At 71.7% G+C, this 56,475-nt stretch carries 52 protein-coding genes, 1 tRNA gene and 1 pseudogene (1 of these 54 only partly in view); 20 read left to right on the forward strand and 34 right to left on the reverse strand.

Annotated features, from left to right (window positions below):
* The 4 genes from ACRQ4C_RS11500 to ACRQ4C_RS11515 all read right to left on the reverse strand — a co-directional run.
* Window positions 1-1,385, reverse strand: partial view of a hypothetical protein gene (locus tag ACRQ4C_RS11500; RefSeq protein WP_439688738.1) — the 5' portion only. Its footprint begins 118 nt before the window's first position; the window shows 1,385 of its 1,503 coding nt (coding positions 1-1,385); the start codon lies at window positions 1,383-1,385; its stop codon lies beyond the left edge, outside the window.
* Between the two features lie 10 nt (window positions 1,386-1,395).
* Window positions 1,396-2,703 (reverse strand): UDP-glucose dehydrogenase family protein, encoded by a 1,308-nt coding sequence (locus ACRQ4C_RS11505; protein WP_439688739.1) that lies wholly within the window; start codon window positions 2,701-2,703, stop codon window positions 1,396-1,398.
* Window positions 2,704-2,787: 84 nt separating this feature from the next.
* Entirely contained in the window at window positions 2,788-3,336 is a 549-nt protein-coding gene (locus ACRQ4C_RS11510; protein ID WP_400413369.1) for a PH domain-containing protein, read from the reverse strand.
* Window positions 3,337-3,340: 4 nt separating this feature from the next.
* A complete protein-coding gene (locus ACRQ4C_RS11515) occupies window positions 3,341-4,162 on the reverse strand; it encodes a biotin--[acetyl-CoA-carboxylase] ligase (protein WP_439688740.1) in 822 nt (273 codons plus the stop codon).
* A gap of 73 nt (window positions 4,163-4,235) precedes the next feature.
* Here ACRQ4C_RS11515 and ACRQ4C_RS11520 point away from each other — a divergent pair, with 73 nt between their 5' ends.
* Both ACRQ4C_RS11520 and ACRQ4C_RS11525 read left to right on the forward strand, forming a co-directional pair.
* Complete coding sequence (locus ACRQ4C_RS11520; RefSeq protein WP_290131323.1) at window positions 4,236-5,831, forward strand: acyl-CoA carboxylase subunit beta; 1,596 nt, start codon at window positions 4,236-4,238, stop codon at window positions 5,829-5,831.
* On the forward strand, window positions 5,828-6,085 hold the full coding sequence (locus ACRQ4C_RS11525) for an acyl-CoA carboxylase subunit epsilon (protein WP_439688741.1): 258 nt from the start codon (window positions 5,828-5,830) through the stop codon (window positions 6,083-6,085). The genes ACRQ4C_RS11520 and ACRQ4C_RS11525 overlap by 4 nt, the downstream gene beginning before the upstream one ends.
* Window positions 6,086-6,647: 562 nt before the next feature.
* Here ACRQ4C_RS11525 and ACRQ4C_RS11530 read toward each other — a convergent pair.
* From ACRQ4C_RS11530 to ACRQ4C_RS11545, 4 genes are all read right to left on the reverse strand, one after another.
* The gene (locus ACRQ4C_RS11530) at window positions 6,648-7,697 is read right to left on the reverse strand and encodes a hypothetical protein (RefSeq protein ID WP_439688742.1); all 1,050 of its coding nucleotides are present in this window, start codon (window positions 7,695-7,697) and stop codon (window positions 6,648-6,650) included.
* Window positions 7,694-9,046, reverse strand: a complete 1,353-nt coding sequence (locus tag ACRQ4C_RS11535) for a sensor histidine kinase (protein WP_439688743.1) — start codon at window positions 9,044-9,046, stop codon at window positions 7,694-7,696. The genes ACRQ4C_RS11530 and ACRQ4C_RS11535 overlap by 4 nt, the downstream gene beginning before the upstream one ends.
* Window positions 9,047-9,050: 4 nt before the next feature.
* Entirely contained in the window at window positions 9,051-9,821 is a 771-nt protein-coding gene (locus tag ACRQ4C_RS11540; protein ID WP_400413356.1) for a response regulator transcription factor, read from the reverse strand.
* A 118-nt stretch (window positions 9,822-9,939) separates the two neighbouring features.
* Window positions 9,940-11,199: a class I SAM-dependent RNA methyltransferase gene (locus tag ACRQ4C_RS11545; RefSeq protein ID WP_439688744.1), complete on the reverse strand. Its 1,260-nt coding sequence runs from the start codon at window positions 11,197-11,199 to the stop codon at window positions 9,940-9,942.
* Between the two features lie 14 nt (window positions 11,200-11,213).
* Between ACRQ4C_RS11545 and ACRQ4C_RS11550 the strand changes: the two genes are divergently transcribed.
* On the forward strand, window positions 11,214-12,005 hold the full coding sequence (locus ACRQ4C_RS11550) for a Maf family protein (protein ID WP_439688745.1): 792 nt from the start codon (window positions 11,214-11,216) through the stop codon (window positions 12,003-12,005).
* Window positions 12,006-12,084: 79 nt separating this feature from the next.
* On the forward strand, window positions 12,085-13,863 hold the full coding sequence (locus ACRQ4C_RS11555) for an acetyl/propionyl/methylcrotonyl-CoA carboxylase subunit alpha (protein WP_439688746.1): 1,779 nt from the start codon (window positions 12,085-12,087) through the stop codon (window positions 13,861-13,863).
* Between the two features lie 88 nt (window positions 13,864-13,951).
* Here ACRQ4C_RS11555 and ACRQ4C_RS11560 read toward each other — a convergent pair whose 3' ends face one another.
* The 13 genes from ACRQ4C_RS11560 to ACRQ4C_RS11620 all read right to left on the reverse strand — a co-directional run bounded on the left by ACRQ4C_RS11560 (window position 13,952) and on the right by ACRQ4C_RS11620 (window position 28,293).
* Window positions 13,952-14,890, reverse strand: a complete 939-nt coding sequence (locus ACRQ4C_RS11560) for a hypothetical protein (RefSeq protein WP_439688747.1) — start codon at window positions 14,888-14,890, stop codon at window positions 13,952-13,954.
* A gap of 215 nt (window positions 14,891-15,105) precedes the next feature.
* Complete coding sequence (locus ACRQ4C_RS11565; RefSeq protein ID WP_439688748.1) at window positions 15,106-16,770, reverse strand: phospho-sugar mutase; 1,665 nt, start codon at window positions 16,768-16,770, stop codon at window positions 15,106-15,108.
* Window positions 16,767-17,627 carry a purine-nucleoside phosphorylase gene (locus ACRQ4C_RS11570; protein WP_290131313.1) on the reverse strand — a complete coding sequence of 287 codons (861 nt, stop codon included), beginning with the start codon at window positions 17,625-17,627 and terminating at the stop codon, window positions 16,767-16,769. The genes ACRQ4C_RS11565 and ACRQ4C_RS11570 overlap by 4 nt, the downstream gene beginning before the upstream one ends.
* A gap of 215 nt (window positions 17,628-17,842) precedes the next feature.
* Window positions 17,843-18,121 (reverse strand): PTS sugar transporter subunit IIB, encoded by a 279-nt coding sequence (locus ACRQ4C_RS11575; RefSeq protein ID WP_400413337.1) that lies wholly within the window; start codon window positions 18,119-18,121, stop codon window positions 17,843-17,845.
* Entirely contained in the window at window positions 18,118-18,597 is a 480-nt protein-coding gene (locus ACRQ4C_RS11580; protein ID WP_439688749.1) for a PTS sugar transporter subunit IIA, read from the reverse strand. Before ACRQ4C_RS11580 ends, ACRQ4C_RS11575 begins: the two co-directional genes overlap by 4 nt.
* A 3-nt stretch (window positions 18,598-18,600) precedes the next feature.
* Entirely contained in the window at window positions 18,601-19,713 is a 1,113-nt protein-coding gene (locus tag ACRQ4C_RS11585) for an adenosine deaminase (RefSeq protein WP_439688750.1), read from the reverse strand.
* Between the two features lie 118 nt (window positions 19,714-19,831).
* On the reverse strand, window positions 19,832-21,130 hold the full coding sequence (locus ACRQ4C_RS11590; RefSeq protein ID WP_439688751.1) for a thymidine phosphorylase: 1,299 nt from the start codon (window positions 21,128-21,130) through the stop codon (window positions 19,832-19,834).
* Between the two features lie 4 nt (window positions 21,131-21,134).
* Window positions 21,135-21,629, reverse strand: a complete 495-nt coding sequence (locus ACRQ4C_RS11595) for a cytidine deaminase (RefSeq protein ID WP_290131308.1) — start codon at window positions 21,627-21,629, stop codon at window positions 21,135-21,137.
* A gap of 19 nt (window positions 21,630-21,648) precedes the next feature.
* Window positions 21,649-22,941 (reverse strand): ABC transporter permease, encoded by a 1,293-nt coding sequence (locus tag ACRQ4C_RS11600; RefSeq protein WP_439688752.1) that lies wholly within the window; start codon window positions 22,939-22,941, stop codon window positions 21,649-21,651.
* Entirely contained in the window at window positions 22,938-24,311 is a 1,374-nt protein-coding gene (locus ACRQ4C_RS11605) for an ABC transporter permease (RefSeq protein ID WP_439688753.1), read from the reverse strand. The genes ACRQ4C_RS11600 and ACRQ4C_RS11605 overlap by 4 nt, the downstream gene beginning before the upstream one ends.
* Window positions 24,308-25,828 carry an ABC transporter ATP-binding protein gene (locus ACRQ4C_RS11610; RefSeq protein WP_439688754.1) on the reverse strand — a complete coding sequence of 507 codons (1,521 nt, stop codon included), beginning with the start codon at window positions 25,826-25,828 and terminating at the stop codon, window positions 24,308-24,310. The genes ACRQ4C_RS11605 and ACRQ4C_RS11610 overlap by 4 nt, the downstream gene beginning before the upstream one ends.
* 77 nt (window positions 25,829-25,905) lie before the next feature.
* Window positions 25,906-26,979 (reverse strand): BMP family lipoprotein, encoded by a 1,074-nt coding sequence (locus tag ACRQ4C_RS11615; protein ID WP_439688755.1) that lies wholly within the window; start codon window positions 26,977-26,979, stop codon window positions 25,906-25,908.
* 198 nt (window positions 26,980-27,177) lie between these two features.
* Window positions 27,178-28,293, reverse strand: coding sequence for a mannose-1-phosphate guanylyltransferase (locus ACRQ4C_RS11620; protein ID WP_290131304.1), 1,116 nt, complete (start codon window positions 28,291-28,293; stop codon window positions 27,178-27,180).
* 163 nt (window positions 28,294-28,456) lie between these two features.
* On the opposite strand from ACRQ4C_RS11620, the gene ACRQ4C_RS11625 reads away from it, so the two are divergent.
* The 6 genes from ACRQ4C_RS11625 (at window position 28,457) to ACRQ4C_RS11650 (ending at window position 33,964) form a co-directional block, all read left to right on the forward strand.
* Window positions 28,457-29,695, forward strand: a complete 1,239-nt coding sequence (locus ACRQ4C_RS11625; protein WP_290131303.1) for a glycosyltransferase family 4 protein — start codon at window positions 28,457-28,459, stop codon at window positions 29,693-29,695.
* Window positions 29,696-29,770: 75 nt separating this feature from the next.
* Window positions 29,771-30,220 carry a succinate dehydrogenase, cytochrome b556 subunit gene (gene sdhC, locus ACRQ4C_RS11630; RefSeq protein WP_290131302.1) on the forward strand — a complete coding sequence of 150 codons (450 nt, stop codon included), beginning with the start codon at window positions 29,771-29,773 and terminating at the stop codon, window positions 30,218-30,220.
* Window positions 30,221-30,229: 9 nt separating this feature from the next.
* A complete protein-coding gene (sdhD, locus tag ACRQ4C_RS11635; protein ID WP_290131301.1) occupies window positions 30,230-30,676 on the forward strand; it encodes a succinate dehydrogenase, hydrophobic membrane anchor protein in 447 nt (148 codons plus the stop codon).
* Window positions 30,677-30,717: 41 nt separating this feature from the next.
* The gene (sdhA, locus tag ACRQ4C_RS11640; protein WP_439688756.1) at window positions 30,718-32,526 is read left to right on the forward strand and encodes a succinate dehydrogenase flavoprotein subunit; all 1,809 of its coding nucleotides are present in this window, start codon (window positions 30,718-30,720) and stop codon (window positions 32,524-32,526) included.
* The gene (locus tag ACRQ4C_RS11645; RefSeq protein ID WP_290131299.1) at window positions 32,526-33,299 is read left to right on the forward strand and encodes a succinate dehydrogenase iron-sulfur subunit; all 774 of its coding nucleotides are present in this window, start codon (window positions 32,526-32,528) and stop codon (window positions 33,297-33,299) included. Before sdhA ends, ACRQ4C_RS11645 begins: the two co-directional genes overlap by 1 nt.
* Window positions 33,300-33,322: 23 nt before the next feature.
* Window positions 33,323-33,964: a TNT domain-containing protein gene (locus ACRQ4C_RS11650; protein WP_439688757.1), complete on the forward strand. Its 642-nt coding sequence runs from the start codon at window positions 33,323-33,325 to the stop codon at window positions 33,962-33,964.
* 166 nt (window positions 33,965-34,130) lie between these two features.
* Here ACRQ4C_RS11650 and ACRQ4C_RS11655 read toward each other — a convergent pair whose 3' ends face one another.
* The 7 genes from ACRQ4C_RS11655 to ptsP all read right to left on the reverse strand — a co-directional run bounded on the left by ACRQ4C_RS11655 (window position 34,131) and on the right by ptsP (window position 41,631).
* Window positions 34,131-34,796, reverse strand: coding sequence for a DUF805 domain-containing protein (locus ACRQ4C_RS11655; RefSeq protein WP_439688758.1), 666 nt, complete (start codon window positions 34,794-34,796; stop codon window positions 34,131-34,133).
* 89 nt (window positions 34,797-34,885) lie between these two features.
* Entirely contained in the window at window positions 34,886-35,491 is a 606-nt protein-coding gene (locus ACRQ4C_RS11660; protein ID WP_290131296.1) for a DUF805 domain-containing protein, read from the reverse strand.
* A gap of 113 nt (window positions 35,492-35,604) precedes the next feature.
* The gene (locus ACRQ4C_RS11665) at window positions 35,605-36,549 is read right to left on the reverse strand and encodes an NADP-dependent oxidoreductase (protein ID WP_439688759.1); all 945 of its coding nucleotides are present in this window, start codon (window positions 36,547-36,549) and stop codon (window positions 35,605-35,607) included.
* A gap of 119 nt (window positions 36,550-36,668) precedes the next feature.
* On the reverse strand, window positions 36,669-37,826 hold the full coding sequence (locus ACRQ4C_RS11670) for a mannitol-1-phosphate 5-dehydrogenase (RefSeq protein ID WP_439688760.1): 1,158 nt from the start codon (window positions 37,824-37,826) through the stop codon (window positions 36,669-36,671).
* Window positions 37,823-38,260: a PTS sugar transporter subunit IIA gene (locus tag ACRQ4C_RS11675; protein WP_022907882.1), complete on the reverse strand. Its 438-nt coding sequence runs from the start codon at window positions 38,258-38,260 to the stop codon at window positions 37,823-37,825. The genes ACRQ4C_RS11670 and ACRQ4C_RS11675 overlap by 4 nt, the downstream gene beginning before the upstream one ends.
* Window positions 38,261-38,345: 85 nt before the next feature.
* Window positions 38,346-39,902 carry a PTS mannitol transporter subunit IICB gene (locus ACRQ4C_RS11680; RefSeq protein ID WP_290131293.1) on the reverse strand — a complete coding sequence of 519 codons (1,557 nt, stop codon included), beginning with the start codon at window positions 39,900-39,902 and terminating at the stop codon, window positions 38,346-38,348.
* Between the two features lie 73 nt (window positions 39,903-39,975).
* On the reverse strand, window positions 39,976-41,631 hold the full coding sequence (ptsP, locus tag ACRQ4C_RS11685) for a phosphoenolpyruvate--protein phosphotransferase (RefSeq protein ID WP_439688761.1): 1,656 nt from the start codon (window positions 41,629-41,631) through the stop codon (window positions 39,976-39,978).
* 266 nt (window positions 41,632-41,897) lie between these two features.
* On the opposite strand from ptsP, the gene ACRQ4C_RS11690 reads away from it, so the two are divergent.
* Together ACRQ4C_RS11690 and ACRQ4C_RS11695 are read left to right on the forward strand one after the other, a co-directional pair.
* On the forward strand, window positions 41,898-42,668 hold the full coding sequence (locus tag ACRQ4C_RS11690) for a DeoR/GlpR family DNA-binding transcription regulator (RefSeq protein WP_412881214.1): 771 nt from the start codon (window positions 41,898-41,900) through the stop codon (window positions 42,666-42,668).
* Window positions 42,669-42,740: 72 nt separating this feature from the next.
* Window positions 42,741-43,013 (forward strand): HPr family phosphocarrier protein, encoded by a 273-nt coding sequence (locus ACRQ4C_RS11695; protein WP_022904964.1) that lies wholly within the window; start codon window positions 42,741-42,743, stop codon window positions 43,011-43,013.
* A 113-nt stretch (window positions 43,014-43,126) separates the two neighbouring features.
* Here the strand turns inward: ACRQ4C_RS11695 and ACRQ4C_RS11700 are convergent, their stop codons facing one another.
* Window positions 43,127-44,227: a tetratricopeptide repeat protein gene (locus ACRQ4C_RS11700; protein WP_439688762.1), complete on the reverse strand. Its 1,101-nt coding sequence runs from the start codon at window positions 44,225-44,227 to the stop codon at window positions 43,127-43,129.
* 58 nt (window positions 44,228-44,285) lie between these two features.
* A complete protein-coding gene (locus ACRQ4C_RS11705) occupies window positions 44,286-44,633 on the reverse strand; it encodes a hypothetical protein (RefSeq protein WP_439688763.1) in 348 nt (115 codons plus the stop codon).
* Window positions 44,634-44,687: 54 nt separating this feature from the next.
* On the opposite strand from ACRQ4C_RS11705, the gene ACRQ4C_RS11710 reads away from it, so the two are divergent.
* The 8 genes and pseudogenes from ACRQ4C_RS11710 to ACRQ4C_RS11745 all read left to right on the forward strand — a co-directional run bounded on the left by ACRQ4C_RS11710 (window position 44,688) and on the right by ACRQ4C_RS11745 (window position 53,076).
* Window positions 44,688-45,530 carry an exodeoxyribonuclease III gene (locus ACRQ4C_RS11710; protein ID WP_290131289.1) on the forward strand — a complete coding sequence of 281 codons (843 nt, stop codon included), beginning with the start codon at window positions 44,688-44,690 and terminating at the stop codon, window positions 45,528-45,530.
* A 33-nt stretch (window positions 45,531-45,563) separates the two neighbouring features.
* Window positions 45,564-46,574, forward strand: a complete 1,011-nt coding sequence (gene trpS / locus ACRQ4C_RS11715) for a tryptophan--tRNA ligase (protein WP_290131288.1) — start codon at window positions 45,564-45,566, stop codon at window positions 46,572-46,574.
* Between the two features lie 7 nt (window positions 46,575-46,581).
* The gene (locus tag ACRQ4C_RS11720; protein ID WP_439688764.1) at window positions 46,582-47,154 is read left to right on the forward strand and encodes a GNAT family N-acetyltransferase; all 573 of its coding nucleotides are present in this window, start codon (window positions 46,582-46,584) and stop codon (window positions 47,152-47,154) included.
* Window positions 47,155-47,244: 90 nt separating this feature from the next.
* Window positions 47,245-48,279: a bifunctional diaminohydroxyphosphoribosylaminopyrimidine deaminase/5-amino-6-(5-phosphoribosylamino)uracil reductase RibD gene (gene ribD, locus ACRQ4C_RS11725; RefSeq protein WP_290134214.1), complete on the forward strand. Its 1,035-nt coding sequence runs from the start codon at window positions 47,245-47,247 to the stop codon at window positions 48,277-48,279.
* A 23-nt stretch (window positions 48,280-48,302) separates the two neighbouring features.
* Window positions 48,303-48,932 (forward strand): annotated as a pseudogene (gene ribA, locus ACRQ4C_RS11730) (GTP cyclohydrolase II); the annotation flags it as partial.
* 322 nt (window positions 48,933-49,254) lie between these two features.
* A complete protein-coding gene (locus tag ACRQ4C_RS11735; protein ID WP_290131286.1) occupies window positions 49,255-50,709 on the forward strand; it encodes an MFS transporter in 1,455 nt (484 codons plus the stop codon).
* A gap of 305 nt (window positions 50,710-51,014) precedes the next feature.
* Complete coding sequence (locus tag ACRQ4C_RS11740) at window positions 51,015-51,230, forward strand: hypothetical protein (protein ID WP_290131285.1); 216 nt, start codon at window positions 51,015-51,017, stop codon at window positions 51,228-51,230.
* 7 nt (window positions 51,231-51,237) lie between these two features.
* Window positions 51,238-53,076, forward strand: a complete 1,839-nt coding sequence (locus tag ACRQ4C_RS11745; RefSeq protein WP_439688765.1) for an ABC transporter ATP-binding protein — start codon at window positions 51,238-51,240, stop codon at window positions 53,074-53,076.
* A gap of 33 nt (window positions 53,077-53,109) precedes the next feature.
* On the opposite strand, the gene ACRQ4C_RS11750 is transcribed toward ACRQ4C_RS11745, so the two are convergent.
* From ACRQ4C_RS11750 to ACRQ4C_RS11765, 4 genes are all read right to left on the reverse strand, one after another.
* The gene (locus ACRQ4C_RS11750; RefSeq protein ID WP_439688766.1) at window positions 53,110-53,730 is read right to left on the reverse strand and encodes an isochorismatase family protein; all 621 of its coding nucleotides are present in this window, start codon (window positions 53,728-53,730) and stop codon (window positions 53,110-53,112) included.
* 45 nt (window positions 53,731-53,775) lie between these two features.
* The gene (gene dacB / locus ACRQ4C_RS11755) at window positions 53,776-55,269 is read right to left on the reverse strand and encodes a D-alanyl-D-alanine carboxypeptidase/D-alanyl-D-alanine endopeptidase (protein ID WP_439688767.1); all 1,494 of its coding nucleotides are present in this window, start codon (window positions 55,267-55,269) and stop codon (window positions 53,776-53,778) included.
* 11 nt (window positions 55,270-55,280) lie between these two features.
* Window positions 55,281-56,306, reverse strand: a complete 1,026-nt coding sequence (locus ACRQ4C_RS11760; protein WP_439688768.1) for a Gfo/Idh/MocA family protein — start codon at window positions 56,304-56,306, stop codon at window positions 55,281-55,283.
* A gap of 72 nt (window positions 56,307-56,378) precedes the next feature.
* Window positions 56,379-56,454: transfer RNA gene (locus ACRQ4C_RS11765), tRNA-Thr, on the reverse strand.
* Between the last annotated feature and the right edge of the window lie 21 nt (window positions 56,455-56,475).

Here is a 56,475-nt window from a genome sequence, read left to right on the forward strand (position 1 = left end):
AGGGTCAGGACCCCGAGAACACCGGCAGCGACGGACGCGACGACGACGATGGTGCCGGAGTGCGCCACCAGGGCGTTGCCGCCCTCGTCGAAGAGGGACCAGATCGCGACCGCGGCGGTCAGCGACCACGCCGGGACGAGCACGACCGCCGCGCGCTCGACGCACCGGAGCCCAGCCGCGACGGCGAGCAGCACCGGCATCAGGACGCCGAGCGTGTACCGGCTGTTCGGGGCTCCGCCGCCCGCGACGTACCGGATCTCCACGACGACGTACAGCAGCAGCACCACGACGAACATCGCCACCACGAGAGCCCGAGGCCAGCGCTCGCCGTCGGACACCCGCCCGGCTGCCGTCAGCCGACGCCGGAGCACGATGACCGCGACGACGACGAGTCCGGCCAGCGCGAGGACCACGGGGACGAGCAGGAGGACCCACGGCAGGGCACCGTTGACGTCGAGCGCGCCACGGTACAGCGCCCCGAGCTGCTGCCAGAACCCCTTCGTCCGGACGACGACCGACTCCGGGATCTTGGGCCGGGGCGTCGAGCCCGGCCACGGCTTCGGTCGACCGCTGAAGCTCCCGGTGAGGATCTCGTTCCGGATGTAGAACCACCCGGACGCGGCCGCCGCGGCGATCACCGGACCGAGTGCGACGAGCACCCGTCCCCACACACCGCGGAGTCGTGGGACGCTGATCGACCGCGCGAGCAGGAACGCCACCACGATCGCGACGAACCAGAGGGCGAACGACAGTCGCGTGGTCATGCCGGCAGCGGCCACGACCGAACCCCACACGAGCAGCCGCGTCGTCACGCCGGACCGCAGGGCCGCACCGGCGACGCCGCAGCCGAGGACCCCGACGAGGGCGGACAGCGAGTCGTTGTAGACGACCCCGCCCTGGACGACCAGGAGCGGGGTGGACGCCGCGACGACGGCCACCGTCGCGGGCAGGCGGCGCGCCCCCGGGAAGCAGCGCGCAGCGGCCCAGGCAGCGGCTGGCACCACGAGGGCGACGAGCGCGGCGTCGACGAGCCGTCCGGCGAGCACCGCCTGCAGGGGATGACCGCTGTCGACGAGCGGCCCGACGATCGGCGCGAGCAGGAGGTAGAAGAGCGGCGGGTGCTGCGCGACCCACTGCACGGGCGGGGTCGGACCGAAGCCCGGGCGGAACCGGACGCCGTCGAGCAGCTGCGGGAGTTGCCCCTGCCAGACCCGCAGCGCGTAGTCGACGTGTGCCGGCTCGTCGGCGCTGCTCAGCGGCAGCCCGGAGAAGCACCGCGCGACGGACGCGAGCAGCAGGAACAGCGTCGCCGCGAGCACGACGGGCGTCGCCCAGTCGCGCCCGCGGAGTCCGCTGACGAGGAAGGTGCTGATCCGGTCCCGCATGCCGCTGGGCTCAGCGACCCATGCCGCGGACCGTGAACCCGGCCGCCGTCCAGGCGTCGCGGTCGAGACAGTTGCGGCCGTCGACCACGACCTGCTCGGCGACGAGCGCGGCGACCGCGGTCGGGTCGAGTTCGCGGAACTCGTTCCACTCGGTGAGCACGAGGACGAGCTCGGCACCGCGGAGGGCGTCCGCAGCCGTCTCGACGTAGTCGAGCTCGGGCCGGACCCGGCGTGCCGTGACGACCGCTTCGGGGTCGTACGCGGCGACCTGCGCGCCGAGCGCCTGCAGCCGACCGGCGATGTCGAGCGACGGGGAGTCGCGGACGTCGTCGGAGTTCGGCTTGAACGCGAGTCCGAGCACGGCGACCCGCTTGCCGGTGACGTCACCGCCGAGGAGCTCCTGCGCAAGGGAGACGACGTGGTCGCGGCGGCGGAGGTTGATGGCGTCGACGTCGGCGAGGAACGCGAGCGACTCCGGCACGCCGAGCTCGTCGGCGCGGGCCTGGAACGCGCGGATGTCCTTCGGCAGGCACCCACCGCCGAAGCCGAGCCCGGCGTTGAGGAACTTGCGGCCGATGCGGGCGTCGTGCCCGATCGCGTCGGCGAGCGCGGTGACGTCGGCACCGACGACCTCGGCGATCTCGGCCATCGCGTTGATGAAGGAGATCTTCGTCGCGAGGAAGGCGTTCGCGCTGACCTTGACGAGTTCCGCGGTGGGCAGGTCGACGACGAGCCGCGGGGTCCCCTCGGCGAGCGCCGTGGCGTAGACCTCGTCGAGGACGGCAGTGGCCCGCTCCCCCGCTTCGCCGGCCGGGACGCCGTAGACGAGCCGGTCGGGCGAGATGGTGTCCTGCACGGCGAAGCCCTCGCGCAGGAACTCCGGGTTCCAGACGAGCGTGGCGCCGGGGACGGCCGGCTCGACCTCGGCCGCGAGCCGAGCCGCGGTGCCCACCGGCACGGTGGACTTGCCGACGACGTACTGCCCGGCCGAGAGGTACGGGATGAGCGACGCGACCGCAGCGTCGACGTAGGTGAGGTCCGCGGCCCCCGTCGGGCCCTGCGGCGTGCCGACGGCGAGGAAGTGCACGGTGGCACCGGCGACCTCGGCCATGTCCGTGGTGAACCGGATGCGGCCGGAGGCGAGCGCCTCCGTCAGGATCTCCGGCAGTCCGGGCTCGAAGAAGGGGGCCTCGCCCGCCGCGAGTCGCTCGATCTTCGCCGGGTCGACGTCCACCGCGACGACGTCGTGCCCGAGCTTGGCCATGGAGGCGGCGTGCACGGCACCGAGGTAACCGCAGCCGATGACAGAGATACGCACGGGAAGACGGTACCGGTTCCTGCGTGTCCGTACACCGAACGCCGTGCGTACGGCACGGCGGAACGTGACGGCTGGTCGCCCGGGTCAGGCGCGGACGTCCCCCCACGGCGGCCGGTCGGCCCCGCCGACGATCTCGTCCCAGTCCGGCTCGCGGTGCCGCCGCCGCGCCTCGTACGCCTCGACGAGGTCGTGCAGCACCGCGACGACGAGGTCCGCGTGCGGCACGTCCGCGAGCACCACGACCGGGTCGTCACCGGGGAAGACCAGGACGTCCCCGGAGCGGAACACCCCCTGCAGGCCGCGGCGGCGCACCGTGACGTCGTACCCGCGCGCGTGCAGCAGCTCACGACGCGTCCTGGTGCCGAGACCGTGCACCACCACGAGCCGACGCGTGGTGAGCACGTAGCGCTGCGACATCCAGCGGACGAGCGGCACGAGGCCGCCGAGCACGACGAGCAGCAGCGTGACGAGTGCCACGACGACGTTGAGCCAGGCGAGCTGGGCGCGGAACACCCCGAAGCCGAAGCCCCCGGCCGCCGTCACCAGCACGACGAAGACCGCTGGACGGACGAGCCGTCGCGCATGCGGCCGGAGCCGGGCGACGACCCGTTCCGGGGGCGGCTCGGCGGTCATGCCCTCATGCATAGCGCAGGTGCGTGACGTCGCCGACCGCGACGCCCCTGGCCGCACCGTCCCGGTGCCGGATCGTGATGCGGCCGTCGTCGTCGACGCCGACGGCGTCCGCCTCCTCGACGGTCCCGTCGGGCAGCTCCAGGCGGATGCGGCGACCGATCGTGCCGCACGCGGCACGGACGTCCGCCCGGACCGCCTCGGCGGCCGCGCCGCCCGTCGAGAGGGCGACCACCGCCTCCAGGACGGCCGCCCGGAAGTCCACGAGCACCGCGTCGGCGAGCTCCGACGCCGAGCCGTGGGCACCCGCCACCGCGAGCGAGGTCGCGGTGGGCGTCGGCAGCCCGTCCGCGGGGATCGTGAGGTTCACACCGGCGCCGACGACGACGCTGCCGTCGGACGCGACCTGGCAGAGGATGCCGCACACCTTGCGCTCGTCGACGTGCACGTCGTTCGGCCACTTCACCTCGACGACCGGCCTGGAGGCACGGCTCGCCCCCGCCCCGCCGCCCAGGCGGGCGGACACCGCGTCGCGCATCGCTCGTCCGGCGACGAGCGGCAACCAGCCGCGCGAGCGGTCGTCGAGGTCGGCGCGGACGAGCAGGCTCGCCGCGAGCGACTGTCCGGCCGCGGCCGACCAGGAGCGGTCGAGCCGCCCTCGCCCGGCGGTCTGGTCGAGGGTCGCGACGACGCTGCCGTGCGGCAGGTCAGCAGCGGCGGCGAGGAGGTCCGCGTTCGTGGAGCCGGTCGTCGCCGGGACCACGAGGGTCGCCCCGTCTGCCTCGACCTGGGAGCGGGTGACCGGGAACGACGACGCGGGTGTGGACATGCACGCAATCTACGGGCAGGAACCGTGGACGACCTCCAACCGTGGGCGTGGGGGCCGCCGGTAGGGTGAGCGGGTGACTCAAGGTGACACCCCCGATCTCTCGACGACCGCCGGCCGGCTCGCCGACCTCCGCGACCGGTACCACGAAGCCGTGACCGCCGCGGGCGAGGCAGCCATCGCGAAGCAGCACGCGAAGGGCAAGGGCACCGCCCGGGAGCGCATCGAACAGCTCCTCGACGACAACTCCTTCGTGGAGTTCGACGAGTTCGTCCGGCACCGCACCACGGCGTTCGGCATGGACGCCAAGCGGCCGTACGGCGACGCGGTCGTCACGGGCGTCGGCACGATCCACGGCCGGAGCGTCGCGGTCTACGCGCAGGACTTCACGGTCTTCGGCGGCTCCCTCGGCGAGGTCGCCGGCGAGAAGATCATCAAGGTCATGCAGCACGCGCTGAAGACCGGCGTGCCGATCATCGGCATCCTCGACTCCGGCGGCGCCCGCATCCAGGAGGGCGTGGTCGCGCTCGGCAAGTACGGCGAGATCTTCCGCCTGAACACCCAGGCGTCCGGGGTCATCCCGCAGATCTCGATCGTGATGGGTCCGGCGGCCGGCGGTGCCGTGTACTCCCCCGCGCTGACCGACTTCGTGATCATGGTCGACAAGACCAGCCACATGTTCGTCACCGGCCCGGACGTCATCAAGACCGTCACGGGCGAGGACGTCGGCTTCGAGGAGCTCGGCGGTGCGCAGACCCACAACGCGGTCTCGGGCGTCGCGCACTACCTGGCCGAGGACGAGACGGACGCGCTCGACTACGCACGCTCCCTCATCGGCTTCCTGCCGGACAACAACCTCTCCGACGCGCCCGCGTACGACGTCGCACCGGAGCTCGAGACGACCGACGCCGACCACGAGCTCGACGTCGTCATCCCCGACTCGACGAACCAGCCGTACGACGTGACGACGATCATCGAGCACGTCGTCGACGACGGCGAGTTCCTCGAGGTCCAGCCGCTCTTCGCGCCGAACATCCTCGTCGGCTTCGGGCGGGTCGAGGGCCGCACGGTCGGCATCATCGCGAACCAGCCGCAGGCGATGGCCGGCACGCTGAACATCGACGCCGGCGAGAAGGCCGCGCGCTTCGTCCGGTTCTGCGACGCGTTCGGGATCCCGATCCTGACCCTCGTCGACGTCCCCGGCTACCTGCCCGGCACCGACCAGGAGTGGACCGGTGTCATCCGCCGCGGCGCGAAGCTGCTGTACGCCTACGCCGAGGCCACCGTGCCGCTCGTGACCGTCATCACCCGCAAGGCCTACGGCGGTGCCTACATCGTCATGGGCTCGAAGCAGCTCGGGGCGGACATCAACCTCGCGTGGCCGACGGCCGAGATCGCCGTGATGGGCGGCCAGGGTGCGGTCAACATCCTGTACCGCTCGGAGATCAAGCGCGCCGAGGAAGCGGGCGAGGACGTCGCCGCCGTCCGCACCAAGCTCGCGAACGAGTACACGTACAACGTGGCGTCGCCGTACCTCGCGGCCGAGCGGGGCGAGCTCGACGGGATCATCCAGCCGCACGCCACGCGCGTCTCGGTGATCAAGGCGCTGCGGGCCCTGCGCGGCAAGCGTGCCTCGCTGCCGCCCAAGAAGCACGGGAACATCCCGCTGTGACCGGCAAGCACGCAGCCGCCGTCCCGACCGACGCCCCCGCGTCGGTCGCCGACGTGCGGGTGGTGTCCGGCGAGCCGACCCCGGAGGAACTCGCTGCGGTCGTCGCCGTCCTCCAGCGGCAGGCCGACGAGGTCGCCGCCGCCGGCCGTGCCGAGGTCACCGTCTCGCCGCGCTCCGGCTGGGACGCCTCCGCACGCGGCATGCGTCAGCCGCTCGAGCACGGCCCGGGCGCCTGGGGCCGTTCGCTCCGCTGACCGATCCGCGCGACAGGTCTTGTGCTCGCGGGGGGAAGCGGGCGACCATGTACCCCTGGCGCGGGGGGGCGTGGAACCCGTTGCAGGCTGCACTTCCCGAGTGGTCTCCCCTCGTCCGGGGGACAGGATTCCTGGAAGTCGGCCGAATCGGGCGAATTTGTCCCCCATAATGACGACTGACATCCATGGTCAGGGTCGGCATCATTGTCTGTGTTCGGTGTCCTTCACAGAAGAACATCGCTGGACGGTGGCCGACTAGGGTACGAAGCCACCGCCCGCTGCGAGTCAGGGCGATATTCGGGTTGTCGCTCAGACTCGGGTCGTGAACGGGCCGGTCGGATTCCGACCGGCCCGTTCCCCGTTTCCGGCCCGTTCCTCGCCTCCGGCCCGCTCGCTGTCTCCGGCACGTGGCGACAGGGCATCGTCCCGCGACCGCAGCGATCCGCGACGGGCGCACGCTGACCGGTGAGCCGCCACGGGCCTACAGGCCGACCCGGCGAGCCGCCACGGGCCTCTCGACCGCCGCATGGGCCGCCGACGTCGCCGACCGGACGCGGTCCGCTCAGACGGCCACGTGCCGCGGGATCTCCATCCAGAGGGCCACCGAGTCGTCCTCGTCGCCGTCCTCGTCGTCGAGGTCGGCTCCGAGCGCCGCAGACTCACTCGCGGCGGAGTCGAGCCGCAGGCCGACGACCGTGACCGCGGTGTCAGCACCCTCGGCGACCGTCCGGACGATGACGTTGTCCGCACCGCGTGCCTGGCGGAGGGCGTCCGCGACCTGTGCGTGGATCCGTCGGATGTCGTCAGCCTCGAGGTCGTCGAGCCCGCCGTCGTCGTGCAGCTGCACGGTGGCCCCGGACCGGCGCAGACGCATGACCTCCGCGCGCACGTCGTCGGAGAGCAACGAGCGACCGCGGATCTCGTCGCGGATGGCCTGTTCGAGGTGCAGGCACTCGTCGCGCTCGGCCTCGGACAGCTCGCCGTGCACATCGATGATCCGCTGCAGCATCGGGAGCGCCATGCGCGTCGTCTGGCTGAGGCGGAACTGCCGCTCGAACACGTGGGCGTCCTGGGCCGCCTGCCAGTCCGCGGTCTCCTGCTCGGCCCGCGTGAAGTCCCGGCGCACCCGGGTCGCCCGGTTCATGGCGCTCGCGAACACGGCCGCGATCGCGACCCAGCCGACGCTGGCGGCCACCCCGAGCTGCCCGAGCGCCCCGAGTCCCGCCCACGCGACGGTGTGCACGGTCAGGAAGCCGACGCCGACCCAGGCGAAGGGCCCGCGCCCGCGGACGACGAGGACGACCATGAGCGTGCCGACCGCCGCGACCCACCACGTCGAGTACCCCGGGCCCGAGCGGAGCTCCACGACCGGCGCGGCGACGACCGGCACGACCACGGCCGTGGCGAGGGAGAAGCACGCCGCCCACACCGGGAGGGCACGCCCGGGGGCGAACAGCGCGACCCCGGTGGCGGCCGCGTAGAGGAGCATGCAGGCGACGATCGGCGCGACGTCGTGCACGCGCGGCAGCGTCGTCGCTGCGAGGACGAGGTGGTAGAGCGAGAAGAGGGCGGCGAGGCCGATCGCGACGCCGGTGGGCAGCGAGACCTTCACGCGGACTCCCCCGTCCCCGGCGCCCAGGCGAGCCGCACCGTCGTTCCGCCGCCCGGGGCGGAGACGACCTCGGCGGTCCCGTCGACGGCCTCGACGCGCTCGATGATCGACCGACGGACGCCGAGTCGCTCGGCGGGGATCCCGGCGGGGTCGAACCCGGCTCCGTCGTCCACGACCTCGATGTGGACGCCCGGCCCGCGCTGCTCGACGACGATCCAGCGGTCGACACCAGCGCCACCGGCGTGCTGCACCGAGTTCACCGCGGCCTGCAGCGCGGCCGAGGCGAGGGCGTCGGCCACGACGGCGGGCAGCGGGACCGCGTCGACCCGTCGCTCGACGAGCCGCACCGGCGCGGCGAGGGCGGACACGGCGCTGCAGATGCGGGACCGGAGGTCGACGAGTGACACCGGAGGAGCGGCGCCGGGGGTGTCGGACGCTGCGGCCGCGAGGTGGTCGATCGCGTTCCGCGCCATCCGCGCCGACAGCGCCTTGGCGTCGACGGTCTCCGCCCGCGCGGCCGAGAGCAGCGTGGTGAGCACGCTGTCGTGCACGATCGCGTCGACCTGCACCCGCTCGACCTCGGTCGCGTGCTCCCGGATGGCCGACGAGTACCGACGCACCGCCGTGGCCTGCGCGACGTCGACCGCGGTGGCCGCCCGACGCAGCACGACCGCGATGACGAGCACGGCGCCGCTGAGGATCGCCGTGTAGACGCCGTCGAGCAGTGCCCGGGTGACCCCGACGTCGCCACCGATCGGGAGCAGCCGGATGACCACGAAGACCGCGGGCGCGAGGGCGGTGTAGACGGTGGCACGCCACGGGGCGAAGCCCATGGCCGCCGCGGTCGACCCGATCGTGATGAACCACCACGGCCACGGTTGCTGGGTCGGCGGGATCGGCTCCTGCACCGTGAGCGGCCACGTGACGAGGGCGACGAGGAAGACCAGCGCGCAGACGATCTGTGCGGGCTGCGCGAGTCGAGGCAGGAACGCAGCGACCCCGACGAACGCGAAGGACGCGGCGAGCGCGACGACCGTCAGCGGTCCCCACACCGGGTGCAGGTAGGGAAGCTGGCCGAGCACCTGCGGTGCGTCGACGGCGCCGAGTCCGACCGCTCCCATCGCGAGGAGGATGGTGAAGGCGCGCTCGACCGATGCCTGGGTGATCGTCGCGCGGACGTTCCGCGACGGGTCGGCACCGAACGGCGCTCCGGCGGACGACGACCGCGGGCCGCCGGACGACGCCGGACCGGGCCCGGAGGTCGCGCGCGACGCAGCACCGGGCCCGGAGGCAGCGCCGGACCCCGCGCCGGCACCGGACGCCGGTACCGCTCCGGGCGCGACCGTCATCGGCTCAGCGGCCGTCGGCGTCGGGGTCGATCCCCGAGTCGAGGCCGGGCAGGATGCCGTCCTCGACCGCGCGGCGGAGGAGGTCGACCTTGGTCGGTGCCGGTCGGCCCACCTCGACGTACTTCACCCGGATGCGGTCGAGGTACTCGCGGGCCGTCGAGTAGCCGATGCCGAGCTGCTGCGCGGCGAGCTTGAGCGGCAGCCCCGAGGCGTAGAGGTGGAGGATCTCGCGCTCGCGTCGACCGAGCTGCGCCTTCGCGAAGTCCCGGTCGGCGTCGATGGCGCTCGCCCACTCGAGGTTGTTGAGCACGTCCCCGCGGGCCACGGTCGCGACGGCCGCCATGACGGTCTTCGTCGCGGAGGACTTCGGGATCACACCGGCGGCTCCGGCTGCCAGTGCCTCGCGGACGTTCGCGACGCGGTCGGCGATCGAGTGCACGAGCACGGCCGAACCGGTCCCCTGCACCCCCTTGACGTTCTCGGTCACGGTCGAGCCGTCGCCGAGCGACAGGTCGAGCACGACGACGTCGACCTCGCGGTCCCCGAGCTCCCGGATGTACTCCGGGACGCTCGCTGCCGTGAGGACGACCTCGAAGCCCTCGTTCTGGCACGCGGCTTGGATGCCGAGCCGCACGGACTCGTGGTCGTCGACGATCGCGACGCGGACCGGCCCGGTCTGCACGTCCTCGGTCGTCCCGGTGGTGGGTGTCGTTGCTGCTGCCACGGTGGCCTCTCGTTCCGATGCGCGGCCCGGCCCCTGAAACCGGGTCGTCATCACCGGGCAAGGATACCCAGGTCCGACCCAGGTTCGGGGCGCTGGCCGCGGGACGCGCCGGTCGGGCGACGGCTCCCGGGCGGGACGCGCCGACGTCGCCCCGGTGTCAGGCGACGGGTCAGGCGACGGGCACCAGGCGGGCGACGGCCTCGAGGTGGTGGGTGTGCGGGAAGAGGTCGAACGCTCGGAGCGCCTCGAGCCGGTAGCCGAAGTCCGCGAACGTCGCCACGTCGCGGGCCAGCGCCACCGGGTCGCACGCGACGTAGACGACCTGCGCGGGCTGCAGCGCGGCGATCTGGACGGCGACCTCGCGGCCGGCGCCGGACCGCGGCGGGTCGAGGACGACGGTGCCGGCGCGGAGGCGTGCGCGCTCGGGCTGCGAGGCGCCGGCGGCGGTACGGGCGAGCCAGCGGTCCACGCGGCCGGTCTCCGCCCGGGCACCGATCCACTCCGCGAGGTTCTCCTGCGCGTGCTCGGTCGCGCGCTCGGACCCCTCCACGCTGGTGAGCTTGGCGCGCGGCCCGACGAGGTCCCCGAGTGCCGCTGCGAGCAGCCCGACCCCGCCGTAGAGGTCGAGGTGCTGGCCCTCCGGGTCGAGGCGGTCGCGGTCGACGAGGTCCTGCACGGCCGCGGTCAGGACGGCGGGGGCCTGCCGGTGCACCTGCCAGAAGCCGTTGTCGTCCACGGCGAACGTCCGCTCCCCGACGACCTCGGTCACGACGGTCGGCTTCTGCTCGTCGATCACGAGCCGGGCGCCGTCCGAGCCGCTCGGTGCGAGGACGTCGATCACCGAGGCACCGGGCATCGATCTGCGGCCGAGCGGCGCGCTCTCCTGCACGGCGGCACTCGCGAGCGGCAGCGACGTCACCGGGACGACGGTGTGCGAGCGGGCGGCGAAGGGTCCGGGGGTGCCGTCCGCGTCGACGTGCAGTCGGACGCGGGTGCGCCAGCCGGTGCCGTTCGCGGCGTCGTCGCCGGGGACCGCCTCGACCGTGACGTCGTGCCCGAGGACGTCAGCGAGGTCGGTGCGTGCGAACCGCGAGAACGCGTCGACGAGGACGTCGTGCTTGAGCTGTCGTTGGTGGGCGAGGACGATGTGGCCGAACTCCGCACCGCCGGCGCGGGTGGCGGGGTCGCGGTCGAGCGCTGCCTCGGGCCAGACGTGGTCGACGCGGTGCTCGCTCGGCTGCTCCACCGAGACGGTGTCCGCGCGCCAGAACGACTTCTTGCGGTCCTCGGTCACGCGTGCGGTGACGCGCTCCCCCGGGATCGCGTCGGAGACGAAGACCACGCGCCCCTCGTGCCGTGCCACCGAGATACCGCCGTGGGCGATCCCGGTGACGTCGAGTTCGAGCAGCGTTCCGACGGATTCACCCATGGTTCGATGTTCCCATGCGTCTGTACCTCGCGAGTACCTCCCCCGCCCGTCGCGCCCTGCTCGCCCAGACTGGCATCGAGCCCGTGCTCGTGGCACCGGGGGTCGACGAGGACGCCGCGGTCGCCACACACGAGGCGACGCTCGGACGCAAGCTGTCCGGGCCGGAGCTCGTGTCCCTCCTCGCGGTCGCGAAGGCGTCGGCCGTCGCGGACGCGGAGGTCGCCGGACGTCCGGTCGACGGCTTCGTGTTCGGCGGCGACTCCGCCTTCGAGGTCGACGGCACGCTCTACGGCAAGCCCCACGACCCGGCGGTCGCGCGGGAGCGGTGGCGGCAGATGCTCGCGGTGGGCGGCGGGACGCTCTGGAGCGGGCACTGCGTGCTGGACCGTCGTGCGGACCGCGCTGCGGCGGTGGACGCGACCGCGTCCCGGCCGGGAGGCGCGGGTCGGCCCCGCACCGCGCCTCCCGTCCGGCCGCTGCCCGCCTCGACGGCCGGTGACGGCCTGATCGGTGACGCCGCGCCCGGCGGGTCCGCGATGGTCGCCGACGGCGACCGCGTCGTCGCGGTCGACAGCGCGGTGCTCACCTTCGCCGACGACGTCTCCGACGACGAGATCGACGCCTACGTCGCGAGTGGGGAACCGCTCGAGGTCGCCGGCGCCTTCACGATCGACGGCCGGGCGGCCGCGTACATCACCCGGATCGACGGTGCGCCGTCGGCCGTCGTCGGCCTGTCCCTGCCGGTGCTGCGCTCGATGCTGCTGCGCGGGTTCGGCGCGACGTGGCACGACCTCTGGTCGATGTAGACATCCACACTTCTTCCCGCCGGTTCTTTGTGGGCGCCGGTCAATTCGGGCCGCGGCAGCACGAATACGCTGACTTACCATGCCCCGTATCAGCAAGGTCCTCATCGCGAACCGCGGCGAGATCGCCGTCCGCATCATCCGCGCGGCCCGCGACGCAGGCAAGGCATCGGTCGCGGTCTACGCCGACCAGGACCGCGACGCGCTGCACGCCCGCCTCGCCGACGAGGCGTACGCCCTGAACGGCACCACGAGCGCCGACACCTACCTCGTGATCGACAAGATCATCTCGGTCGCCCGCCGTTCCGGTGCCGACGCCGTGCACCCGGGGTACGGGTTCCTCGCCGAGAACGCCGACTTCGCCCGCGCCGTCATCAACGCCGGGCTGACCTGGATCGGCCCGTCGCCCGAGTCGATCGAGCGCCTCGGTGACAAGGTCTCCGCGCGGCACGTGGCCGAGAAGGTCGGCGCGCCGCTCGCACCGGGGACGATCGAGCCCGTGCAGGACGTGTCCGAGGTCTTCGACTTCGTCGACCAGGTCGGGCTCCCCGTCGCGATCAAGGCGGCGTTCGGCGGCGGTGGCCGTGGCCTGAAGGTGGTCCGCTCGCGAGACCAGGTGGAAGAGCTCTTCGAGTCGGCGACGCGCGAGGCCATCGCGGCGTTCGGCCGCGGCGAGTGCTTCGTCGAGAAGTACCTCGACAAGCCGCGCCACGTCGAGACGCAGTGCCTCGCCGACGAGCACGGCAACGTCGTCATCGTCTCGACGCGCGACTGCTCGCTGCAGCGCCGCCACCAGAAGCTCGTCGAGGAGGCCCCGGCGCCGTACCTGACGGCGTCGCAGACCGAACGGCTGTACGAGTCGTCGAAGGCGATCCTGCGCGAGGTCGGCTACGTCGGCGCCGGCACGTGCGAGTTCCTCATCGGCGCCGACGGCACCGTGTCGTTCCTCGAGGTCAACACCCGCCTGCAGGTCGAGCACTGCGTCTCGGAGGAGGTCACGGGCATCGACCTCGTCCGCGAGCAGTTCCGCATCGCCGAGGGCGGCACGCTCGACTACTCCGACCCGACGCCCCGCGGCCACTCGTTCGAGTTCCGCATCAACGGCGAGGACCCGGGTCGCAACTTCTTCCCCGCGCCCGGCCCCGTGCACGCCTTCACCGCCCCGTCCGGCCCCGGCGTCCGCGTCGACTCCGGTGTCGTCTCCGGTGACGTCGTGTCCGGCTCGTTCGACTCGATGCTCGCGAAGCTCATCGTCACCGGCGCGACGCGCTCCGAGGCCTTGGAACGCTCGCGGCGAGCACTCGCCGAGTTCGAGGTCACGGGTCTGCCGACCGTGCTGCCGTTCCACCGCGCCGTCGTGTCCGACCCGGCGTTCGCCACGGACGACGAGACGCCCTTCTCCGTCTACACGCAGTGGATCGAGACCGACTTCCAGAACGACATCCCCGCGTGGAGCGGTGCGACCGAGGAGCTCCCCGCTCCGGCGTCGCGCGACACCGTCGTGGTCGAGGTGCAGGGCAAGCGCATCGAGGTCACCATGCCGTCGATCGTCGGCGGTGGCGCTGCCGGTGCGGCCGGCCGTCGCCCCGCGGGCCCGACCGCTCCCCCGAAGCGTCGGTCGTCCGGCGTTCGCGGTGGGTTGGCGTCGTCCGGCTCGGTGACGTCGCCGATGCAGGCCACCGTCGTGAAGGTCGCGGTCGCCGAGGGTGACACCGTGGTGAAGGGCGACCTGCTCGTCGTGCTCGAGGCCATGAAGATGGAACAGCCGGTGCAGGCGACCCGCGACGGCGTCGTGAAGGCGCTCAACGCCCCCGTCGGCCAGACGATCTCGTCCGGCCACGTGCTGCTCGAGCTCGCGTAGCGCGCGCCGCCGCGTTCCGTCGCTGCGGAACCAGGTTTCGGACACAGCACCGTGGTTTTCCGCGGTGCTGTGTCCGTTTCAAGGTGTTTCACCACGGCGGAGTGGTCCGGACAGCTCGTGACACGGGCAACCCGGCATGAGCGAAGACAGTCGGCGCGGCTCCACCGGGCAGGACGTCGCGCCACGTCACCCGTCCGAGGCCGCGGACTTCCGGAAGGGAACGGACGGCGTCTTCTCGGAGCTTCTCGTCGACCACGACGTCCTCCGGTGTGCGTGTCCCTCGCAGTGTCCGGTCTCGGTACTTGGCGAGTTCGTCGAACTCGATGACGACCCCCTGTTCGGGGAACCAGAAGTCGACGCGGGCGACGAAGCGACCGACGACTCGGAACTCGTGTTGCAGGACCGGCGCTGGGAGTCCGACATCGTGGGCGACGAGGTGGGTCAGGCTCTCACCCGGAGATTCATTGCTCCCGTCCGCGATCTCGATCAGTCGCCGCGCCCGAGCAACGCCCCGCCGGTGCGAGCGGCGGGACAGTCCGACGAGCAGCAGCTCCCGCGAGGCGCCACGCCGGAGTACCGCGTCGAGCACGACGATGGCGTGTCCGCGGTCCGCACGGAGCGCGACGTCGACGGCGGTCTCGACGAGATCGGTCGTCTCGATCCCGTCGATCGCGACGGTGCTCACGTGACGCCCCCGAGCCGGCACCTTGTCACTGAACCGCAGCCGCTGCGCTCGGTCTCGTCCGGGGTCGGTGAACAGGACACGCTCGGGCAACGGCCCGAACCACGGGAGTCCGTGCATGACCACAGCTGACTCGTGCGAGACGATCAAGCTGGACTTCGAGCGGCTGACGACAGCGTCGATCCTGGCACGATGGCGGGTGACTTCCGACGCGTCGCGGAACGCCGCAGCCGAGGTCGTGACGCCGTAGCCGACGCGCACGTGACCACCGTCGACGCGTCGTCGTCGGGCGCCTCGTGCGGCGCTCTCGTCGGCGGGGATGAAGAAGAGCGGCAGCCGGTCCATCGCCCCACCTTCGACGGGCTCCCCCTGCTCGTCTGCAAGGCCTGCGCGAGCTGTGGACGCCAGCGCACCCCTCTCGCGTTGTGCAGGAGCGCCGAGCGGACTTCGTTTCGTGTGGCGGTCGAACGGGCACGGGCGCGCTCGACATCGCGGAACGGACACAGCACCGCGGAAAGGCGCGGTGCTGTGTCCGGAACCTGGTTCTGGAGGGTGCGGCGCTACGACACGAGGGGGCGGACGGCGGCGGCGAGGGCGTCGGCGAGGGCCTGGGCCTCGGCGGAGGTCGTCGCGACGGTGTCGATGTAGACCTTGACCTTCGGCTCGGTCCCGCTCGGCCGGACGATCACGCGGGCGTCGCCCTCGAGGTCGTACCGCAGGATGTCCGACGGTGGGAACCCGTCCGCCCCGTCCGCGTAGTCCGTCACGGCGCGCACGGCCACCGGACCGAGCGACGACGGCGGGTCGGCACGGAGCGCGGCCATGATCTCCCCGATGCGCGACAGGTCGTCCACACGGGTCGCCACCTGCCCGGACGCGAACGCCCCGAACTCGGCGGCGAAGGCCTCGAGGCGGTCCGCGATGGTCTGCCCGGAAGCCGCGAGCGTCGTGGCGAGGTCGAGCAGCGCGAGGGCCGCGGAGATGCCGTCCTTGTCGCGGACGACGTCGGGGTCGACCAGGTAGCCGAGCGCCTCCTCGTAGCCGAACACCAGGTCCGGCACGCGCGACACCCACTTGAAGCCGGTCAGGGTGTCCCGGTACGCCAGGCCGTGGCGTTCGGCGACCCGGGCGAGTGCGGGCGAGGACACGATGGACGCAGCGAGCGTGCCGCCCCGTCCGTCCGACGCCGCACGGACGGCGGCCTGCCACCCGAGCAGCCAGCCGACCTCGTTGCCGGAGAGCCGTCGGAAGGAGCCGGCACCGTCCGGGATCGCGAGCGCGAGCCGATCGGCGTCCGGGTCGTTCGCGATGACCAGGTCGGCGTCGGCGTCGACACCCCGAGCGACCGCGAGGTCCATGGCGCCCGGCTCCTCCGGGTTCGGGAACGACACCGTCGGGAACGCACCGTCCGGCTCGATCTGCTCCGGCACCGTGGCCGGGACGGCGTACCCGGCCCGTTCGAACACGGCACGGGCGGTCTCCCACCCGACACCGTGCATAGCCGTGTAGACGACCGACGGCTGGTCCGGGACCCCGAGCGCCGGTGCGGGGACGGTCGCGGCCGTCGCGGTGACGTAGGCGTCGAGCAGGTCCGGGCCCGCGACGGTGTAGTCGGTCGCCCGTGGCAGGTCGGCGATCGACCCGGCTGCGACCGCATCGATGGCCGCGGCGATGGTCGCGTCGACCGGGGGGACGATCTGCGAGCCCTCGTCACCCTCGCCGAGGTACACCTTGTAGCCGTTGTCACGCGGCGGGTTGTGGCTCGCCGTGACCATCACGCCCGCGCCGACCCCGAGGTGCCGGACCGCGAACGCCAGCACCGGGGTGGGCAGCGCGGACGGCAGCAGGGTGACGTCGAGCCCGAGGCCGCGCATGACCTCGGCGGAGTCGCGGGCGAAGACGTCGGAGTTGACGCGCCCGTCGTAGCCGATGACGACGCTGCGCGACCGGCCGGAATCGATCAGGAAGCGGGCGAGCCCAGCGGCGGCCTGGGTCACCACGACGCGGTTCATGCGCAGCGGGCCGTACCCGAGCTCGGCGCGCAGTCCCGCGGTGCCGAACGCCAGACGACCGGCGAAGCGTGTGGCGAGCTCCTGCACGGCGGGTCCGTCCCCGGTCGCCGCTGCCGCGACGGCCGCGTCGAGCTCGGCACGGGTCTGGTCGTCGGGGTCCTGCGCGGACCAGGTACGCCCGGCGGCGACGACCGCGTCGACGTCGAGCTTCACAGTGCGGATCCGTCGACGGCGTCCGGCGACCCGATCGCCGCGACCACACGGGCGAGGAGGTCGGCGATCCGCGGCTCGGCTTCGCGGCCGGCCTCGAGCACCTCGGCGTGCGACAGCGGCGTCTTCTGGATGCCCGCGGCGAGGTTCGTGATGAGGGAGAACCCGAGCACCTCCATGCCGGCCTGCCGCGCGGCGATGGCCTCGAGTGCGGTGGACATGCCGACGATGTGCCCACCGATGGTCTTCGCCATCTGCACCTCGGCCGGGGTCTCGTAGTGCGGGCCGCGGAACTGCGTGTAGACGCCTTCGTCCAGCGAGGGGTCCACGCCGCGGGCGACCGCACGGAGTCGTGCCGAGTAGAGGTCGGTGAGGTCGACGAAGGTCGCGCCCTCGAGCGGGCTGTCGGCGGTCAGGTTGATGTGGTCGCTGATGAGGACCGGCGTGCCGGGCGTCCAGTGCTCCTTGATGCCACCGGCACCGTTCGTGAGGATCATCACCGAGGCGCCGGTCGCCGCAGCGGTACGGACGCTGTGCACGACGCGGCGGACGCCGTGGTTCTCGTAGTAGTGCGTCCGGGCACCGATCACGAGGGCGTGACGGCCGTCCGGGAGGGCGATGGAGCGCACCGTGCCGGAGTGGCCGGGAACGGCCGAGGCGCTGAAGCCCGGGACCTCCGACGCGGGGATCTCGGAGACCGTCTCACCGATGATGTCGGCGGCCTTGCCCCATCCGGATCCGAGGGTCAGGGCGATGTCGTGCCGCTCGATCCCCGACTTCGACGCGATGACGTCTGCGGCGGCGCGCGCGACCTCGAACGGGTCGGCGGCGGGGTCGTTCAGCGGGTTGTCCGTGCTCATGCACCGATCCTAGGGCGCGCCGACGGCACGCCCGCAGCGCACACGCGCGACCGCACGCCCGCAGCGCACACGCGCGACCGCACGCCCGCAGCGCACACGCGCGACCGCACGCCCGCAGCGCACACGCGCCACCGCACGCCCGCAGCGCACACGCGCGACCGCACGCCCGCAGCGCACACGCGCGACCGCGCGTCCGCAGCGCACACGCGAGCGGCTCAGTGCTCCCCGAGCGCCCGGTCCACCGCCGCCGTGATCTCGCCCTGGTCGAAGTGGTTCCGGATCACGATGACCTCGGCGTAGGTGTCCCCGATCGCCTCGACGAACTCCTGGCTCGTCAGGATGACGTTCGCGTCCTCGGCGACGTCGCGCACCGAGGCGACGTCCGCGGCCACCACGGAGGCACTCAGCCCGAGCGACGCCAGCGCCTTCTCGGCGTTCACCTTGAGGATCCCGCTCGACCCGATGCCGGCGCCGCAGATCGTCACGATCTTCACGCCGCACCCCCGGCAGCACCGGCACGACCGGCCGACGCGACCCCGAGGATCGCCCGGACCTCGTCCGCCGTGCCCGCAGCCGCCAACCGCGACGTCACGGTGTCGTCGTTGAAGGTGTTCGCGATCTCGCCGATCGACTCCAGGTGCGTCCCGACCTCGGCGACGGCGAGCCCGAGCACGACCCGCACGGGGTCGTTGTGCGGGTGTCCGAACGCCACCGGCGACGCGAGCGTGACGAGCGCGAGGCCGTCCCGGACCACCGACGACCCCGGTCGGGCGTGCGCGAACGCGAGCCCGGGAGAGATGACGATGTACGGGCCGTGCTCCTCGACCATCTCGATCATGGCGTCCGTGTACGGCTCGGTGGTGGCGCCGGTGGCGACGAGGGCGTCTCCGGTCAGCCGGAGCGCTTCGCGCCACGACGGCGCGCTGGCTCCGAGCACGACGGCGTCGTCCGGCAGCGGTGGGAGCGGCACGTCCTAGGCCTCCTGGTGTCCTGCGGTGATGGTGGCGATGATCTCCTCGCGGTCCTCGAGCGGGAGGAACGAGCCCAGGGCGGCGTTGATCTGGAACGCGGCGAGGTCGTCGAGGTCGTAGCCGAACGTGCCGGCGAGGAGCGCGAGCTCCTTCGACAGCGAGGTGTCGCTCATGAGGCGGTTGTCGGTGTTCACCGTGACGCGGAACCCGAGCTGGTACAGCACGTCGAAGGGGTGGTCGGCGAGCTCGTCGCCCCACGCGGCGATCGCGCCGGTCTGCAGGTTCGACGAGGGTGCGACCTCCAGCGGGATCTCGCGGTCGCGCACCCACGACGCGATCTCACCGAGCGACGCGAGGGTCGACCCGTCGCCGGCGTCGGACAGCGAGATGTCCTCGAAGATCCGGACGCCGTGCCCGAGGCGGAGCGCACGACCGTCGACGAGGGCGGACCGGATCGAGGCGAGTCCGTCGGCTTCCCCCGCGTGGACCGTGACCGGGAAGAGCTGCGCGGCCAGCCAGTCGAACGCGGCCCGGTGGTTCGCGGGCGGGAAGCCGGCTTCAGCGCCCGCGATGTCGAACCCGACGACCCCACGGTCGCGGTGCCGCACGGCGAGTTCGGCGATCTCCTGCGCGCGGTCGGCGTGCCGCATCGCGGTCACGAGCTGCCCGATGCGGATCGATCCGCCGGCTGCGTCGACGGCCTCTTCGATGCCGGCCTGCACGGCCTCCACCGTCTGGTCGAGCGTCAGCCCGCCCTGGAGGTGCTGCTCGGGTGCCCACCGGATCTCGCCGTAGACGACGCCGTCGGCGACGAGGTCCTCGACGAACTCCTTCGCGACCCGGTGCAGCTGCGGCGCGGTCTGCATCACCGAGGTGGTGACGTCGAACGTCTTGAGGTACTCGACGAGCGAGCCCGAGTTGGACTGGTCGGCGAACCACGCACCGAGCGCCCCGGCGTCGGAGGTCGGCAGCGCCACGCCCGCTTCGTCGGCGAGTTCGATGATCGTCGCCGGCCGCAGGCCCCCGTCGAGGTGGTCGTGCAACGAGACCTTCGGCAGGTCGTTGATGACCGCTCCGGCGTCGGGCAGGCGGTAGGTCGTGGCGTCGGCGCTCATGCGTTCCAGGCTATCGGTGGTCACCGACCCTGCGTCGTCCCCTGTGCACAACAGACGGACGACCGGACTGGAGGCTCCCCACACGGACCGCAGGAACGCAGCAGCGCGGGCGGCAGGGTCAGCCCGCGATGCGCTCCCGCACGATCGGCCCGCGGACGGCCGCCGCCGAGTCGGCCGGTCCGATCGACCACGCGCCCTCGAGCGACTCCAGCGCCCGGTCGAAGCGCTCCGGCTCGTCGGTGTGCAGCGTCCAGAGCGGCTGCCCCGCGGTCACGGTGTCGCCCGGCTTGACGAGCAGCTCGATGCCGGCGCCCGCCTGCACCGGGTCCTGTGCCCGGGCACGACCGGCACCGAGACGCCAGGCAGCGACGCCGAACGGCAGCGCCTCCTGCGAGACGAGCACGCCCGACTCCGGTGCGGTGACGACGTGCTGCTCTCGGGCGGCCGGCAGCGCAGCAGCGGGGTCGCCACCCTGCGCGGCGATCATCCGACGCCAGGTGTCCATCGCCCGGCCGTCCGCCAGGGCCGCAGCCGGATCGGCGTCCGGCAGCCCGGCGAGCGTGAGCATCTCGGTCGCCAGCGCGACGGTCAGCTCCACGACGTCCGCGGGTCCCCCGCCCTCGAGCACCGAGACCGACTCCCGAACCTCGAGCGCGTTGCCGATGGTCAGTCCGAGCGGGACCTCCATGTCGGTCAGGAGCGCCGAGGTCTTCACCCCGGCGTCGTTCCCGAGGTCGACCATCGTCTGCGCGAGCTCGCGCGAGGCCTCGTACGAGGGCATGAACGCCCCCGAGCCGAACTTGACGTCGAGCACGAGCGCCCCGGTGCCCTCGGCGATCTTCTTCGACATGATGCTCGACGCGATGAGGGGGATGCACTCGACCGTGCCGGTGATGTCCCGGAGCGCGTAGAGCTTCTTGTCGGCCGGTGCCAGCCCGGAACCGGCCGCGCAGATCACCGCGCCGACGTCGGACAGGATCGACATCATGCGGTCGTTCGAGATCGACGCCTGCCACCCCGGGATCGACTCGAGCTTGTCGAGCGTCCCCCCGGTGTGGCCGAGCCCGCGGCCGGACAGCTGCGGCACGGCCACGCCGAACGAGGCGACGAGGGGCGCGAGCGGCAGCGTGATCTTGTCGCCGACGCCGCCGGTGGAGTGCTTGTCCACGGTCGTCTTGCCGAGGGCGTCGAAGGACATCCGCTCCCCCGACGCGATCATCGCGAGCGTGAGGTCCTTGATCTCCCGCCGCTCCATGCCGTTCAGGAAGATCGCCATCGCGAGGGCCGCCATCTGCGGGTCCTCGACGTAGCCGCGCGTGTACGCGTCGACCAGCCAGTCGATCTCGGCGGTGGCGAGGGCGTCGCCGGAACGCTTCGTGCGGATGAGGTCGACGGTGTCGAAGGGCTCGACGGCCATGTGATCAGTGCTCCTGCTGGTAGGTGACGAGGGTCCGCGGCCCGAAGGCGTCCGGGAGGACCTCGTCGATGGTGCGGATGCCGGAGACGGTCTCGAGGAGCATCCCCTCGGCGGAGTGCTCGAACAGCAGCTGCCGGCAGCGGCCGCACGGCATCAGGGTCGCCCCGTCGCCGTCCACGCACGTGAAGGCGACGAGCTTGCCGCCGCCGGTCATGTGCAGCTGCGAGACGAGCGAGCACTCGGCGCAGAGCGTCACGCCGTAGGACGCGTTCTCCACGTTGCAGCCCGAGACGACGCGGCCGTCGTCGGTGAGCGCCGCGGCGCCCACCGGGAAGGACGAGTACGGCGCGTAGGCGTGCCGCATCGCGGCCGTGGCGGCGTCCCGCAGGACGCTCCAGTCGACGTCCGCTGACGCGGGACCGGCCGGGAGGCCCGTGGCGGCGTCCGCCCCGTCGGCCGGCGTGACGGTCTGGTCACCGGAGGGGTTCGTGTCGGTCATGTGCCGTGCCTCCAGGCCGTCAGCTCTTGATGTAGGGCTTGCCCGCCGCGGCGGGGCCGCGCACCTGCCCGACCAGGCCGGCGACCGCGAGGATCGTGACCACGTAGGGCAGCATGAGCAGGAACTCGCTCGGGACGGGCGACCCCTGCACGACGCTCAGGGCGTTCTGCAGGTTCGACGCGAAGCCGAACAGCAGGGCCGCGAGGGTCGCACGGATCGGGTCCCAGCGGCCGAAGATGACGGCGGCGAGCGCGATGTAGCCGGCGCCGGCGGTCATGTCCTTCGTGAAGCCGCCCACGGCGTCGAGCGTGAAGTACGCACCGCCGAGACCGGCGATCGCGCCGGCGAGCGACACGTTCCAGAACCGGGTGCGGTTCACGTTGATGCCGACCGTGTCCGCGGCCTGCGGGTGCTCGCCGACCGAGCGGAGGCGCAAGCCCCACCGGGTCTTGAACAGGCAGAAGGTGACGACCGCCACCGCGACGTACGCGAGGTACACCACGACGGTCTGCTCGAAGAAGATCGGGCCGATGATCGGGATCTGGTGCAGCAGCGGGATCTCGAGCTTCGGGAAGCGCAGGCCCACGTTGAGCGTCGACTCGTTCGGCGAGAGCACCTGCGAGTACAGGAAGCCGGTCAGGCCGGAGACGAACGCGTTGATGACGACGCCGACGATGACCTGGTCGACGAGGTACTTGATGCTGAACGCCGCGAGGATGAACGACACCAGGACACCTGCCACGACCGCACCGACGAGGCCCGCCCAGGGGGTGCCGGTGACGGACGCCACGAGGGCCGAGGTGAACGCGCCGGCCAGGAACTGGCCCTCGATCGCGATGTTGACGACGCCGACCCGCTCGGAGATGACGCCGCCGAGCGCACCGAACACGAGCGGGACGCTGAGTCCGAGGGCACCGACGAGCATGCCGGGGATCGTGATCGAGTCGCCCGCGACCGCCCACGCGAGGAAGCCGACGACGAACACGATCGCGAACAGCGCGGTCACCCAGAGGCGGACCCGACGGTTCGCGCGCGTCTCGACGACCGCGTAGACGGTGGCCAGCGCGAGCAGCACGATGACGACGACCCCGGTCGCCGTGGACGGCAGCGGCAGGTTCGGCAGGGCGAAGAAGTCGCCGGTGGACGACAGACGGAAGGTCGCCGTCCCCGACCGGTGCGCGAGGCCGAAGAGCAGCAGCGCGATCACGGTGAAGACGCCGTACCCGATCGCCGTCTTCCAGCTGCGGGTGGTCTCGAGGTCGCGGCCCTGGGCGGGCAGTGCGGGGACCGCGGTGGGGGTCATGGTGCTCACGCGGCGACCGCCTTCTTGCTCGGCTTGGTGCGGGTTCGGCGGCGGGCGCCCGGCTGCGGGATCCGGAAGATCGCGCGGACGAGCGGCGGGGCCGCGATGAAGAGGACGATGAGGGCCTGGATGACGCCGACGATGTCGATCGGGATGCCGTTCGCGGCCTGCATCGCGTAGCCGCCGTTCTTCAGCACGCCGAAGAGGATCGCGGCCCAGAACACACCCCACGGCTTCGAACGCCCGAGGAGCGCGACCGTGATGGCGTCGAAGCCGATGCCGGCGTCGATGTTCGCGGTGAAGCCGCTCGTCACGGCGCCCTGCACCTGGTACGCACCCGCGATGCCGACGAGGGCACCCGAGATGAGCATGACCCAGATGGTGAGCGACGGGACGCTCATGCCGGCGACCCGGGCGGCACGGGGGTTCTCACCGATGGTGCGGAACCGGAAGCCGAGCGACGACTTGTTGAGCAGCCACCACACGACGACGACCGCGATGATCGCCACGACGAACCCGAGGTCGATGCCGTACCGCGGGCCGAACAGCTGCGGGAGCACCGAGCTGTCCTGCATGGCGGGCGAGATCGGGTTCGGGCTGCCCTTCGCCTGCAGCAGCCCCGGTGTGCGGAGCATGTAGCTGACGAGGTAGAGCCCGACGTAGTTGAGCATGATCGTGAGCACGACCTCGTTGGCGCCGGTCCGGGCCTTGAGGACGCCGACGATCCCGCCCCAGACGGCGCCGCCGACGATGCCGGCGATGATCGTCAGCGGGATGTGCACGATCGCGGGCAGGTCGAACGAGAACCCGACCCAGCCGGCGGCGGCGGCGCCCATGAGGATCTGCCCCTGACCGCCGATGTTGAACAGGCCGGCGCGGAACGAGACCGCGATGCCGAGGCCGGCCGCGACGAGCGGGACCGCGTAGTCGAGCGAGCGGGTGATCGGGACGATCGCCTGCGCGAAGGAGCTCGCACCGAAGTTGACGACCGAGCCCTGGAACAGCGAGGCGTAGGCGCCGCCGACCGAGGAGCCGATGGCCTGGAACGTGTCCGACGGCCGCGCGAAGAAGTAGCCGGCCGCGGTGCGGACGTTCTCGTCCGTGACCGCGATGAGGATGCCGCAGGCGACGAGGGCGAGCACGACGGCGAGGACGGTGACGAGCACCGACCCGTTGACGATGCCCTGGAGCGCGGTGCTCCAGCGGTCGCCGCCGGCGCGACGCTCGGAGTCGGCCGCGGAGTCCGTCATCAGGTGGGGCGTCGCCGTCTCCTCCTGCAGGCGGTCGTCCGTGACCGGGGTCTGCTCGGGCTGCGTGCTGCTCGCGCTGGTGTCGGGCTGCGTGCTGCGCGCGCTGTTCTCGGGTGGCGTGGTGCTCACGCTGCCAGCTCCGTTCCTTCGGGCAGTTCGCCTGCCATCATGAGGCCGAGGACGTCTCGGGGGGTGTCCGCGGGGACGATGCCGACGATCGCGCCGCGGTACATCACGGCGATCCGGTCGGCGAGCGCCACGACCTCGTCGAGCTCCGTGGAGACGACGATGACCGGGACGCCGGTGTCGCGGGTGGCGACGATGCGCTTGTGCACGAACTCGATCGAGCCGACGTCGATGCCGCGCGTGGGCTGCGCGGCGACGAACAGCCGGAGCTCGCGGCTGAGTTCGCGGGCGAGCACGATCTTCTGCTGGTTGCCGCCGGAGAGCCGTCCCGCCGCAGTGGTGCGGGACGGCGTGCGGATGTCGAACTCAGCGATCTTCTCGTCGGCGAACGCGTCGCGCTCGGCGCTGCGGATCGTGCCCGCGCGGACGAACTCGGCGTGGTCGGCGCGGTCGAGCATGAGGTTCTCGGCGATGGTGAACTCGCCGACGAGACCGTCCTCCTTGCGGTCCTCGGGCACGAAGCCGACGCCCGCGTCGAGGATCTGCTTGACGGTGCGGCCGGTGATCTCGGCGCCGTCGAGCGTGACGTGCCCGGCGTGCACCGGTTCGAGGCCGAGGAGCGCCTCGGTGAGCTCGGTCTGCCCGTTGCCCTGGACGCCGGCGATCGCGAGGACCTCGCCACGTCGGACGGTGAACGACACGTCGTCGACGAGCACGACACCGGACGGGTCCGTGACCGTGAGGTGGTCGACGACGAGGGCGTCCTCGCCCCCGGTCGCCGGCGTCTTGTCGACGACGAGCGACACGGCACGGCCGACCATGAGCGCGGCGAGCTCGTTGTTGGTCGCGGTGGGCGATGCCTCGCCGACGACCTTGCCGAGCCGGATGACGGTGATGCGGTCGGCGACCTCGCGGACCTCGCGGAGCTTGTGCGTGATGAACACGATCGCGGTGCCTGCCTCGCGGAGCTGGCGCATGATGGCCATCAGCTCGTCGGTCTCCTGCGGGGTGAGCACGGCGGTCGGCTCGTCGAACACGAGCACCTTCGCGTCACGGGACAGCGCCTTGATGATCTCGACGCGCTGCTGCACGCCGACGGGGAGGTCCTCGACCTTGGCGTCGGGGTTGACGTCGAACCCGAACCGGTCGGAGATCTCCTTGACCCGCGCCCGCGCGCCGGCGAGGTCGAGCCGGCCGCCGAGCGTGGTCTGCTCCTGGCCGAGCATGACGTTCTCGGCGACGGTGAAGACGGGGACGAGCATGAAGTGCTGGTGCACCATGCCGATGCCGGCGCGCATGGCGTCACCGGGGCCGTCGAAGTCCTGGACGGCGTCGTCCAGGAGGATCTCGCCCTCGTCGGCCTGGTAGAGGCCGTACAGGACGTTCATCAGGGTGGACTTGCCGGCACCGTTCTCACCGAGGAGGCAGTGGACCTCTCCCGGCTCGACGGTGAGCGAGATGTGGTCGTTGGCGACCAGCGATCCGAACCGCTTGGTGATGCCGCGGAGTTCGAGCTTCATGTCTGTGCTGCGCAGTTCCTCGTGTCGGGGCACGGGAATGCGGGCGAGGGATTCCTCCCCCGCCCGCATCCGTGGTGTTACTTGACGGTCGCTTCGGTCTTGACCGTGATCGAGCCGTCGATGATGCCGGACTTGATCTTGTCGAGCTCGCCCTCGAGGCCGCTGTCGACCTTGGAGGCGTAGTCGTGGAACGGCGCGATGCCGACGCCCTCGTTCTTCAGCGTGCCGACGTACGGCGTGTTCGAGAAGTCGTCCTTGGCGGCTTCCTCGACGACCGTCTTCGTGGCGGGGCGCATGCCCTTCTCGACGGACGTGAACGCGATGTCCTTGTAGCGGGGGTCGGCCTCGTAGAGGTCGCTGTCCGCGCCGATCAGGACGGAGCCGTTGTTCGCGTCCTTGATGGCCTCGGCCGCCGACTGGTAGATCGGGCCACCGACGGGCAGGATGACGTCCGCGTCCTGGTCGAGGAGCGTCTGCGCGACGGCCTTGGCCTGGGTGCCGGCCTCGAAGCCACCGGTGAAGGAGCCCTTCTGGCTGTCGACGTCCCAGCCGACGACCTTGACGTCCTTCTTCTTCTGCTCGTTGTAGTACTTCACGCCGTCCGCGAAGCCGTCCATGAAGATGGTGACGGTCGGGATCTGCATGCCGCCGAAGGTCCCGACGACGCCGGACTTCGAGTACGACGCGGCCGCGTAGCCGGCGAGGAACGCCGCCTGCGAGGTGTCGAACGTGATCGGCTTGACGTTCTTGGCCTTGATCGAGTTGTCGTCGATGATCGCGAACTCGGTGTCGGGGTTCGCGGCGGCCTGCTTCTTCGTGGCGTCGGCGAGGTTGAAGCCGACGGTGACGATGAGCTTGCAGTTCTGGTTGATGAGCTGCTCGATGTTCGAGTCGTAGACCGTCGAGTCCTTCGACTCCGCCGACTTGTAGGTCGCGCCGAGTTCCTTGGCGGCGTCCTGCAGGCCCTCGTAGCCGAGCTGGTTGAAGGACTTGTCGTCGAAGCCGCCGGAGTCGGAGACCATGCAGGGACGGAAGTCGGTCTTCTTGGCCGAGGCGTTGTCGGACGGGGCGGCGGAGCAGCCGGCGAGCACGGCGACCGTGCCGGCCAGGGCGAGGCCGCTGAGCGCGATCTTGCGGGTGCGGGATGACACTTGGGTGATTCCTCCGGGGGCGTTGGCCCGGAGCTGTGGTTCCGGGCGATCGTGGCGACAGTACACGACAGTCCGACCGGTACAGAACCCCCTGCTGACGGGCCCGTGATCGGTTACGGGATCGCGATCACGCGGAAACCTGCCCGTAACGCGGGACCCAGTGTTCGAGGCCCGTCAAGCGCTTTTCGTGATGGAGCGCTACAGGACGTCGCCGCGACCGCTGATCTTCAGTGCGTCCACCACACCCTTGACCCGCTGGGCGTTCTCGCTCGTGGTCACGAGCAGGGCGTCCGGGGTGTCCACGACGACGATGTCCTCGACCCCGATGAGCGAGATCAGGCGCTGGCTGTGGGCGACCACGATGCCGCTCGACGAGTCCGCCAGGATGCGGGCCCCGTCCCCGAGCACGGCGAGGTTGTTCGCCCGACCGCCGGACTGCAGCTTGGCGAGGGACGCGAAGTCGCCCACGTCGTCCCAGTCGAAGTCGCCGGGCACGACGGCCATCCGACCGGCGGCCGCCGCGGGCTCGGCGACGGTGTAGTCGATGGCGATCTTCTCGAGCCGCGGCCACACGGCGTCGACGACCGCACCCCGGGACGAGGTGTCCCAGGCGTCGGCCAGTTCCTCGAGTCCGGCGAGGAGTTCGGGCTTCGTCCGGCCGATCTCGTCGAGGAGCACGTCGGCGCGGGCGATGAACATGCCGGCGTTCCAGAGGTAGTTGCCCTCCTCCAGGTAGCCGCGGGCGGTGTCGAGGTCGGGCTTCTCGACGAACGACTTCACGGCGTGCACGGTCGAGGCGCCCTCGACGTCGAGCGCCTGGCCGTCGGCGTGGATGTAGCCGAAGCCGATCGCCGGCTCGGTCGGGGTGATGCCGATCGTGGTCACGTACCCGGCCCGGGCGGCGGCGACCGCCTCGCGCACCGAGCGCCGGAAGCCGCGGGCGTCGCCGATGACGTGGTCGGCGGCGAACGACCCGATCACGACGTCCGGCTCGCGGCGGCGGAGGATGGCGGCCGCGAGGCCGATCGCGGCGGTGGAGTCCTTCGGCTCGCTCTCGAGCACGACGTTGTGGTCCGCGACGCCGGGCAGCTGCGACTCGACCGCCGCCCGGTGCGCCCGGCCAGTGACGACCATGATCCGCTGGTCGCCGGCGAGGGGCGCGAGGCGGTCCCAGGTCTGGCGGAGCAGCGAGGCACCGGAGCCGGTCAGGTCGTGCAGGAACTTCGGCGCGTCCGCACGCGACAGGGGCCAGAGCCGCGAACCGATGCCGCCGGCGGGGATGATCGCGTAGAAGTCGCTGAGCTCGTCCGTCACCCGCTCACCGTACCGGTCCGCCGCGGCGGTCCCTGGGCGACGACCGCACGTTTCCCGCATGCGCGCTCCCGCAACGTGGCACGACCTGTTCACCCCCGCCGTGTCCGCCGTTCACGCGGTCCCCACCACCACGTCACGGCGCGCGCGGAGCATGGGTCACACCATGAGCGCACGCAGCGTGGAGCGCGGCACGTCCCAACGGACCGTCGCCGTCGTGACCGAGAGCTTCCTGCCCACCCTCAACGGCGTGACCACGAGCGTCATCGCGGTGCTCGACCACCTGCGGCTCCGTGGCCACAGGGCGGTCGTCATCGCCCCGGACACCCCGGGCATCGCGCAGCTCCGGCCGAAGGACCACGTCGAGCGGTTCAACGGCTACGACGTGCACCGCGTGCCCGCGGTCGCCTACCGCCAGTTCCCCGTCGCCCTCCCCCACCCGGTCCTCGACACGATCCTCGCCGCCTCCGGCGCCGACGTGCTCCACGCCGCGAGTCCGTTCCTGCTGGGTGGGCGCGCCATCACGGCGGCCGGGAGGCTCGGCATCCCCTCCGTCGCCGTCTTCCAGACCGACGTGGCCGGGTTCGCCCGCCGCAACGGCCTGACCGCGACCGTCCCGCTGGTGCGCAAGATCCTCGGGCGGATCCACGAGGGAGCGTCGCTGACGCTCGCCCCGTCGAGCGCCACCGCGGCGATGCTCGCCGAGGACGGCGTGCCGCGCGTCGCGCGGTGGGGCCGCGGCGTCGACACCACGCTGTTCCACCCCGGGCGCCGCGACACGGCGCACGTCCGCGCGCTCCGCCGGCGGCTCGCCCCGGACGGCGAGACGATCGTGGGGTACGTGGGGCGGCTCGCACCGGAGAAGGAGGTCGAGCGGCTCGCCGAGCTCGGCGGCGTCCCGGGCATCCGGGTCGTGGTCGCGGGAGGGGGTCCCTCCCGGCCGCTCCTGGAGCGACGCCTCCGCCACCTCGACGTCCACTTCACCGGTCCGCTGCGCGGCGACGCGCTGGCCGACGCCTACGCGGCCCTCGACGTCTTCGTCCACACGGGCCCGGCGGAGACCTTCGGCCAGACCCTGCAGGAGGCGCACGCGACCGGCCTGCCGGTCGTGGCGCCCGCGTCCGGCGGGCCGGTCGACCTCGTCGCCCCGGGGCTCGACGGTGACCTGTACGACCCCGACGAACCCCAGGCGCTCCGGCGGGCGGTGCTCCGGCTCCACCACGACCGAGCGCTCGCGGCCCGGATGGGCTCAGCCGGGCGGCTGCGCGTCGAGGGGACGACGTGGGAGGCCGTCGGCGACCAGCTGCTCGCGCACCACGACACCGCACGGACGATCGGCGCGCCCCCGGCGGCGGCGCGGGCGGTGCGGGCACGTTGGCACGAGAACGTCAGTGCGCGAGCATAGGATGGGGGTGTTCCACAGAACACCAACGGCAACGGCTCGCCGATCGGCGGGCCCGTCCTACGGGAGGACTCGCTCATGGCCGAGCAGACCGCAGGGGGGACGGCAACCGCTGAACCCCAGGTGACGATCGAGGCGCCACGCGCCTCTCGCACGCCGCAAGGCACCCTGTACCGGGGTTCCACCGGCATGTGGTCGTGGGTGCTGCACCGCATCACCGGTGTCGCGATCTACTTCTTCCTGCTCGTGCACATCCTCGACACCGCGCTCGTGCGGGTCTCGCCCGAGGCGTACAACGCCGTGATCGGCACGTACAAGACCCCGCTCATGAACCTCGGTGAGATCGCCCTCGTGATGGCGATCGTGTTCCACGCGTTCAACGGGCTGCGCATCATCCTCGTGGACTTCTGGTCGAAGGGCCCGAAGTACCAGCGCGCGATGTTCTGGATCGTGCTCGTCCTCTGGGCGGTCGCGATCGCGGGCTTCCTGCCGCGCCAGTTGATGAACCTCGTCGCGGACTTCCAGTAGGAGCACCAGATGACCACGCAGACCATCGAACCGCCCCGCAGCGCACAGGCTGCCCGCCGGACCACCAACTGGGAGAAGTGGGGCTGGATCTACATGCGCGCGTCGGGCGTCCTGCTCGTCGTGCTGATCTTCGGCCACCTCTTCGTCAACATGGTGGCGGGCGAGGGCGTCAAGCAGATCGACTTCGCGTTCGTCGCCGGCAAGTGGGCCAACCCGTTCTGGCAGGTGTGGGACTCGCTGATGCTGGTCCTCGCGCTCGTGCACGGGTCGAACGGCATGCGGACGATCGTGAACGACTACGTGTCGAAGCCGGGCATCCGGAAGACGCTCCTCGTCGCGATCCTCGTCGCGTGCGTCGCGCTGATCGTCCTCGGCCTGCTCGTGTGCTGGACGTTCGACCCGTGCCCCGCCGGCGCCGCCGCCGCGGACCTGCCGTCGTTCTGCCCGGCCCGCTAGCAGCTCCGAACGCCCGCTCCACCCCTGAACGAAAGACCCCCGTGCCTGCAAACACCCCGTCAGACATCACCGTGCACCACCACCAGTTCGACATCGTCATCATCGGCGCGGGCGGCGCCGGCATGCGCGCTGCCATCGAGGCCGGTCCGAAGGCGAAGACGGCCGTGATCTCGAAGCTGTACCCGACCCGCTCGCACACCGGTGCGGCGCAGGGCGGCATGGCGGCGGCCCTCGCGAACGTGGAAGAGGACTCGTGGGAGTGGCACACGTTCGACACGATCAAGGGCGGCGACTACCTCGTCGACCAGGACGCCGCCGAGATCCTGGCGAAGGAAGCCATCGACGCCGTCATCGACCTCGAGAACATGGGCCTGCCCTTCAACCGCACGCCCGAGGGCAAGATCGACCAGCGGCGCTTCGGCGGTCACACGCGTGACCACGGCAAGTCGCCGGTCCGACGCGCCTGCTACGCGGCCGACCGCACCGGGCACATGATCCTGCAGACGCTCTTCCAGAACTGCGTCAAGCTCGGCGTGAACTTCTTCAACGAGTTCTACGCGCTGGACCTCGTCATGGTCGACGTCACGGGCGACGACGGCGTCACCCGCAAGCAGCCGGCCGGCGTCGTGGCGTTCGAGCTCGCGACGGGTGAGCTGCACGTCTTCCACGCCAAGGCGATGATCTTCGCCACCGGCGGCTTCGGCAAGATGTTCAAGACCACGTCGAACGCGCACACGCTCACGGGCGACGGCGTCGGCATCGTCTGGCGCACCGGCCTCCCCCTCGAGGACATGGAGTTCTTCCAGTTCCACCCGACCGGGCTCGCCGGCCTCGGCATCCTCCTGACCGAGGGCGCCCGCGGTGAGGGCGCGATCCTCCGCAACGCCTCGGGCGAGCGCTTCATGGAGCGGTACGCCCCGACCATCAAGGACCTCGCACCGCGCGACATCGTGGCGCGGTGCATGGTGCAGGAGGTCGCAGAGGGCCGTGGTGCCGGTCCGAACAAGGACTACGTGCTCCTCGACTGCACGCACCTCGGTGCCGAGGTCCTCGAGACCAAGCTGCCGGACATCACCGAGTTCGCCCGCACCTACCTCGGCGTCGACCCGGTCGTCGAGCCGGTGCCGGTCATGCCGACCGCGCACTACGCGATGGGTGGCATCCCCACGAACGTCAAGGCCGAGGTCCTCTACGACAACACGACGGTCGTGCCCGGCCTCTACGCCGCCGGCGAGTGCGCCTGCGTGTCCGTGCACGGCTCGAACCGCCTCGGCACGAACTCCCTGCTCGACATCAACGTGTTCGGGAAGCGCTCGGGCAACAACGCGGCCGAGTGGGTCAAGACCGCCGAGTTCCTGCCCCTGCCGGAGCACCCCGAGCAGGGCGTCAAGGACATGCTCGACCAGCTCCGCGCGTCGACCGGCACCGAGCGGGTCGCGGCCCTCCGCAAGGAGCTCCAGGAGGAGATGGACCGGAACGCGCAGGTGTTCCGCACCGACGAGTCGCTCGCGAAGGTCACCGAGACCATCCACGAGCTCCGCAACCGCTTCCTGCAGGTCTCCGTGCAGGACAAGGGCAAGCGGTTCAACACCGACCTGCTCGAGGCCGTCGAGCTCGGCTTCCTGCTCGACCTGGCCGAGGTGGTCGTGTACTCCGCCCGCAACCGCAAGGAGAGCCGCGGCGGCCACATGCGCGACGACTACCCGAAGCGCGACGACGAGAACTACATGCAGCACACCATGGCGTACCTGACGGGCGACCCGCACTCGTCACTCGCCGACGACCACATCACGCTCGACTGGAAGCCCGTCGTGGTGACGCGCTACGAGCCGATGGAGAGGAAGTACTGATGACCGACACCCTGGTCTCCGACGCCCCCCGCACCCAGACCGTGCAGGAAGCCCCTCCCGGATCGTTCCCCGTCACGATCATCGTCCGCCGGTTCGACCCCGACGTCGACGACGAGCCGCGCTGGCAGGACTTCGACGTGATGATGCTGCCGACCGACCGCATCCTCGACGCACTGCACCAGATCAAGTGGGAGCAGGACGGCTCGCTCACGTTCCGCCGGTCCTGCGCGCACGGCGTCTGCGGCTCGGACGCGATGCGCATCAACGGGCGCAACCGTCTGGCGTGCAAGACCCTCATCAAGGACCTCGACGTCTCGAAGCCGATCTACGTCGAGGCCATCAAGGGTCTGCCGCTCGAGAAGGACCTCGTCGTCGACATGGAGCCGTTCTTCGCGTCCTACCGCGAGGTCCAGCCCTTCCTCCAGGCATCGTCCGCACCCGAGAAGGGCAAGGAGCGCGTGCAGTCCGTCGCCGACCGTGCCCGGTTCGACGACACCACCAAGTGCATCCTCTGCGCTGCGTGCACGTCGTCGTGCCCGGTGTTCTGGACGGACGGTCAGTACTTCGGCCCGGCCGCGATCGTCAACGCGCACCGCTTCATCTTCGACTCGCGTGACGACGCAGCCGACGTGCGTCTCGACATCCTGAACGACAAGGAGGGCGTCTGGCGCTGCCGCACGACCTTCAACTGCACCGACGCCTGCCCGCGCGGCATCCAGGTCACGAAGGCGATCTCGGAGGTCAAGCAGGCGATCATGCGAGGGAAGGCATAGGTCGGCCCGGTAGGCTCGCGCCCATGACGTTCGCGGAGACCCGCCCCATCCTCGACCAGCTCGGCTACACCGTCCGGTACGTGCAACTCCCCGGGGAGACCCTGCACGAGCCGCCGGTCGAAGGGGCACTCCGCATCGCGCAGGTGGGATCGGACCAGTACGCGCTCGAGGTGGTCGACTACGGCACCGCGCGGCGACTGGCGACCGCGAACGGCGAGGACGACGCCGTCGAGATGCTCCGTCGGTTCCTCAACCGGCCGTTCCCGGCGCCGCGGGACGTCCCGCGGCACGAGCTCGACGGACTCCGCGACCGCGCGGCCTCGACGTACCCGCAGCTCGCGCAGCAGGTGTCACAGGCCGGCGAGCGGGGGCTGACCATCCAGGTCCCGGCCGGCGTGCCCGTCGACCGCATCGGCGGACCGGACGGCTACCTCCTGCACCCGCTCGACACCCCGCTCCCCCAGCGCTCGTTGCCGCCGCACGTCGCGTCCGCGCCGGAGACCCACCGCTACGTCGTGGAGCGGCCGTTCCTCGTGACGGTGCGGTTCGTGCAGCCGTGGTTCGACCAGCCGGGCGGTGCGATGCGTTTCGAGACGGCCGACCCCTCGGTCACCGTCCGCGACCTCGTCGTCGACGGCTCGCTCGCCCGCGTCCGCGTCGTCTGACGCGCTCGACGCGCTCGATGCGCTCGACGCGATCGACGCGATCGACGCGCTCGCTGCCTGCTCCGGCTGCTGCACAACCAAAGACCGTCCGCACCACGCCTCGGCGTGGTGCGGACGGTCTTTCGTTGTGCGCCGCCGATCTGCACCGACATCGCGCGGCGACGGTCTAGCCGAGGTCGGGGCGGTCGTACTGCGCGCCGGACGGGTTCGACCCGAGGCAGCCGAGCACGATCGCCGCGACGGAGACGAAGAGGCCCAGGAGCCAGGTCGCGCCCGGGAGTCCGGCATCGTGCACGCGCCGCCACCCGAGCGCGATGTTCGGCACGAGGGTCGCGAGCCACCACAGGAACCACAGCCCGAGGAACACGAACGCGATCGGCGCCCGTGCGGGCTCGCTGACGGAGTTGCCGTACGCGTCGACCCTGGTGCTCCCGAGGATCGTCGCGACGAGCACGCCGTAGAACGCCCCGATGAGCACGAGTGTGACGATCGCGTTCGCGAGGAACCAGTACCAGTACTCACTCCGGCTGGCGCGGCCGTCGAAGCGCGCGTACTTCTTGAAGAAGCGGGTGAAGGCGTCCAGGAACCCGATGCCGTACCAAGGCGCCCACAGCGGTGGTGTGCCGTACGGCCCGAGCGGGATCGGCGGCGGTGCCTGGTACATCGGGTACGGCGGGCCGTACGGCTGCTGCCCGTACTGGGGCGGCTGCTGCCCGTACTGGGGCGGCTGCTGCCCGTACTGGGGCGGCTGCTGCCCGTACTGGGGCGGCTGCTGCCCGTACTGGGGCGGCTGCTGCGGCGGCCCCCACTGGGGTGTGCCGTCGTTCGTCATGGTCGTGCCCTCCCGTGGACGGACTCGTCGTATCGAGGACGAACGGCCCTCCCGGACACCCGGGAGGGCCGTTCGTCATCGTGCGTCGCTCAGCCGCGCTGGGGCTGGTCGAATCGCGCGCCCTCGGGCTTCGAGGGGAGCAGGTACAGGACGAGCAGGATGATGCCGCCGACGAACGGGATGAGACCGAGGAAGAAGAACGGTCCCGCGAAGTTCGCGTCGTGGAGTCGGCGCCACGCGAGGGCGATGTTCGGCACGATCGTCGCGAGACCCCAGAGCCCGAGCAGGATCCCACCGATGACGAACAGCGCCGACGGAGCGGTCATCACCGCGCTGGTGGAGTAGCCCGTCGAGACGGTCCGGTACTCCGACGTCGCCGCACCGATCCCGTAGATCGTGTACAGGACGATGCCGACGATCGCGTTCGCGAGGAACCACCACCAGAACTCGCTCCGGCTCGCGCGACCGTCGAACCGGACGTACTTCTTGAAGAACCGCTTGATGGCGGCACCGAACGAGATCCCGTACCACGGCGCCCACAGCGGCGGCTCGCCGTTCGGACCGGTCGGCGCGGGCTGCCCGTACTGCGGCTGGCCGTACTGCGGCTGCTGCCCGTACGGCTGCTGCTGGCCGTGCTGCTGCTGGCCGTACGGGTCCTGCCCGTTCGGGTTCTGCGGCGGGTACTGGTCACTCATCGGGGTCCCCCTGCTGACTCGCGGTTCGGATCGGGTTGCCCCGGCACATCGCGCGGGGCGCTGCCGAGTCAACCAGACGCACCGCGGGCGCGTCCGGCGTGTGACACCCCCGATCAGGGGACGAGTGCGAGCTTCCCTCCCGGGTGCTGCGACTCCAGCAGCTCCGCGGCGGCCTTCGCCTCCGCGAGCGGGAACGTCCGGGCGACCGGCACGACGAGCTGCCCGTCGCCCGCGAGGTCGATGAGCCGCTGCCGCACCGAGTCCCGGAAGGCCTTGCTCTCCGGCTGCGCGCCGCCGACCGCGCGGATGCCGTCGGACTCCGCCCGGCCGAACGCCGCGATGGTCACGATGCGCGATCGGTCCGCGACGAGCGCAAGGGAGACGTCGACCGCCTCGTCGGTCCCGACGCAGTCGAGCGCCACGCTGACACCGCCGCCGGTCCCGTCGGCGACGAGCGCGCGGACGCGGTCCTCCAGCCCGTCGCCGTAGGCGATCCACTCCCCGCCGAAGTCCGCGACGACGTCGGCGTTGCGCTCCGAGGCGGTCCCGATGACCCGGGCTCCGAGCAGGCGGAGCTGCTGGAGCAGGCTGACCCCGACGGCCCCGGCTGCGCCGTGCACGAGGACCGTGTCGTTCCCGGAGGCCCGGGTGACCCTCAGCATGTCGGCCGCGGTGGTCCCGGCGAGGAGCAGGTTCGCGGCCTCGGGGAACCCCAGCGTCGCCGGCTTCGCGAAGACGTCGCGCGCGGGTACCGTCAGTTCCTCCGTCCAGCCGCCCTCGACACGGAACGCGAGGACCTCGTCGCCGACGGCTCCCCCACCCGAGGCGATCTCGGTGTCGGGCCCGACGGCGCTGATGGTGCCGGCGACCTCGTAGCCGACGGCGATCGGCAGGTCGGACCGGTCGCCCTGACGGGTGTGCTTCGTGTCCGCCGGGTTCATGCCCGCGGCGCGGACGGCGATGGTGACCTCGCCGGGGCCGGGCGCGGGCACCTCGGTGTCGGTGAACTCGAGGACCTCGCTGCCGCCGAACCGCGGTGCCACCCAGTGCTTCGTCATGCGCCCGACGCTACGCGCCGCGTCCGCGAGCGACCGCACCGTGTGACGCGCCCCCAGACGGACTGGAGGCACGGCGCCAGCTGGGCACCGTGCCTCCAGTCCGGAAGACGCGGACGTCGTCAGGCGCGTGCCTGGCGGACCCGGTCCGCGAACGCGGCGTGCAGCGGGTGCTGCTCGTCGAGCCCGGTGATCTCCGAGACGACCTCGCCGTCCGCCTTGTCGGACCGCAGTAGCTCCTGGAGCTGGACGCTCTGCTCGTCGTCCGCGACGTCGAAACGGAGTGCCGCGCCCATCGCGTCGAGCAGCGCGGTCGGTTCGGTGCCGTCCTCGGCGAGGGCCGCGGCCGGCGAGACGAACCGCTCGTCACGGGAGAGCTTGCGGAGCGGCTGCCGGCCGACCCGGGTGACCGTGTCGGGCAGGTGCGGGTTCTCGAACCGGGCGATGATCGCCTCGACGTAGGCGCGGTGCACCTCGGGGTCGAGCTCGTGGCGACGGACGAGCAGGTCGCTCGTCTCGGCGAGGACGGACTCGAGCTCGGACCGCACCGCCGGGATCGAGATGACGTCGGCGATCTTGTCCGCACCGGCGAGGTACCCGTGGTAGGCGACCGTCGCGTGGCCGGTGTTGACCGTGAAGAGCTTGCGCTCGATCGACGCGGCGAGCCCGTCGACGTAGTGCGCACCGGGGATCTCCGGCTCGGACCCGTTGAACGGCGTGCGGTCGATGGCCCACTCGAAGTAGGTCTCCACCGTGACGTCGAGTCCGGCGCCCTCGGGCTGTGCGGGGACGATGCGGTCGACGGCCGTGTTCGCGAAGACGGCCTTGGCGAGGGCCTGGTCGCGGGACTCGGCGGGCAGCGCCTCGACGATGAACTCGCGGAGGCGGTCGGTGGCGTTGATCGCGTTCTCGCACGCCATCACGGCGAGCGGCGGCGCACCCGCGTCGCGCTGCTGCAGTCCCGCGGCGATCACCGGCGCGATGAACTTCAGCACGTTCGGGCCGACGGCGCAGGTGACGACGTCTGCGGCGGCGACCTCGGCGACGACGCCCGGCTCGTCCTGCGCGCTGTTCATTGCGCGGAACCCGGTGACCTCGTGGTCCTTCGCGTCGGCACCGACCTCGTGCACGGTGTACGAGTCGGCGGCGGCGAGGGCGTCGATGAGCGGTGCGGCGACGTCGGCGAAGACGACCTCGTAGCCGGCCTCGTGCAGGAGCAGGCCGACGAAGCCGCGGCCGATGTTGCCGGCGCCGAAGTGGACGGCGGTGCGCTCGCTCACTCGTTGACCTCGCCGAGGATCGACAGGATCGCGGCGGTGTCGGGCGCGTCGGTCAGCTTCTGGACCTCGTCCTCGTCGGAGAACACGATCGCGATCTTCGAGAGGATGTCGAGGTGCTCGTTGTTGACGCCGGCGATGCCGACGACGAAGCGCACGGGGTTGCCGTCCCAGTCGATCGGGGTGGCGTAGCGGATGAACGAGAGCGCCGACGACTTGATGGCGTCCTTCGCGTCGTTCGTGCCGTGCGGGATGGCGAGGAAGTTGCCCATGTACGTCGAGACGCTCTTCTCACGCTCGAGCATCGCCGGGTAGTAGTCCGCGGTGACCGCGCCCGCAGCCTCGAGGATCTCGGCAGCCTCCTTCATCGCCTCCGACTTGGTCGGCGCGGTGTCCTCGGTGTGGATCCGGATCTGGCTCTCCTGCAGGACGGGCATCGGGGTTCTCCTTGCTTCGTGACGTGGCGTCGTGGACGTGTGGAGGGGACGAGCCGCGGCCCGTCCCCTCCGATACTGCACTTGCTTACTGGTTCTTGAGCTGTTCGACGACCTCGTCGTACTGCGGCGCGTTCATGAAGTTGCCGACGGACACGTGCTGCGCCCCCGGGTTCTTCTGCCGGGCACGGTCGGTGAGCTCCTCCTGCGTGATGATGAGGTCCTCGGTGCCGTCGAGGTTCGCGATCGCCTTGTTGACGACCGTGACGCCCTCGATCCCCGCCTTCTTCACCTTGTTGCGGAGGACGCTGGCGCCCATCGCGCTGGAGCCCATGCCGGCGTCGCAGGCGAACACGACGTTCTCGACGCGGGTGGCCGTGGCGGTCGACGCCGAACCGACGCCGCCGAGCGAGGCCTCGGCCTCTTCCTCGTTGGCCGGGGCGTTGTTCCCGAGCAGACCCGACGTCGCGGCGTTGACGTCGCGGCCCTTGTTGGCCTGGAGCTTCGCCATCGCAGCGCTCATGTCGCCGCCGCCGTTCGCGAGGTCACGCTTGCGGGTGGCGAGGAGGAAGAACGACGCCACGGCGAACGACACGGCTGCCGACAGGATGACCGACAGGATGACGCCGACGAAGCTGTCCTTCGCGGTCGATCCGATCACGGCGAAGATCGATCCGGGCGAGGCCGGGGCGACGAGGCCGGACTGGAACGCGACGTTGGTGGCGACACCGGTCGCGCCACCGAGGATGACGGCGATGAAGAGCACCGGCTTCTGCAGCACGTACGGGAAGTAGATCTCGTGGATGCCGCCGAGGAACTGGATGATGATCGCGCCGGGAGCGGTCGAGCGAGCGATGCCGACGCCGAAGAAGGTGAAGGCGAGCAGGATGCCGAGACCCGGGCCGGGGTTGGCCTCGAGCAGGAACAGGATGCTCTTGCCCGACTCCTTCACCTGCGCCGCGCCGAGCTGGTCGAGCACGCCGTGGTTGATGGCGTTGTTGAGGAAGAACACCTTGGCGGGCTCGATGATCACGCTGGCGAGCGGGAGCAGCGAGTTGTTGATGAGGAACTCAACCGCTGCGCCGAGGCCGTTCGCGATCGCCTTGAAGATCGGGGCGAGCCAGAAGAACCCGATCATGGCGAGCACGAACCCGAGGATGCCTGCCGCGTAGTTGTTGACGAGCATCTCGAAGCCCGGGCGGATCTTGCCGTCCCAGATCTTGTCGACCTGCTTGATGATGTACGCGCCGAGCGGGCCGCAGATCATCGCGCCGAGGATCATCACGGTGCCGTTGGCCCCGAGGATGACGCCCATCGCGAAGATCGAGCCGACGACGGCACCGCGGGTCTCGTAGACCATGCGACCGCCCTGGATCGCGATCGCGAGCGGGATGAGGTAGGTCAGGATCGGCCCGACGACGCCGGGGTTAGCGACGCCGTTCGTCTCACCGAAGCCGCCGAGGATGCCGACGGGCGTCCAACCGGTCTCGATGAAGAACGCCGTGATGATGCCCCACGCGATGAAGATCGCGATGTTGGGCATGACCATGCCGGAGAGGAAGGTGCCGAACTTCTGCACGGCGACGCGTGCGCCGCCCCGCGACTTCGCGGGAGCGTCGGGCGCTGCAACGGACGACGTTGTCATGTGCCTGGCTTTCTGTGATGGGTGCTGCAGTGGTGGAGGGGTGGGGGTGCTGCTGTGCTGCGGTGGTGCTGGGCTAGACGGCGTGCGCGGCGGCCGCGGCGGACTTGGCAGCCGCTGCGGTCGACGCGGCGAGTGCCGCCTTCGCCATCTCGCGGGCCTGGTCGAGCGTGTGCTTGCCGAGTTCGGCGCGCACGTCGGCGAGGGCCGCGGGGGTCATGGACAGGGTGGTGGCGCCCAGGCCGACGAGGACGACGGCGAGGAGCGGGTCGGCCGCGGCCTCGCCGCAGATGCCGACGGCCTTGCCGGCGTCTGCCCCGGCGGAACCGAGCTGCGCGACGAGCCGGAGCACGGCGGGGTGCCACGGGTCCTGGTAGGACGCGACGGTGCCGAGCATGCGGTCGGCGGCCATCGTGTACTGGGTCAGGTCGTTCGTGCCGATCGACACGAAGTCGGCGGAGGTGAACACCTGCTCGGCCATGAGCGCGAGCGACGGCACCTCGGCCATCACGCCGGCGGTGCGGATGCCGAGCTCGCGGGCGAGGGCGACGAAGTACTCGGTCTCCTCGGCGTCGGCGACCATCGGCGCCATCACCCAGAGGTCGGCTTCGGTCTCGGCGTCGGCCTGCGCGAGCGCGGTGAGCTGATCGCGCAGCACCTCCTCGTGGTTCCGGAGGGCCCGGAGTCCGCGGCGTCCGAGGGCCGGGTTCTCCTCGTCCTTGTCCGTGAGGAACGGCAGCGGCTTGTCGGCGCCGGCGTCGAGCGCGCGGACGACGACCTTCTTGCCGGGGAACGCCTCGAGCAGGCGCTTGTAGGACTCCTGCTGCTCGGCGACGGTCGGTGCCTTCGGCGAGTCGAGGAAGAGGAACTCGGTGCGGAAGAGCCCCACGCCCTCCGCACCGAGAGCGACGGCGCCCGCGGCGTCGGCGGGGCTGCCGAGGTTCGCGAGCAGGGGCACGGCGTGACCGTCGGCGAGGGCGCCGGCGGTGAGGGGGGCCGCGGCGGCGGCGAGCCGGTCGGCGATGCGCTGCTCGACCTCGGCGACGAGCTCGGCGGACGGGTCGGTGACGACCGTGCCGGCGGCGGCGTCGACGACGACCTCGGTGCCGTCGGCGAGCTGGTCCGCCCCGGTGACGCCGACGATCGCGGTGATGCCCTTCGCGCGGGCGAGGATCGCGGTGTGCGAGGTCGGGCCGCCGTCGCGCGTGACGAGGGCGAGCACCTTCTCGAGGTCGAGGAGCGCGGTGTCGGCCGGCGCGAGGTCGCGGGCGACGAGGACGAAGGGGGTGTCCGACTCGGGGACGCCGGGTGCCGGGACGCCGCGCAGCTTGGCGATGATGCGCTGGGCGACGTCGTCGAGGTCGGCCGCGCGCTCCCCCATGTACCCGCCCATCTGCACGAGGAGGTCGCGGAACTGACCGAACGCCTCGAACACCGCACGCTCGGCGTTGGTCCCACCGTCGATGCGGGCGTGCACGTCGTCGAGGAGCGTCGGGTCCTGCGCCATGAGCGCCTGGGCCTCGAGCACGGCCTGAGCGTCGCCGCCGGCGAGCTGTCCGCGCTTGTTGAGGTCCTCGGCCACCGCGGCGAGCGCGCCGGCCACGGCCTGCTTCGCGTCGTCCGCCGAACCGGTCAGCGCGTCCTGCGACGGGGCGCCGAGCGGATCTGCCATCCGGAGGACCGGTCCGTGGGCGACGCCACGGCCGACGCCGGTGCCGAGCAGTTCGGGCATTCGAGACTCCTTCATCTCACGCGCGGTGGGGCGGTGCGGTGCGGTGGTGCTGTGGGTGTCGCGGTCGGGCGACTGGGAGCACACTACATCGATCCTCGTTGACAAACAAACACATCCGGGGATAAAAATGCAGAAACAGATGCCCGTTTGCGTCTGGCGACCAGAACGAATCGGGCATCGCGGATCGAGACGTGCCCGAGCGTGTCCGTTCCGGCCCGATCCCAGCCAGCACCCCGCACGAGCACCACGAGACGACGAGGCCCACGATGTACGCACCCGAGCGCCACCAGCGCATCGTGGAACAGGCCCGGGCACAGGGCCGGGTCGACGTGAAGGACCTCGCCGAGTCGCTCGAGGTCACCCCGGAGACGATCCGCCGCGACCTCACCTCACTCGAACGTCGCGGGCTCGTCCGACGGGCGCACGGTGGCGCCATCCCGGTCGAGCGCATCACGCTGCACCCCGGGGTCGGCGACCGCGGTGGCATCAACCAGGCCGAGAAGATGGTCATCGCCCAGGCCGCCCTCGAGGAGCTGCCGGAGAACGGCTCGATCATGATCGACGCGGGCACCTCGACCATCTGCCTCGCCGAGATGCTCCCGACCGACCGCGGCCTCACCGTCGTGACGCACTCACTGCCCGTCGCGATGGCGGTCGCGAACCGGCAGGGCCTCGACCTCCACCTCCTCGGCGGCAACATCCGCAGCGACTCGCTCGCGGGCGTCGGCACGTGGACGCACCAGCTCATCGGGATGGTGAGCGTCGACGTCGCGTTCATCAGCATCAACGGCATCACGCCCGAGCGCGGCCTCACGACGCACAACATGGCCGAGGCCGCCGTGAAGTCCGCCATGATCAAGTCGGCCCGGCGGAGCATCCTGCTCGCCGACCACACGAAGTTCGGCCGCGAGGAGTTCGGCCGCGTCGCACCCCTCGCTGCGATCGACACGATCATCACCGACCCCGGCGTCAACGCGGACCTCGTCCGCGAGGTCGAGGCCGCCGGCACCGAGGTGTTCTGGCCCGGTCGTTCCTGACCGCTGCCAGGACCAGCCCCACCCGACGCTCGCTACCATGAGCGCCACCACCCATCGACAGGAGTCCATTCGATGTCCGAAGCCACCCGCACCGTCACCGTCGCCAGCGCGTCCGGCCTGCACGCCCGCCCCGCGTCCCTGTTCGTCCAGACCGTGACCGCGTCCGGCCACCAGGTCACCATCGCGAAGGGCGACAAGTCCGGCAACGCCGGCAGCATCCTCGCGCTGCTCGGCCTCGGCATCGAGAACGGCGACGAGGTCACCCTCACGGTGTCGGGCGACGACGCCGAGAAGACCGCCGACGACCTCGTCGAGTTCCTGCAGACGGACCACGACGCGGCCTGATCGGGCAGGTCGCGTCCTGGACGCGACCACCAGACGGACGGGAGGCGCGGTGCCGGCTGGCACCGCGCCTCCCGTCCGTCATCCGGTCACCGCCGCAGCCGCGCGGGGACCGATCACGCGTACCAGCGTCCCAGGAACCCCGCCGTGCCCATGGCCGCGACGAGCGCACCTCCGGCCGCGGCTGCGGCCACACCGTCCGCGAGCCCCGGGGCACCCGTGCCGGCGAGCACGAGCAGGACGCCTGCCGCGACGAGCGTCGCCGCCTGCAGGACGGGGACGACCACGACGCCGGGCACTCGACGCCGGACCAGCCCCACGAACGGCCGCCACCCCGTCGGGAGCGCCCGACCGAGCCGGCGGAGCACCGCGACCTGGGCGAGGACCACTCCGACGATCAACGCCGCGCAGCACAGCTCGGGGGGCAGGGGGTCGTCGACCACCATGCCGACGAGTACCCCCAAGGTGCCGGCGAGCACGAGACCGACGACGATGAACGCCGTCCCCAGCGACGCCAGACGGACGACGGCACGACGGAACGCGCCGAGCGGGCCGGCCGCGTCAGGGTGCTCCGCGAGGACGAGTGCGGCGTCGGCGAGCACCGCGATCGTGCTGCCACGGCGTTCGCGTGCCCGGAGGAGCTGCCAGCGGGGCCACGGGTCCGCGGGGGTCGCCGCCACCGCGGCGACGAGGGCGCGCTCGGCGGTGCCCGGGTAGCCCTCGCGGGCGGCCAGCCATGCGAGGGCGAGGTCCACCTGTGCGTGCTGCGGGTGCGCGGTGGCGGCCCGGGTCGCGGCGGCGTAGGTCGCCGCGTCCACCTGTCCGGTGCGGAGGTCGAGGACGAGCTGCGCTGCCGCCAGGCCGCCGTCGCTCGGGACGAGCTCGACGGCTGCCGCCCAGGCCGACCGGGCCTCGACGACGTCGTCGGCCTCCTCGGCGAGGTGCGCGGCGAGGAGGTACCCCTCGACGTCATCGGGATCGGTGGTGATCGCCCGGCGGACTGCCGTGCGCGCGGCGTCGAGGTCACCGGCCGACCAGAACGCGACCGCGAGGATCCGGAGCACCTCCGGGTCGTCGCCGTGCAGGGCGAGCGCACCGGTCAGTGGCTCGACGGCGTCCTCGGGCCAGCCGTGCTCCAGGAGTTCCGAGGCCGCCACGAGGGCACGCTCGACCTGCGGGTGGCGCCAGGGCGGAGGATCGGCGACGGGGTCGGTCACGGGCTCATCGTGGCGGGGCGACCGGCGGGCGGACAAGCCCGCGCACGGGGGTCGCGACCTACGAGCGCGCTGGCGGGATCGGCGGGATCGGCGGGATCGGGCGCAGCTCGCCCCACGCGAAGCTGCTCTCGGCGATGAAGTCCTGCAGGTCGTCGGCCATCTTCAGCAGCATCTCCTGCTCCCCCTCGCCGAGCCAGAGCCACGAATCCCCGTCGTCTCCGGCGATCGACCATGCGAGGGCCATCCCCTCGTCGGCGACCTCCGTCTCGACTACTCGGCGGAGTCGTTCGGACCAGTCGGTGTACACCCAGAACTCCGCTCCGCGGAACTCGTCCGGGCGCAGCATCTGCTCGGCCACGGGTCGGAACGCGGCGAGCAGCTCGCCCACGGTCAGCACGACGGTCATTGCCGCAGCCTACGGCGGGCGGGGCTGTCCGTGGCCGCCGATAGGCTGGGCGGCATGACACGCCTGCGCCTCGCATCCGTCAACGTGAACGGCGTCCGTGCCGCGTTCCGGAAGGGCATGGGCGACTGGCTCGCCACGCGCGACGTCGACGTCCTCGCCCTGCAGGAGGTCCGTGCGTCGAGCGACGACCTCGCGGGGCTCCTCGGTGACGAGTGGGACATCGTGCACGACCCCGCCTCGGCGAAGGGCCGCGCGGGCGTCGCGATCGCGTCCCGGCACCGGGCGCAGATCCACCGTGTCGCGCTGGGGGCGGAGGAGTTCGACTCCGCCGGCCGCTGGCTCGAGGCCGACTACGAGATCGACGGCACCACGGTGACGGTCGTGTCGACGTACGTGCACTCGGGCGAGGTCGACACCCCGAAGCAGGACGAGAAGTGGAAGTTCCTCGACGCGATGACCGAGCGACTGCCAGAGCTCCGGGCACACAACCCGCTCGCGGTCGTCGTGGGTGACCTCAACGTCGGGCACGACGAGCGCGACATCAAGAACTGGAAGGGCAACGTGAAGCGGGCCGGGTTCCTCCCCCGCGAGCGCGCCTACTTCTCCCGGTTCTTCGGCGCCGAGGGCGAGCAGGTCGAGGGCGCGGACGGTTCGACCGGGCCGGGCCTCGGCTGGGTCGACGTCGGCCGTGCGCAGGCCGGCGACGTCGACGGCCCGTACACCTGGTGGTCGTGGCGCGGCCAGGCGTTCGACAACGACTCCGGTTGGCGCATCGACTACCACGTCGCCACCCCCGAACTCGCCGAGAAGGTCTCGCACTACACGGTCGACCGCGCCGCGGCGTACGACCAGCGATGGTCCGACCACGCCCCCGTGGTCGTCGACTACGAGATCTGATCCCCTCCCGCTCCAGCGCAACAGGACACCAGCATGACCACGACCCGCATCTTCTCCGGCATCCAGCCCTCGGCCGGATCGCTCCACCTCGGCAACTACATCGGCGCGCTCATGCAGTGGCGGACGCTGCTCGACGACCACGACGCCATCTACTGCGTCGTCGACATGCACGCGATCACCACCGCGCAGGATCCGGCCGAGCTCCGGGCGAACACCCGTGCCACGGCGGCGCAGTACATCGCGTCGGGCATCGACCCGTCGAAGGCGACGCTCTTCGTCCAGTCGCAGGTGCCCGCACACGCCGAGCTCGCCTGGGTGCTCAACACCCTCACCGGCTTCGGCGAGGCCAGCCGGATGACCCAGTTCAAGGACAAGTCGGCCCGTCAAGGTGCCGACGCGGCCTCGGTCGGGCTCTTCACCTACCCGATCCTCATGGCGGCGGACATCCTGCTGTACGACACGAAGGTCGTCCCCGTCGGCGACGACCAGCGGCAGCACGTGGAGCTGACACGCGACCTCGCCGGGCGGTTCAACTCGCGGTTCGGCGACACGTTCGTCGTGCCCGAGGCCCGGATCCTCACCGACACGGCCCGCATCTACGACCTGCAGGACCCGACGAACAAGATGAGCAAGTCGGCGGCGTCCGACAACGGGCTCATCCGACTGCTCGACGACCCGAAGCGCACCGCGAAGAAGATCCGCTCGGCGGTCACCGACACCGAGCGCGAGATCCGGGCCGACCGCCAGGCGAAGCCCGGTGTGACGAACCTGCTGTCGATCCTGTCGGCGTTCACGGGCACCTCGGTGGCCGACCTCGAGGCGTCCTTCCAGGGAAAGGGGTACGGCGACCTGAAGGGCGAGGTGGCCGACGCGGTCGTCGCCGAGCTCGAGCCCGTGCGTGCCCGCACGCTCGAACTCCTCGACGACCCGGCGGAGCTCGACCGGCTCCTCGCCGTCGGTGCCGACCGCGCGGAGTCGATCGCGCAGCAGACCCTCGCGCGCGTGTACGACCGCATCGGGTTCGTCCCGCGCGTCCGCGGCTGAGCACGACGTGATCCCGGTCGTCCTCGAGTCCACGCGGGTGCGCCTCGACGTGCCCACCCGCGCGGACACGGCAGCCATCGTCGCCGGCTGCCAGGACCCCGACGTCGCGCGCTGGACGACCGTGCCGCAACCGTACGGGCCCGAGCACGCGCGGTCCTTCGTGGATGCCCTCGTCGGCCCGGGGTGGGCGTCGGACCGGGAGTACACCTGGGCGATCCGGCGCAGCGGTTCCGCCCTGCTCGAGGGCGTCATCGGGTACCGGACCGAGCGGCGTGACGTCGGGTTCTGGCTCGCACCCGCCGCACGTGGTGCCGGGCTCGTGCACGACGCCCTCGAGCTCGTGGTCACGTGGGCGTTCGAGCAGGGCGCTCCCGACGTCGCGTGGGAGTGCTACGAGGGCAACACCTCTTCCGCAGCGGTCGCCCGGGCCGCCGGGTTCTCCTTCACGGGGAGCGGTCCGGCGGCGAACCCCGGTCGTGACGGCGGCCCCACACCCGCGTGGCACGCGCGGCGTCGTGCGGACGGCGCGCCGGCGTCCGACCTGTCATGGCCCACAGCGTCGTTCGCCCACAGCGTGTAGTTCGATGACGCGTCACCGACTTGTCGTCGGTAGTGTCGAGGAGTGACCAGCACCCCCTCCGGAACCGCGACCCCGGCCGAGGTCCGGGCGATGCGCCGCGGCCTCGAGATCGCGGCGCTCGGCCCCGCCGTCGGCGACCACGCCCGGGTCGGAGCGGTGATCCTCTCCCCCGACGGCACGGTGCTCGCCGAGGGCTGGCACAAGGGCGCCGGCACGCCGCACGCCGAGGTCGACGCGATGGCAAAGGTCGACCCGGCACTGCTCCGTGGCGCGACCGCCGTCGTGACCCTGGAGCCGTGCAACCACACCGGGCGGACAGGCCCCTGCGCACTCGCCCTCGTCGAGGCCGGCATCGGCCGCGTCGTGTACGCGATCGACGACCCGGGGGCGCACGTGCACGGCGGCGCCGACCGGCTCCGCGCCGCCGGCGTCGACGTCGTGTCCGGGGTCCTCGCCGCCGAGGCCGAGACGTTCCTCGAGCGCTGGCTGCTCTCGGTCCGGCTCGGTCGCCCGTGGGTGACCGCGAAGTGGGCGTCGAGCCTCGACGGACGCGCTGCAGCGGCCGACGGGACCAGCCAGTGGATCACTGGTGCCGCCGCACGCCAGCACGTCCACGAACAGCGGGCGGCGCACGACGCGATCCTCGTCGGCACCGGCACCGTGCTCGCCGACGACCCCTCCCTCACCGCACGGGGCGATGCGGGTGAGCTCCTCGCCGACCAGCCCCTCCCGGTGGTCTTCGGCGACCGACCGGTCCCGGACACCGCCGCGCTCCGCCGGCACCCGCGCGGCCTCGTCACACTGCCGGGGCACGACCTCGCGGCGTCCCTGGCGGCCCTCCGCGACCACGGCGTGCACTCGGTCTTCGTCGAGGGCGGCCCCACCCTGACCTCCGCGCTCATCGCGGCCGGCCTCGTCGACGAGTACCTCGTCTACGTCGCCCCCGTGCTGCTCGGCGGACCCCGCGTCGCGGTCGACGACCTCGGCGTGGGAAGCATGACCGACCGCCTGCGGTTGGACGTAACATCGACCACCAGCCTGGGTCCCGACCTCCTGGTCCGGGCCCGGCCGCACGGCGCCGCGCACCCTGGGACGGCGCCCCAGAACGACCGGAGCACACGATGACCGACGCACTGACCTCCCCCACGCCGGGGAGCCCGGTCCAGTTCGAGGTGTCCACGAACGTCCCGACCACCCACGGCACGTTCGAGATGCGCGCCTACCGCGACCTCGTCACGGGCGCCGAGCACGTCGCCATCATCGGAACGCTCCCCGACGGCTCACGCCCGGGCGACGGTGCGCTCGTGCGGGTGCACTCGGAGTGCCTGACCGGCGAAGCCTTCGGATCGCTGAAGTGCGAGTGCGGACCGCAGCTCGACGCGGCGCTCGACACGATCGCGTCCGAGGGCGGCGTGGTCGTCTACCTCCGTGGGCAGGAGGGACGCGGCATCGGCCTGATCAACAAGCTCAAGGCCTACCGCCTCCAGGAGGACGGGCTCGACACCCTCGACGCGAACCTCGCGCTCGGGTTGCCCGCCGACTCGCGCGAGTACGGGGGCGCCGCGGGCATCCTCGCCGACCTCGGGATCACGAGCGTCCGCCTCCTCTCGAACAACCCGGAGAAGCGCCGGCAGCTCGAGGAGCACGGCATCGCGGTCGAGTCGCTCGTGCCGCTCGTCGTCGGCATCTCCGCGCAGAACGCGGGCTACCTCGACACCAAGCGGGACCGCATGGGCCACCAGCTGCCCGCCCACCTCGAGGCCGGCGCCGCGAGCTGAGCGACCGCGCACCAGCGCGACCACGGCGCGCACCAGCGCGACCACGGCGCGCACCAGCGCGACCACGGCGCGCACCAGCGCGACCACCACCGGGAGGCGCGGAGCACGGACGACGTGCACCGCGCCTCCCGGCCGTTCGTTCTCTGCGGATTCGCAGGAAAGCGACATCTGTCGTAGGCTGTGAGCCCCCGTCACAAGCGGTCAACCACTCACCGAACGCACCCGATCGGCGACGCGCCACCTGCGCGAACCGACCGGTGTCCGCCGTCCGGAACACCGCTGCACCCCTCCCGGGTGCTCCCCTCGGAGTCACCACACACGCATGTCAGCCGCATCGGCACCCAGCACGACCACCCCGGCACCCGCAGGCAACCCGCGCTCCCGCGTCGTCATCGCCAGCCTCGTCGGGACCTCCATCGAGTTCTACGACTTCTACGTCTACGCGACCGCGGCGGTCCTCGTCTTCCCGACGCTGTTCTTCCCGAACGAGGACCCGACGGCCTCGCAGCTGTCGTCGTTCGTGACGTTCGCCCTCGCGTTCTTCGCCCGACCCGTCGGCTCGATCATCTTCGGCCACTTCGGTGACCGCATCGGCCGCAAGGCCACGCTCGTCGCCTCGCTGCTCGTGATGGGCACGGCGACGTTCCTCATCGGCTGCCTGCCGACGTTCGACTCGATCGGCGTCTGGGCACCCGTGCTGCTCGCCGTCATGCGCTTCGCACAGGGCGTCGGGCTCGGTGGCGAGTGGTCCGGTGCGGCGCTGCTCGCGACCGAGAACGCCCCGAAGGGCAAGCGCGGCGTGTTCGGCTCGCTCCCCCAGCTCGGCGCCCCGATCGGGTTCCTGCTCGCGAACGGGCTCTTCATCGCCATCAACGCCGCGATGCCCGCCGGCGCGGACGGCACGGCGAACGCCGACTTCCAGGCGTGGGGCTGGCGCATCCCGTTCCTGCTCTCCGCCGTCCTCGTGATCGTCGGTCTCTACGTGCGGTTCAAGCTCGTGGAGTCGACCGTCTTCCGCGGCGTGCAGGAGTCCGGCACGGTCGCGAAGGTCCCGCTGGCCCGGGTGTTCCGCACCTCGTGGCGGCCGCTCATCATCGGCACCTTCGGCATGGTCGCGACGTACGTGCTCTTCTACTTCATGACGACGTTCACGCTGACCTACGGCACCACGGGTGCCACGGCCGGTCCCCTCGTCCCGAAGATCGGCCTCGGGTACTCCCGCGGCGAGTTCCTGACGCTGCTCATGATCGGCGTGGTGTTCTTCGGCATCCTCACCCCGGTCGCCGGGTTCCTCGCGGACAAGTTCGGCCGCCGGTCGACGCTCCTCTGGACCACCGCGGGCATCGCCGTGTTCGGCCTGACGTTCCAGATCTGGTTCGCCGCCTCGCACGGGCCGATCACCGTCGTCACCTTCCTGATCGTCGGCCTGTCGCTCATGGGCTTGACGTTCGGACCGATGGGCGCCCTGCTGCCGGAGCTGTTCCCGACGAACGTCCGGTACACGGGCTCGGCGGTGGCGTACAACGTCGCGTCGATCCTCGGTGCGTCGCTCGCCCCGACCGTGGCGCTCGCGCTGTGGAAGGCCGACGGGAACATCTTCCTCGTCGGGCTCTACCTGACCATCGCCGCGGTCGTGACGCTCGTCGCGCTCTTCTTCGTCAAGGAGACCCGGCACGCGGACTTCGGCGAGGCCGAGGCCGAGCGCGTGCTCGGCGTCCCCGCCGACGCGGCGGCCGGCGACGGCCACGTGCGCTCCTCGGGGAGCCTCGCCCCGTAACGCACCCGGGTGCGCACGTCACGGACGGGAGGCGCGGTGCCAGCGGGCACCGCGCCTCCCGTCCGTCGTGTGGTGCGGCGGGTGCGGGCGGCCTGCGTCCACGAAACGCGCGCGTTGCGACGCCGCGCGTGTCGTTCGACGCGCGGTTCGTCGCCCGATGCACGCACATCGGATGCGCGAGCATCGAGCGACGAAACACCTCGTGATCGACGCGCGGAACGTCGCATCCGCACGGGCCGGGCCCGCCCCACCCCGCCCCGTCAACCCCGGTTGATACAGCTCGTTCGTCAATGTAGGTTGACATGATGGACGGTCCGACCATCACCACGCTGGCCTCGGGCGCCGACGGCGACGACCCGTTCGCTGCACTCGCCTCGGTGCGCGAGCTCCGCAAGGCCCTCGACCGCACGGAGGAGCTCGCCGCCCGCCGCGCCCGGAACGCCGGCGCGTCGTGGCAGGAGATCGCGACGCTCCTGGGCGTCAGCCGCCAGGCAGTGCACAAGAAGTACGGCAGAGACTAGGAACACGATGAGCTTCCCCTTCGCCCGCCCCAAGAAGAACGACGGTCCCCGCGCCAGCTTCGGCCGCCTGCTGTCCTACCTGTTCGAGAACAAGCCCGCGATGGCCGTGATCATCGTGCTGAGCGTCCTCGGCGCCGGTGCCTCCCTCGCCCAGCCGCTCCTCGTCAACCAGGTCATCACCGCGGTCCAGGGCGGACGGACGCTGAGCACGCTCGTGTGGCTGCTCGTCGGGCTCGTCATCGTGGCCGGTCTGCTGAACGGCATCCAGCACTTCCTGCTCCAGCGCGCGGGCGAGGGCGTCGTGCTGAGCACCCGTCGGAAGCTCATCGCGCGCATCCTCAACCTCCCCATCTCGGAGTTCGACACGCGACGGACCGGTGACCTCGTGTCCCGCGTCGGCAGCGACACGACCCTGCTCCGCGCCGTGCTCACCCAGGGGCTCATCGAGTCGATCGGCGGCGCGCTCACCTTCATCGGCGCGATCGTGGCGATGGCGATCATCGATCCACTCCTGCTCGTGATCGTGGTGGTCATCGTCGCCGTCGCGATCGTCGTCGTCGGTGGGCTCAGCCGCCGCATCCGCGTCGCCTCGAAGAAGGCGCAGGAGAAGGTCGGCGACCTCACCGCGGCCGTCGAGCGCGGCATCGGTGCCGTCCGCACCATCCGCGCCGCCGGCGCCACCGAGCGCGAGGTGCGCGAGGTCGACGGACACGCGACCGAGGCGTACAAGCGCGGCCTCGACATCGCGAAGATGTCGGCGTTCGTGGTCCCGGTCGCGAGCATCGTGATGCAGGTCGCTTTCATCGCCGTGCTCGGCGTCGGCGGTGCCCAGGTCGCGGCGGGGACGATCACCATCGCCACGCTCATCACGTTCATCCTGCTGCTCTTCATGATGATCATGCCGCTCGGCCAGGCGATGGGCGCAGCGGTCGCGGTCGCGCAGGCGCTCGGTGCGCTCGGCCGCATCGAGGAGATCCTGCACCTGCCGACGGAGGACCAGGACGACCGCGCCGTCCGGGTCGCCGCGGCCGTCCCGGGCGACGACGCGATCACGTTCGAGCACGTGTCGTTCCGGTACGCGGCAGCCGCGCAGGCGTCCGGTCCCGACGGGGCGACGGACCGGCCTGGAGGCACGGATCACCCTGGAGACACCGCCCCCGCAGACGACGTGGTGCTCCACGACGTCTCCTTCCGGGTCCCCCGCGGTTCGCGGGTCGCCCTCGTGGGCCCCTCGGGTGCGGGCAAGTCGACCACCCTGGCGCTCATCGAGCGGTTCTACGACCCGACCGACGGCGTGATCCGGCTCGGCGGCGTCGACGTCCGCGGGCTGGACCGCGCCGAGCTCCGCGCCCAGATCGGCTACGTCGAGCAGGACGCCCCCGTGCTCGCCGGCACGATCCGCGCCAACCTGCTGCTCGGGTCGCCGGACGCCACGGAGCAGGACTGCGTCCGCGTCCTCGAGGCGGTGAACCTCGGCGAGGTCCTGCACCGCGACCCCCGGGGCCTCGACGCGCAGGTCGGCGAAGACGGCGTCATGCTCTCCGGCGGTGAACGGCAGCGGCTCGCCATCGCCCGGGCGCTCCTCGCGGCACCGCCGATCCTGCTGCTCGACGAGTCGACGTCGTCGCTCGACGGGGTGAACGAGCAGAAGATGCGGCTCGCGATCGACGCCGTGGCCGAGGACCGCACGCTGCTGGTCATCGCCCACCGGCTGTCCACCGTGGTCGACTCGGACGTCATCGTCGTGCTGGAGCACGGACGGGTCGTGGGGGTCGGGACGCACTCGGAGCTCGTCGAGTCGACGCCGCTCTACCGCGACCTGGCGAAGCACCAGCTCCTGGTCTGACGCGCGGGCGCGCGCGTCACGCCAGCTGCGGCGTCAGATGCGCGCGCCGCCCGGGCGGTGCAGGCCCTCGTCGGTGTCGCTGTGGTCGACGAGCCCGCCGGCCGCACGCACCTCGTCGAGCGCTGCGGCGCTGCGCCCCGGGTCGACCCCGACCACGAGGTCCTCGTACACCGTGACGGCCGCGCCGCCCTCGAGTGCGTCGAGCGCGCTGGCACGGACGCAGTGGTCGGTGGCGATGCCGACGATGTCGACCTCGCGGACGTCGTGCTGCTCGAACACCTCGCCGAGCGGGACGCCGTCGGCCGTGCGCCCCTGGAACGCCGAGTACGCCGGCGCCCCCTGCCCCTTGTAGACGTGGACGTCCACCGGGTCCGTGTCGAATGTCGGGTGGTAGTCCGCGCCGGGAGTGTCCTGGACACAGTGGACGGGCCACGTGTCGACGAAGTCCGGGCCCTCCGCTCCGGCGAAGTGCCCACCGTTGTCGTCGTCGCCGTGGTGCCAGTCGCGGGAGCCGACGATGAGGTCGTACTCCCCCGCGTGCTGCCCGAGGAACACCGAGATGCGCTCGGCGACGGCGTCACCACCGGTCACCCCGAGCGCACCGCCCTCGGTGAAGTCGTTCTGGACGTCGACGACGAGCAGTGCCCTGGCCATGGGTCCATCTTGCACCGAACGGCCTCGGAGACCGCGTCGGCTGCGCTACGAGCTGGTGAGCTTCGCCCCGCACGAGTACGTGGCCGCGGTCACGGCGTCGAGTGCCGGGAGCGCTGCCGCACGCGACGAACCGATGGCGTAGAACGCGAACGTCAGGCGGGTGCCGTCCGCCGCGTCCATCCAGCCGCCGAGCGTGTTCGCACTGTCGATCCAGCCGGTCTTCGCGTGCACCTTGCCCCGCGCGACGGCGTTCGCGCCCGTGAAGCGGCTCGAGAGCGTGCCCGAGACGCCCGCGACCGGCAGGGCGTCCGACAGCGTGCCGAGGCCCTTCGCGCCGGCCTGCACGGGGACCATGAGCTTCGCGACGAACTCGGGCGACACCGCGTTCGCCGCGCTCTCCCCCGAGCCGTCCTTGATCACGATGCCGGACGGGTCGACCCCGTAGGTCTTCAGCGCCGCCTGGTACACCCCGGTCAGCGAGGCTGCGGAGCCGTTCGACCCGGACTCCTTCGCCGAGATGCGGGCGAGCATCTCGGCGAGGGTGTTGTCCGAGTTGGGGATCATCTGGCCGATCAGGGTCGACACCGGCTGCGAGGACACCGTGGCGATGGTGTCCGTCGAGGTGGTGGCGCGCTTGACGATCTGCGCGTTCGCGGCGCCGACGACCCCCGCGTTCGCGAGCGCGGTCCGGAACGCCGCCCCGGCACGCCCGACGGGGTCGGTGGACCGCGGGGACGTCGCTGCTCCGGGGTTCGCGCGGTCGCCGTCGACCATGAGCGCGGTGACCTCCGGCTGGTACCCGATGGTCCGCTCGGACACCGGCCACGTCGGGTCCCAGGCGTCGGCGTCGCTCCAGTACGTGTCGTCCGTGACGATCGTCGTGACCGGGGAGCTGCCGAGCTTCGCCTTCACCTGCTGTGCGAGCTGCCCGAGCGTCGGGGCACCCGGGTACACGGTCGCGCCGCCCGCGGAGAGGGTGGCGTCACCGTGCCCGACGAGCGCGATCGTCCCGTTCGCCTCCTTCGTCACCGTCGTGGGGATGCGGTGATCGCCTCCGAGGACGGCCAGTGCGGTCGCGGTCGTCAGGGTCTTCATGACGCTGCCGGTCTGCTTCGGCTGGTCGCCGGCGTGCGAGTACAGGACCTCGCCCGTCGCCGCGTCGACCACGGCCCCCTCGAACGATCCGAGTCCGGGTGCCCCCGCGGCCTGGTCGATGCTGCACGTGCGGAGCGCGGTCGGTCCCGCGGGGTCCTCCGGCACCGCGCGCCCGGTCGCGGTCGGGGTGGCCGACGGCTTCGCGGACGGCGTGCGTGGCGCCGTCGCGGAGGGCGCCGCAGCGGTGGTCTGCGCCGGTGTCGCCACGTCGGGCATGGTGGCCGCCGCGACCGCGACCGCACCGCCGGAACCGAGGACGAGGACACCGGCGAGACCACCGGCGATCCACGGCACGGGACGTCGGGCGACCGAGCCGCGGAACGCGGTGACGGCGTGACGGGCGCGCTCGGCGAGGGTCGGTCGTGGGGGCTGCGGCTCGGACATCGCGACCGATCCTACGGAACTGCGGGAGGAGCCTCCAGGCCGTCTTCCTGATCCGCCTGCTCGTCGGCCGCGTAGCGGACGCCGACCTGGCGCCGGACCTCGTCGAGGAGCGCCATGATCCCGACCGACTCCTCGAGGTCCATCGGCCCGCCCTCGTGCGTCCCGGTCTCGATCATCGCCTCGAACGCGCGCGCCTCGTGGCCGTAGCCGGTCCGTTCCTCACGGCCGTCGAACTCCTCCACCACGACGCCGTCACGGTCGCGGAGGCGCCACGTCGTCGGCGTGAACCACGTCGCGTCGAGGTCGATTCGGCCGTCCTCGCCGATGATGGACGCCGTGTTCGGACTCGCGAGGTCGAGGGCGAAGTGCACCGTCGACTGCGTCCCACCCGCGTGGGTCATCACGATGCCCATCTGCGTGTCGACGCCCTGCTCGCTGAGCGTGCCGGACGCGACGACCGACTCCGGCAGTCCGAGCACGTCGACGGCGAACGACACCGGGTAGATGCCGAGGTCGAGCAGCGCTCCCCCGCCCAGCGCCGGGTCGTTCAGCCGGTGCTGCGGGTCCGACGGCAGGGCCTGGTGGTGCGTCGCCTCGACGAGCCGCGGGCGACCGATGCGGCCCTCCGCGAGCACCTGCCGGATCATCGCCATCTGCGGCAGGAAGCGCGTCCACATGGCCTCCATCACCGCGACGTCGGCACGGCGGGCTGCGTCCGCGACCGCGCGGGCCTCGGCGGCGGTGATCGTGAACGCCTTCTCGACGAGGACGTGCTTGCCGTACTCGATCGCCAGGAGCGCGTCGGCGGCGTGGCGGGAGTGGGGCGTCGCGACGTACACGGCATCGACGTCCGGGTCGGCGACGAGTTCCTCGTAGGAGCCGTGCGCCCGCGGGATGTCGAACTCGTCCGCGAACGCCTGCGCAGACGCCGCGGTCCGACTGCCGACCGCGACGAACTCGACACCGACCGCCGCGCAGTCACCGACGAACGAGCGCGCGATGCCACCCGTCCCGAGCACTCCCCACCGAACCGTCATGCGGCCTGTCTACCAGGCGAACCGTGCACGAACGGGAGAACCCCCTCCGATCGGGGATCGGAGGGGGTTCCGTGGAGCCGCCTGTCGGAATCGAACCGACGACCTATTCATTACGAGTGAATCGCTCTACCGACTGAGCTAAGGCGGCGAACGCACCGTTTCCGGCACG

Origin of the sequence: Curtobacterium sp. SP.BCp (genome assembly GCF_051903255.1) — a bacterium.
Taxonomy (GTDB): Bacteria; Actinomycetota; Actinomycetes; order Actinomycetales; family Microbacteriaceae; genus Curtobacterium.

What these genes read in the sequence shown, in the direction of transcription:
- ACRQ4C_RS11740 (WP_290131285.1), top strand. Translation starts at nt 51,015, where the DNA reads ATGGACGGTCCGACCATCACCACGCTGGCCTCGGGCGCCGACGGCGAC.
- ACRQ4C_RS11655 (WP_439688758.1), bottom strand. Translation starts at nt 34,796, where the DNA reads ATGACGAACGACGGCACACCCCAGTGGGGGCCGCCGCAGCAGCCGCCC.
- ACRQ4C_RS11695 (WP_022904964.1), top strand. Translation starts at nt 42,741, where the DNA reads ATGTCCGAAGCCACCCGCACCGTCACCGTCGCCAGCGCGTCCGGCCTG.
- ACRQ4C_RS11510 (WP_400413369.1), bottom strand. Translation starts at nt 3,336, where the DNA reads ATGACCGCCGAGCCGCCCCCGGAACGGGTCGTCGCCCGGCTCCGGCCG.
- ACRQ4C_RS11550 (WP_439688745.1), top strand. Translation starts at nt 11,214, where the DNA reads ATGCGTCTGTACCTCGCGAGTACCTCCCCCGCCCGTCGCGCCCTGCTC.
- ACRQ4C_RS11665 (WP_439688759.1), bottom strand. Translation starts at nt 36,549, where the DNA reads ATGACGAAGCACTGGGTGGCACCGCGGTTCGGCGGCAGCGAGGTCCTC.
- ptsP (WP_439688761.1), bottom strand. Translation starts at nt 41,631, where the DNA reads ATGCCCGAACTGCTCGGCACCGGCGTCGGCCGTGGCGTCGCCCACGGA.
- ACRQ4C_RS11680 (WP_290131293.1), bottom strand. Translation starts at nt 39,902, where the DNA reads ATGACAACGTCGTCCGTTGCAGCGCCCGACGCTCCCGCGAAGTCGCGG.
- dacB (WP_439688767.1), bottom strand. Translation starts at nt 55,269, where the DNA reads ATGTCCGAGCCGCAGCCCCCACGACCGACCCTCGCCGAGCGCGCCCGT.
- ACRQ4C_RS11555 (WP_439688746.1), top strand. Translation starts at nt 12,085, where the DNA reads ATGCCCCGTATCAGCAAGGTCCTCATCGCGAACCGCGGCGAGATCGCC.
- trpS (WP_290131288.1), top strand. Translation starts at nt 45,564, where the DNA reads ATGACCACGACCCGCATCTTCTCCGGCATCCAGCCCTCGGCCGGATCG.
- sdhD (WP_290131301.1), top strand. Translation starts at nt 30,230, where the DNA reads ATGACCACGCAGACCATCGAACCGCCCCGCAGCGCACAGGCTGCCCGC.
- ACRQ4C_RS11735 (WP_290131286.1), top strand. Translation starts at nt 49,255, where the DNA reads ATGTCAGCCGCATCGGCACCCAGCACGACCACCCCGGCACCCGCAGGC.
- ACRQ4C_RS11610 (WP_439688754.1), bottom strand. Translation starts at nt 25,828, where the DNA reads ATGAAGCTCGAACTCCGCGGCATCACCAAGCGGTTCGGATCGCTGGTC.
- ACRQ4C_RS11595 (WP_290131308.1), bottom strand. Translation starts at nt 21,629, where the DNA reads ATGACCGACACGAACCCCTCCGGTGACCAGACCGTCACGCCGGCCGAC.
- ACRQ4C_RS11690 (WP_412881214.1), top strand. Translation starts at nt 41,898, where the DNA reads ATGTACGCACCCGAGCGCCACCAGCGCATCGTGGAACAGGCCCGGGCA.
- ACRQ4C_RS11560 (WP_439688747.1), bottom strand. Translation starts at nt 14,890, where the DNA reads ATGGACCGGCTGCCGCTCTTCTTCATCCCCGCCGACGAGAGCGCCGCA.
- ACRQ4C_RS11660 (WP_290131296.1), bottom strand. Translation starts at nt 35,491, where the DNA reads ATGAGTGACCAGTACCCGCCGCAGAACCCGAACGGGCAGGACCCGTAC.
- ACRQ4C_RS11585 (WP_439688750.1), bottom strand. Translation starts at nt 19,713, where the DNA reads ATGAGCGCCGACGCCACGACCTACCGCCTGCCCGACGCCGGAGCGGTC.
- ACRQ4C_RS11750 (WP_439688766.1), bottom strand. Translation starts at nt 53,730, where the DNA reads ATGGCCAGGGCACTGCTCGTCGTCGACGTCCAGAACGACTTCACCGAG.
- ACRQ4C_RS11515 (WP_439688740.1), bottom strand. Translation starts at nt 4,162, where the DNA reads ATGTCCACACCCGCGTCGTCGTTCCCGGTCACCCGCTCCCAGGTCGAG.
- ACRQ4C_RS11675 (WP_022907882.1), bottom strand. Translation starts at nt 38,260, where the DNA reads ATGCCCGTCCTGCAGGAGAGCCAGATCCGGATCCACACCGAGGACACC.
- ACRQ4C_RS11545 (WP_439688744.1), bottom strand. Translation starts at nt 11,199, where the DNA reads ATGGGTGAATCCGTCGGAACGCTGCTCGAACTCGACGTCACCGGGATC.
- ACRQ4C_RS11745 (WP_439688765.1), top strand. Translation starts at nt 51,238, where the DNA reads ATGAGCTTCCCCTTCGCCCGCCCCAAGAAGAACGACGGTCCCCGCGCC.
- ACRQ4C_RS11590 (WP_439688751.1), bottom strand. Translation starts at nt 21,130, where the DNA reads ATGGCCGTCGAGCCCTTCGACACCGTCGACCTCATCCGCACGAAGCGT.
- ACRQ4C_RS11570 (WP_290131313.1), bottom strand. Translation starts at nt 17,627, where the DNA reads ATGAGCACGGACAACCCGCTGAACGACCCCGCCGCCGACCCGTTCGAG.
- ACRQ4C_RS11625 (WP_290131303.1), top strand. Translation starts at nt 28,457, where the DNA reads ATGAGCGCACGCAGCGTGGAGCGCGGCACGTCCCAACGGACCGTCGCC.
- sdhC (WP_290131302.1), top strand. Translation starts at nt 29,771, where the DNA reads ATGGCCGAGCAGACCGCAGGGGGGACGGCAACCGCTGAACCCCAGGTG.
- ACRQ4C_RS11705 (WP_439688763.1), bottom strand. Translation starts at nt 44,633, where the DNA reads ATGACCGTCGTGCTGACCGTGGGCGAGCTGCTCGCCGCGTTCCGACCC.
- ribD (WP_290134214.1), top strand. Translation starts at nt 47,245, where the DNA reads ATGCGCCGCGGCCTCGAGATCGCGGCGCTCGGCCCCGCCGTCGGCGAC.
- ACRQ4C_RS11540 (WP_400413356.1), bottom strand. Translation starts at nt 9,821, where the DNA reads ATGACGACCCGGTTTCAGGGGCCGGGCCGCGCATCGGAACGAGAGGCC.
- ACRQ4C_RS11760 (WP_439688768.1), bottom strand. Translation starts at nt 56,306, where the DNA reads ATGACGGTTCGGTGGGGAGTGCTCGGGACGGGTGGCATCGCGCGCTCG.
- ACRQ4C_RS11650 (WP_439688757.1), top strand. Translation starts at nt 33,323, where the DNA reads ATGACGTTCGCGGAGACCCGCCCCATCCTCGACCAGCTCGGCTACACC.
- ACRQ4C_RS11535 (WP_439688743.1), bottom strand. Translation starts at nt 9,046, where the DNA reads ATGACGGTCGCGCCCGGAGCGGTACCGGCGTCCGGTGCCGGCGCGGGG.
- ACRQ4C_RS11710 (WP_290131289.1), top strand. Translation starts at nt 44,688, where the DNA reads ATGACACGCCTGCGCCTCGCATCCGTCAACGTGAACGGCGTCCGTGCC.
- ACRQ4C_RS11645 (WP_290131299.1), top strand. Translation starts at nt 32,526, where the DNA reads ATGACCGACACCCTGGTCTCCGACGCCCCCCGCACCCAGACCGTGCAG.